The 57,671-nt window shown below is 72.9% G+C and carries 48 protein-coding genes and 1 tRNA gene (2 of these 49 only partly in view); 24 read left to right on the top strand and 25 right to left on the bottom strand.

Annotation, left to right across the window (positions count from 1 at the left end; translation table 11 throughout):
• From PYR91_RS21395 to PYR91_RS21375, 5 genes are all read left to right on the top strand, one after another.
• A protein-coding gene (locus PYR91_RS21395; protein WP_279782128.1) for an asparagine synthetase A crosses the window boundary here: on the top strand, positions 1-864 show its 3' portion. It extends 156 nt beyond the left edge of the window; 864 of the gene's 1,020 nt are visible here — the last part of the coding sequence; its start codon lies beyond the left edge, outside the window; the stop codon is at positions 862-864.
• Entirely contained in the window at positions 861-2,159 is a 1,299-nt protein-coding gene (locus PYR91_RS21390; RefSeq protein ID WP_279782126.1) for a glutamate synthase-related protein, read from the top strand. Before PYR91_RS21395 ends, PYR91_RS21390 begins: the two co-directional genes overlap by 4 nt.
• A gap of 62 nt (positions 2,160-2,221) precedes the next feature.
• Positions 2,222-4,108 carry a non-ribosomal peptide synthetase gene (locus PYR91_RS21385; RefSeq protein WP_279782124.1) on the top strand — a complete coding sequence of 629 codons (1,887 nt, stop codon included), beginning with the start codon at positions 2,222-2,224 and terminating at the stop codon, positions 4,106-4,108.
• A 30-nt stretch (positions 4,109-4,138) separates the two neighbouring features.
• Positions 4,139-7,264: an amino acid adenylation domain-containing protein gene (locus PYR91_RS21380; RefSeq protein ID WP_279782122.1), complete on the top strand. Its 3,126-nt coding sequence runs from the start codon at positions 4,139-4,141 to the stop codon at positions 7,262-7,264.
• A gap of 86 nt (positions 7,265-7,350) precedes the next feature.
• Positions 7,351-7,500, top strand: a complete 150-nt coding sequence (locus PYR91_RS21375; RefSeq protein ID WP_279782121.1) for a hypothetical protein — start codon at positions 7,351-7,353, stop codon at positions 7,498-7,500.
• A 277-nt stretch (positions 7,501-7,777) separates the two neighbouring features.
• Here the strand turns inward: PYR91_RS21375 and PYR91_RS21370 are convergent, their stop codons facing one another.
• Positions 7,778-8,686 (bottom strand): LuxR C-terminal-related transcriptional regulator, encoded by a 909-nt coding sequence (locus PYR91_RS21370; RefSeq protein ID WP_279782119.1) that lies wholly within the window; start codon positions 8,684-8,686, stop codon positions 7,778-7,780.
• 542 nt (positions 8,687-9,228) lie between these two features.
• Here PYR91_RS21370 and purF point away from each other — a divergent pair.
• Positions 9,229-10,626 carry an amidophosphoribosyltransferase gene (purF, locus tag PYR91_RS21365; RefSeq protein WP_279782117.1) on the top strand — a complete coding sequence of 466 codons (1,398 nt, stop codon included), beginning with the start codon at positions 9,229-9,231 and terminating at the stop codon, positions 10,624-10,626.
• Positions 10,627-10,662: 36 nt separating this feature from the next.
• Here purF and PYR91_RS21360 read toward each other — a convergent pair whose 3' ends face one another.
• Genes PYR91_RS21360 through PYR91_RS21350 form a run of 3 tightly spaced genes read right to left on the bottom strand, consistent with a single transcriptional unit; the run spans position 10,663 to position 13,351 of the window.
• Positions 10,663-11,196, bottom strand: coding sequence for a hypothetical protein (locus PYR91_RS21360; RefSeq protein WP_279782115.1), 534 nt, complete (start codon positions 11,194-11,196; stop codon positions 10,663-10,665).
• Positions 11,193-12,668, bottom strand: coding sequence for a HAMP domain-containing sensor histidine kinase (locus PYR91_RS21355; RefSeq protein ID WP_279782113.1), 1,476 nt, complete (start codon positions 12,666-12,668; stop codon positions 11,193-11,195). The genes PYR91_RS21360 and PYR91_RS21355 overlap by 4 nt, the downstream gene beginning before the upstream one ends.
• 8 nt (positions 12,669-12,676) lie before the next feature.
• Positions 12,677-13,351 carry a response regulator transcription factor gene (locus tag PYR91_RS21350; RefSeq protein WP_279782111.1) on the bottom strand — a complete coding sequence of 225 codons (675 nt, stop codon included), beginning with the start codon at positions 13,349-13,351 and terminating at the stop codon, positions 12,677-12,679.
• Positions 13,352-13,541: 190 nt separating this feature from the next.
• Between PYR91_RS21350 and vanY-N the strand changes: the two genes are divergently transcribed.
• Together vanY-N and PYR91_RS21340 are read left to right on the top strand one after the other, a co-directional pair.
• Positions 13,542-14,156: a D,D-peptidase/D,D-carboxypeptidase VanY-N gene (gene vanY-N, locus PYR91_RS21345; RefSeq protein WP_279782109.1), complete on the top strand. Its 615-nt coding sequence runs from the start codon at positions 13,542-13,544 to the stop codon at positions 14,154-14,156.
• Positions 14,157-14,256: 100 nt separating this feature from the next.
• Complete coding sequence (locus tag PYR91_RS21340) at positions 14,257-14,742, top strand: RICIN domain-containing protein (protein ID WP_279782107.1); 486 nt, start codon at positions 14,257-14,259, stop codon at positions 14,740-14,742.
• Positions 14,743-14,858: 116 nt separating this feature from the next.
• Here PYR91_RS21340 and PYR91_RS21335 read toward each other — a convergent pair whose 3' ends face one another.
• Both PYR91_RS21335 and PYR91_RS21330 read right to left on the bottom strand, forming a co-directional pair.
• Complete coding sequence (locus tag PYR91_RS21335; RefSeq protein ID WP_279782105.1) at positions 14,859-16,139, bottom strand: MFS transporter; 1,281 nt, start codon at positions 16,137-16,139, stop codon at positions 14,859-14,861.
• Between the two features lie 250 nt (positions 16,140-16,389).
• A complete protein-coding gene (locus PYR91_RS21330) occupies positions 16,390-17,001 on the bottom strand; it encodes a helix-turn-helix domain-containing protein (protein WP_279782103.1) in 612 nt (203 codons plus the stop codon).
• Positions 17,002-17,552: 551 nt separating this feature from the next.
• On the opposite strand from PYR91_RS21330, the gene PYR91_RS21325 reads away from it, so the two are divergent.
• Positions 17,553-18,104, top strand: a complete 552-nt coding sequence (locus PYR91_RS21325) for a helix-turn-helix transcriptional regulator (protein ID WP_279782101.1) — start codon at positions 17,553-17,555, stop codon at positions 18,102-18,104.
• A gap of 117 nt (positions 18,105-18,221) precedes the next feature.
• Here the strand turns inward: PYR91_RS21325 and PYR91_RS21320 are convergent, their stop codons facing one another.
• The gene (locus tag PYR91_RS21320; RefSeq protein WP_279782099.1) at positions 18,222-19,166 is read right to left on the bottom strand and encodes a hypothetical protein; all 945 of its coding nucleotides are present in this window, start codon (positions 19,164-19,166) and stop codon (positions 18,222-18,224) included.
• Between the two features lie 198 nt (positions 19,167-19,364).
• A complete protein-coding gene (locus PYR91_RS21315) occupies positions 19,365-19,724 on the bottom strand; it encodes a VOC family protein (protein ID WP_279782097.1) in 360 nt (119 codons plus the stop codon).
• Positions 19,725-19,846: 122 nt separating this feature from the next.
• Between PYR91_RS21315 and PYR91_RS21310 the strand changes: the two genes are divergently transcribed.
• Positions 19,847-20,254, top strand: coding sequence for a hypothetical protein (locus PYR91_RS21310; protein ID WP_279782095.1), 408 nt, complete (start codon positions 19,847-19,849; stop codon positions 20,252-20,254).
• Positions 20,255-21,227: 973 nt separating this feature from the next.
• Complete coding sequence (locus tag PYR91_RS21305) at positions 21,228-22,046, top strand: hypothetical protein (RefSeq protein ID WP_279782093.1); 819 nt, start codon at positions 21,228-21,230, stop codon at positions 22,044-22,046.
• Positions 22,047-22,168: 122 nt separating this feature from the next.
• On the opposite strand, the gene PYR91_RS21300 is transcribed toward PYR91_RS21305, so the two are convergent.
• Positions 22,169-23,083, bottom strand: coding sequence for a hypothetical protein (locus PYR91_RS21300; RefSeq protein ID WP_279782091.1), 915 nt, complete (start codon positions 23,081-23,083; stop codon positions 22,169-22,171).
• A 433-nt stretch (positions 23,084-23,516) separates the two neighbouring features.
• Here PYR91_RS21300 and PYR91_RS21295 point away from each other — a divergent pair, with 433 nt between their 5' ends.
• Both PYR91_RS21295 and PYR91_RS21290 read left to right on the top strand, forming a co-directional pair.
• A complete protein-coding gene (locus tag PYR91_RS21295; RefSeq protein ID WP_279782089.1) occupies positions 23,517-24,944 on the top strand; it encodes a hypothetical protein in 1,428 nt (475 codons plus the stop codon).
• 243 nt (positions 24,945-25,187) lie between these two features.
• Positions 25,188-25,727, top strand: a complete 540-nt coding sequence (locus PYR91_RS21290; protein WP_279782087.1) for an RICIN domain-containing protein — start codon at positions 25,188-25,190, stop codon at positions 25,725-25,727.
• 193 nt (positions 25,728-25,920) lie between these two features.
• On the opposite strand, the gene PYR91_RS21285 is transcribed toward PYR91_RS21290, so the two are convergent.
• Positions 25,921-25,995 (bottom strand) — tRNA-Arg (locus PYR91_RS21285).
• A gap of 377 nt (positions 25,996-26,372) precedes the next feature.
• The gene (locus PYR91_RS21280; RefSeq protein ID WP_279782085.1) at positions 26,373-26,981 is read right to left on the bottom strand and encodes an HD domain-containing protein; all 609 of its coding nucleotides are present in this window, start codon (positions 26,979-26,981) and stop codon (positions 26,373-26,375) included.
• A gap of 108 nt (positions 26,982-27,089) precedes the next feature.
• Between PYR91_RS21280 and PYR91_RS21275 the strand changes: the two genes are divergently transcribed.
• Positions 27,090-27,728 (top strand): class I SAM-dependent methyltransferase, encoded by a 639-nt coding sequence (locus PYR91_RS21275; RefSeq protein WP_279782084.1) that lies wholly within the window; start codon positions 27,090-27,092, stop codon positions 27,726-27,728.
• A 260-nt stretch (positions 27,729-27,988) separates the two neighbouring features.
• On the opposite strand, the gene PYR91_RS21270 is transcribed toward PYR91_RS21275, so the two are convergent.
• A complete protein-coding gene (locus PYR91_RS21270) occupies positions 27,989-28,456 on the bottom strand; it encodes a C40 family peptidase (RefSeq protein WP_279782082.1) in 468 nt (155 codons plus the stop codon).
• Between the two features lie 1,377 nt (positions 28,457-29,833).
• Positions 29,834-30,847 (bottom strand): LacI family DNA-binding transcriptional regulator, encoded by a 1,014-nt coding sequence (locus PYR91_RS21265; RefSeq protein ID WP_279782080.1) that lies wholly within the window; start codon positions 30,845-30,847, stop codon positions 29,834-29,836.
• A 249-nt stretch (positions 30,848-31,096) separates the two neighbouring features.
• On the opposite strand from PYR91_RS21265, the gene PYR91_RS21260 reads away from it, so the two are divergent.
• Positions 31,097-31,492, top strand: coding sequence for a response regulator (locus PYR91_RS21260; protein WP_279782078.1), 396 nt, complete (start codon positions 31,097-31,099; stop codon positions 31,490-31,492).
• A 33-nt stretch (positions 31,493-31,525) separates the two neighbouring features.
• Here the strand turns inward: PYR91_RS21260 and PYR91_RS21255 are convergent, their stop codons facing one another.
• Complete coding sequence (locus tag PYR91_RS21255; RefSeq protein ID WP_279782076.1) at positions 31,526-34,561, bottom strand: helix-turn-helix transcriptional regulator; 3,036 nt, start codon at positions 34,559-34,561, stop codon at positions 31,526-31,528.
• 165 nt (positions 34,562-34,726) lie between these two features.
• On the opposite strand from PYR91_RS21255, the gene PYR91_RS21250 reads away from it, so the two are divergent.
• Positions 34,727-35,356, top strand: coding sequence for a LysE family translocator (locus tag PYR91_RS21250; protein ID WP_279782074.1), 630 nt, complete (start codon positions 34,727-34,729; stop codon positions 35,354-35,356).
• A 309-nt stretch (positions 35,357-35,665) separates the two neighbouring features.
• Here PYR91_RS21250 and PYR91_RS21245 read toward each other — a convergent pair whose 3' ends face one another.
• Positions 35,666-37,087, bottom strand: coding sequence for a glycoside hydrolase family 16 protein (locus PYR91_RS21245; RefSeq protein WP_279782072.1), 1,422 nt, complete (start codon positions 37,085-37,087; stop codon positions 35,666-35,668).
• An 865-nt stretch (positions 37,088-37,952) separates the two neighbouring features.
• Here PYR91_RS21245 and PYR91_RS21240 point away from each other — a divergent pair.
• Complete coding sequence (locus tag PYR91_RS21240) at positions 37,953-38,948, top strand: LacI family DNA-binding transcriptional regulator (protein ID WP_279782070.1); 996 nt, start codon at positions 37,953-37,955, stop codon at positions 38,946-38,948.
• Between the two features lie 25 nt (positions 38,949-38,973).
• Here PYR91_RS21240 and PYR91_RS21235 read toward each other — a convergent pair whose 3' ends face one another.
• Entirely contained in the window at positions 38,974-40,191 is a 1,218-nt protein-coding gene (locus PYR91_RS21235; protein WP_279782068.1) for a hypothetical protein, read from the bottom strand.
• A gap of 146 nt (positions 40,192-40,337) precedes the next feature.
• On the opposite strand from PYR91_RS21235, the gene PYR91_RS21230 reads away from it, so the two are divergent.
• Positions 40,338-41,240 (top strand): arylamine N-acetyltransferase, encoded by a 903-nt coding sequence (locus tag PYR91_RS21230; protein ID WP_279782066.1) that lies wholly within the window; start codon positions 40,338-40,340, stop codon positions 41,238-41,240.
• 24 nt (positions 41,241-41,264) lie between these two features.
• Here the strand turns inward: PYR91_RS21230 and PYR91_RS21225 are convergent, their stop codons facing one another.
• The 3 genes from PYR91_RS21225 to PYR91_RS21215 form a co-directional block, all read right to left on the bottom strand.
• A complete protein-coding gene (locus PYR91_RS21225; RefSeq protein WP_279782064.1) occupies positions 41,265-42,503 on the bottom strand; it encodes a cellulose-binding domain-containing protein in 1,239 nt (412 codons plus the stop codon).
• A 207-nt stretch (positions 42,504-42,710) separates the two neighbouring features.
• Positions 42,711-44,366 carry a class I adenylate-forming enzyme family protein gene (locus tag PYR91_RS21220; RefSeq protein WP_279782062.1) on the bottom strand — a complete coding sequence of 552 codons (1,656 nt, stop codon included), beginning with the start codon at positions 44,364-44,366 and terminating at the stop codon, positions 42,711-42,713.
• A gap of 96 nt (positions 44,367-44,462) precedes the next feature.
• Entirely contained in the window at positions 44,463-45,479 is a 1,017-nt protein-coding gene (locus PYR91_RS21215; RefSeq protein WP_279782060.1) for a helix-turn-helix domain-containing protein, read from the bottom strand.
• A gap of 82 nt (positions 45,480-45,561) precedes the next feature.
• Here PYR91_RS21215 and PYR91_RS21210 point away from each other — a divergent pair, with 82 nt between their 5' ends.
• The 3 genes from PYR91_RS21210 to PYR91_RS21200 all read left to right on the top strand — a co-directional run bounded on the left by PYR91_RS21210 (position 45,562) and on the right by PYR91_RS21200 (position 48,336).
• Positions 45,562-47,013: a carotenoid oxygenase family protein gene (locus PYR91_RS21210; protein ID WP_279782058.1), complete on the top strand. Its 1,452-nt coding sequence runs from the start codon at positions 45,562-45,564 to the stop codon at positions 47,011-47,013.
• A 22-nt stretch (positions 47,014-47,035) separates the two neighbouring features.
• Positions 47,036-47,980 (top strand): LLM class F420-dependent oxidoreductase, encoded by a 945-nt coding sequence (locus PYR91_RS21205; RefSeq protein WP_279782056.1) that lies wholly within the window; start codon positions 47,036-47,038, stop codon positions 47,978-47,980.
• Between the two features lie 164 nt (positions 47,981-48,144).
• Positions 48,145-48,336: a hypothetical protein gene (locus tag PYR91_RS21200; protein ID WP_279782054.1), complete on the top strand. Its 192-nt coding sequence runs from the start codon at positions 48,145-48,147 to the stop codon at positions 48,334-48,336.
• 9 nt (positions 48,337-48,345) lie between these two features.
• Here the strand turns inward: PYR91_RS21200 and PYR91_RS21195 are convergent, their stop codons facing one another.
• On the bottom strand, positions 48,346-48,663 hold the full coding sequence (locus PYR91_RS21195) for a DUF3817 domain-containing protein (protein ID WP_279782052.1): 318 nt from the start codon (positions 48,661-48,663) through the stop codon (positions 48,346-48,348).
• A 115-nt stretch (positions 48,664-48,778) separates the two neighbouring features.
• Entirely contained in the window at positions 48,779-49,582 is an 804-nt protein-coding gene (locus PYR91_RS21190; protein ID WP_279782050.1) for an SURF1 family protein, read from the bottom strand.
• A 150-nt stretch (positions 49,583-49,732) separates the two neighbouring features.
• Between PYR91_RS21190 and PYR91_RS21185 the strand changes: the two genes are divergently transcribed.
• Complete coding sequence (locus PYR91_RS21185; protein ID WP_279782048.1) at positions 49,733-49,906, top strand: hypothetical protein; 174 nt, start codon at positions 49,733-49,735, stop codon at positions 49,904-49,906.
• Positions 49,907-50,044: 138 nt separating this feature from the next.
• Here the strand turns inward: PYR91_RS21185 and ggt are convergent, their stop codons facing one another.
• Positions 50,045-51,883, bottom strand: a complete 1,839-nt coding sequence (ggt, locus tag PYR91_RS21180) for a gamma-glutamyltransferase (RefSeq protein ID WP_279782046.1) — start codon at positions 51,881-51,883, stop codon at positions 50,045-50,047.
• Between the two features lie 238 nt (positions 51,884-52,121).
• Between ggt and PYR91_RS21175 the strand changes: the two genes are divergently transcribed.
• Positions 52,122-53,267 (top strand): sensor histidine kinase, encoded by a 1,146-nt coding sequence (locus PYR91_RS21175; protein ID WP_279782043.1) that lies wholly within the window; start codon positions 52,122-52,124, stop codon positions 53,265-53,267.
• Positions 53,264-53,911 (top strand): response regulator transcription factor, encoded by a 648-nt coding sequence (locus PYR91_RS21170; protein ID WP_279782041.1) that lies wholly within the window; start codon positions 53,264-53,266, stop codon positions 53,909-53,911. The genes PYR91_RS21175 and PYR91_RS21170 overlap by 4 nt, the downstream gene beginning before the upstream one ends.
• Before the next feature lie 201 nt (positions 53,912-54,112).
• Here PYR91_RS21170 and PYR91_RS21165 read toward each other — a convergent pair whose 3' ends face one another.
• The 3 genes from PYR91_RS21165 to ald all read right to left on the bottom strand — a co-directional run.
• Positions 54,113-55,492 (bottom strand): tetratricopeptide repeat protein, encoded by a 1,380-nt coding sequence (locus PYR91_RS21165; protein ID WP_279782039.1) that lies wholly within the window; start codon positions 55,490-55,492, stop codon positions 54,113-54,115.
• Between the two features lie 106 nt (positions 55,493-55,598).
• Positions 55,599-56,702 carry a sulfite exporter TauE/SafE family protein gene (locus tag PYR91_RS21160; protein ID WP_279782037.1) on the bottom strand — a complete coding sequence of 368 codons (1,104 nt, stop codon included), beginning with the start codon at positions 56,700-56,702 and terminating at the stop codon, positions 55,599-55,601.
• Positions 56,703-57,063: 361 nt separating this feature from the next.
• Positions 57,064-57,671 carry the 3' portion of an alanine dehydrogenase gene (gene ald / locus PYR91_RS21155; protein ID WP_279782035.1) on the bottom strand. 505 nt of this gene lie beyond the right edge of the window, so the window shows 608 of its 1,113 coding nt (coding positions 506-1,113); its start codon lies off the right edge, out of view; the stop codon is at positions 57,064-57,066.

Here is a 57,671-nt window from a genome sequence, read left to right as displayed (position 1 = left end):
TTCGTGGAGCTGCTGCCGCCGGTCATCGGCCCGGTGACCGACCCGGGGATCCGCGGCGCCAAGCAGGTGGACGTCGACTACTACGGGCACCGCTACAAGCTGATGACCAGCGCCTTCGTCTACAAGCAGGCGTCGCTGCTGGCCTTCGACAAGATCGTCTACGTGGCGCCCAACGTCCGGCTGGAGCCGCTGGAGACCTGCTCGACCAACCGGCACCTGGCCGAGTTCCACCAGCTCGACATCGAGGTGGCCGGGGCGACGCGCGAGCAGATCATGGAGCTGGCCGAGGGGGTGGTCGGCCACGTGGTCGACGCCGTCGTGAGCGACATGGGCGACGAGCTGGCCGCGCTGGGCCGCGACGTCACGGCGCTCAGCTCCTGGCGGTCCCGGCCGTTCGCCCGGGTGCCGCACGCCGAGGCGGTCCGCGACCTGGTGGAGGGCGGCCACATGCAGGACGGCGGCGCCGAGATCGACTGGGCCGGCGAGGAGATCCTCTCGATCAAGGCCGACGGCCCGTTCTTCCTGACCGACTACCCCAAGGGCTCCCGCTGCTTCCTCGAGAAGGAGGACCCCGACCAGCCCGGGGTGCTGCGCACGTTCGACCTGATCATGCCCGGCGGGTACGGCGAGGTGATCAGCGGCGGCGAGCGCGAGGCGCACTACCCCACGCTCATCACCCGGATGCGTGAGACCGGCGAGAACCCGTCCAAGTACGGCTGGTACCTGCAGCTCTCACGGCACGGGGTGCCGTCCAGCTCCGGCTTCGGCCTCGGCCTGCAGCGCCTGACCCGGTTCGTCGCCGGCCTGGAGTACGTCTGGCAGGCCGCGGCGTTCCCGAAGGTCCCCGGCGTGGTGTCGCCGTGAGCCGCCTGAGCGCGCCGCACTTCCCCGAGCGGGCCGTGCGCGACCGGGCCAGGAAGGGGACGGCCTGCGCCTTCCCGCCCATCACCTCCTACGGCACCACCCTGTTCGGCGCCTCGGGCCCCGGCGCCGCCCACCCCGCGCCCGGCGACCTGATCGACGCCGCCCGGCTGGTCCCGCCGATCTTCATGGACCTGCGCCTGGAGAAGCTCATCGAGCTCGGCCGCGAGCCCATGTACGGCGACGTCGAGCTGTCGACCGAGATCGGCGGGTTCACCGCCCGCGCACCGCTGTTCGTCTCCGCGTTCGGCTCCACGCAGATCGCCTGCTCCGACCTCGGCATGGCGGTCAGCCGCCAGGCCGGGCGCCTGGGCATCCCCATGGTGATCGGCGAGAACATCGTGCCGGTCAACGGCTACGGCCGCATCGGCGCCTGCACCCCGCTCTCGCTGCTCGGCCGCGTCCGCGCCTACGGCGAGGAGCTGGAGGACGGCCTCGGCGGGGTGGCGATCCAGCAGAGCACCGAGGACGCCGACGCCGAGGTGTGGAACCTCGTCTACAGCGACCCCTCGGCGCAGCCGCTGCTCAACTCCGGCAGGCTCGCGTTCGAGCTGAAGGTGGGCCAGGGCGCCAAGCCCGGCATCGGCGGGATGACCGTGCTCCCCCGCACCGCCGCCGCAGCGGTCTCCGAGCAGTACACCACCGACCAGGTGTTCGGCGACGCCGCCAGCTACCTGCGCTCCAGCAGCCCCGGCACCTACACCGAGGAGATCCTGCGCCAGCAGATCCACCTGATGCGCAACAACTTCCCCCGGGCACGGGTGTGGGTCAAGCTGCACCCCGGGCGCGACGTGCGCAGGGCGGCGGCCGTCGCCTGGCGCGCCGGTGCGCACTCGGTGACCGTCGACGGCGCCGAGGGCGGCACCGGCTGGGCCCCGACCTCCTTCATGGACCACGTGGGCCTGCCGCTCGGCGAGTGCCTGCGCGCCATCGGCCGCCCGCCGTCCTGCCTGCTGGCCACCGGCCGCATGTGGGAGGGCACCCGCGCGGTCAAGTGCCTCGCCCTCGGCGCCCGGGGCGTCGGCCTCGGGCGGGCGGCGCTGCTGGCCGTCGACGAGGACCCCGACTTCGGGCTGCAACGGCTGGTGGAGTGCATGGAGCTGGAGATGCGCATGCTCATCAGCGCGCTCGGCAAGTACGAGCCGGGCGCCCTCGGCCTGGAGGACCTGTACGAAGGCGGCGCCTACGTCGACGACCCGCGCGAGGCCCTGGCGGGCTACGACGCGTCCCTTCGCTGACCACGACGGCCCGAGCCGACGACCGCCCCACCGGCCGCGGTGGTACCCCACGGGGAGGAAAGATGCTGGACACCTGGAACGACACCGATCTCCCCGTGCCCTCGGCGACGCTCACGGAGCTGTTCGAGCGGCAGGCCGCGCGCACCCCCGACGCGGTCGCCGTCGTGGAGGGGCCGGTCGAGCTGACCTACGCCCAGCTGAGCGCCGCCGTCGGCCGGGTGGCCGAGCGGCTGCGCGGCCGGGGGGCGCGCCGCGGCACGCTGGTCGCCGTCCACGCCGAACGCTCGGCCGCCACCCTGGCCGGGTTCCTCGGCACCCTCGCGACCGGGGCCTTCTACCTTCCCGTCGACCCCGGATACCCGGCCCAGCGGACGTCCCTGGTGCTCCAGGACTCCGGGGCCGCCCTCATCCTGGCCCAGCCGGATCTGGCGAACAGGCTGCCGGCGCACCAGGCCGAAGTCGTGCTCCTCGAACCCCTGAACGGGGACGGCGGGCACGGGGCGCTCCAGGAGCGCGCCCCGGCGACGGCCGGCCGCGCGACGCCCCCAGAAGGGGCGGCGCGGCCGGCGGACCCGGCGTACGTGCTGTACACCTCCGGGTCGACCGGCCGCCCCAAGGGGGTGGTCGTGCCGCACCGAGCCCTGACGAACTTCCTGGCGGCGATGCGCGAGCTGCTCGGCGCCGCGGCCTCGGACGCCTGGCTGGCCGTGGCGTCCCCCTCCTTCGACATCTCCGCCCTGGAGATGTACCTGCCGCTTACCACCGGCGGGCGCGTGGTGATCGCGCCTCCCGGCATCGCCGGGGACGGCGCCGCCCTCGCCGGCCTCGTGGAGCGCTCCGGCGTCACCCACCTGCAGCTCACCCCGTCGGGATGGCGGGTGCTGCTCGACGCCGGGTTCGCCGGCCCGCGGGTGACCGCGCTCACGGGCGGGGAGGCGCTGCTGCCGCCGCTCGCCGCCGAGCTGCGGCCCCGGGTGCGGCGGCTGTGGAACATGTACGGGCCCACCGAGACCACCGTCTGGTCCACGGCGTGGGAGGTGCCGCAGGCTCCCGGCCGCGTCACCATCGGCGCCCCGATCGCCAACACCCGCGTGTACGTCGTGGACGACGCCCTGCGCCCGGTGGCGGCGGGCGTACCGGGCGAGCTGGTCATCGGCGGCGACGGCGTGGCGGACGGCTACCTGCGCCGGCCCTCGCTCACCTCCACCCGGTTCGTGCCCGACGCCCACGGCGGCGCGGGCCGGCGGCTGTACCGCACCGGCGACACCGTCCGCATGTGCCACGACGGCACCCTGGAGTACCTCGGCCGCTCCGACGGCCAGGTCAAGCTGCGCGGGCACCGCGTCGAGCTGGGCGAGATCGAGTCGGCCCTGACCGCCCAGCCGGGCGTGCGCCAGGCGGCCGTGACGGTCCGCGGGCAGGCGCTGGTCGCCTACGTGGTCGGCGAGGCCGACCGCGCCGCGCTGGCCGAGCGGCTGCCCGCGTACATGGTGCCGTCGGTCCTGGTGGCGATGGACACGCTGCCGCTCACGCCGAACGGCAAGCTCGACCGCAACGCGCTGCCCGAGCCCGACCTCACCGCCGGCTCGACCGGCCGCCGCCCGCGCGACGCGCGCGAGGAGCTGGTGGCCCGGCTCGTCGCGCGGGCCGTGGGCGTCCCCGCTGCCGGCATCGACGACAGCTTCACCGGCCTCGGCGGCGACAGCATCTCGGCCACGGCGCTGGTGCGCGCCGCCCGCGGCGAGGGCCTCCTGATCACCACCAGGGACGTGCTCGCCGGCGGGAGCGTCGCCGCGCTGGCGGCGTCCGCGCGGCCGTGCCCCCCGCAGGAGCCCCCCGCCGGCCCGGCGTCCGCCGCCGTTCCACAGGCGGGCGGGGACGTCTGGGACGCGCCGCTCCTGGCGCTCAGCCAGGAGGAGATCGACGAGCTCGAGTCCCAGCTTCGGTAAGACCTCATCGACGTATACGGAGACGTGAACATGCGACGGTCGCCTGTCGAGGACATCCTGCCGCTCTCGCCCCTTCAGGAAGGGCTGCTGTTCCACTCGCTGTACGACCGCGACCGGCGCGACCTGTACGTCGCGCAGTTCGTCGCCCGGCTGAGCGGGCCGCTGGACGCGGCGCGGCTGCGCGCCTCGGCCCAGGCGCTGCTCGACCGCCACCCCAACCTGCGCGTCACCTTCCGCAACCGCAGGTCCGGCGACCCGATCCAGGTCGTGCGCGGCGACGTCCCGCTCGACTGGACCGAGGCCGACGTGCGCGGCGACCCGCCGGAGCACCTCGCCAAGCTGCTGGAGGAGGACTGGGCGCGCGGGATCGACGTCGAGGGCGACTCGCTGCTGCGCCTGATCCTCGTGCGCGAGGGCGAGGACGCCCACAGGCTGGTGCTCACCGCGCACCACGCCGTCCTGGACGGCTGGTCGATCGCCCTGCTGTTCCAGGAGCTGTTCCGCCTGTACGCCGCCGCCGCCGACGCCGGCGCCCTGCCCCCGGCCCCGCCGTTCCGCGGGTACCTCGCCTGGGTGGCCGCCCGCGACCGCGCCGAGGCCCGGGAGCGGTGGAGCGAGGAGCTGGCCGGGCTCGCCGAGCCGACGTACCTGGCCCCGCCCGCCCGCGGCACGTCCCGCGCGGCGCCGGAGGAGGTGGCCGTCGAGCTGACCGAGGCGCAGACCGCCGAGCTGGCGGCGTGCGCGCGGCGCTGCGAGGTCACGCTGAACACCGTCGTCCAGGCGGCGTGGGCGATCACGCTGGGCCACCTGACCGGCCGGCGCGACGTCGTCTTCGGCTGCACCGTCAGCGGCCGCCCGGCCGAGCTGCCCGGCGCCGACGAGATGATCGGCCTGCTGGTCAACACCGTCCCGGTGCGCGCCGAGCTGCGGCCCGGCGACACCGTGCGCGACGTGCTGCACCGCATCCAGGGGCAGCGGTCGCGCCTGCTCGACCACGACCACCTCGGCCTCACCGACGTGCACAAGGCCGCCGGCGCGAGCGGCGCCCTGTTCGACACCAGCCTCGGCCTCGACAACTTCCCGATGAGCGACTACGCCTTCGACGTCGACATCGACGGGCTGAGCGTCGGCCGGATCACCTTCCGCGAGACGTCCCACTACCCGCTCACCGTCGTCGTCGCCCCCCGCGAGCGCCTCGGGCTGCGGTTCCACTACCGGCCCGACGTGTTCGCCCGGCGGGACGTCACCGCCTGGGCCGGCGCGCTGCGGCGGTGCCTGGCGGCCGTGGCCGCCGACCCCTCGGCCGCGCTCGCCGGCCTCGCGCCGCTGGACGAGGACGAGACGCGGCGGCTCGTGCTGGAGTGGCGCGGCCCGGTCACCGAGCTTCCCGCCGAGCGCCTCGTGCACCGCCTGTTCGAGACGCAGGCCGCCCGCACGCCGGACGCCACGGCGCTGGTGTACGAGGACCGCCGGGTGTCGTACGCGCGCCTGGACGCGGACGCCGACCGCCTCGCGGCGCACCTGGCCGGGCTCGGCGTGCGGCCGGGCGTCTTCGCCGGCGTCCAGCTCGAACGCGGGCCCGACCTGGTCGTCGCGGTCCTGGCCGTGCTCAAGGCGGGCGGGGCCTACGTGATGCTCGACCCGAACTTCCCCGCCGAGCGGTCGCGGGAGCTGGCGGCGCAGGCGGGCGTGCCCGTCGTGGTCACCACGGAGGCGCTCGCCGGCCGCCTGTCCGGCTCCGGCGCCCGGCTCGTGCGCGTCGACGCGGACGCCGGCGCCATCGCCCAGGCCCCGCCGGGCAGGACGCCGGGCGGCGCGCGCCCGGGCGACGCCGCCTGCGTCATGTTCACCTCCGGCTCGCAGGGCCGCCCGAAGGGCGTCGTCTCCTCCCACGAGGCGGTCACCGGCACCCTGTTCGCCCGCGACTTCGCCCGGTTCTCCCCCGGCGAGGTCGTCCTGCAGTGCTCCCCGGTCTCCTGGGACGCCTTCGCGTTCGAGCTGTTCGGGCCGCTGCTGTACGGCGGGACGTGCGTGCTGCAACCCGGCCCGATCCCCGAGCCCGCGCGGATCGCGCGGCTGGTCGCCGAGCACGGCGTCACGACCGTGCACCTGTCGGCGAGCCTGCTCAACCACATGCTCGACGAGCACCCCGGCCTGTTCGCGGACGTCCGGCAGTTGCTTACCGGCGGCGAGGCGGCCTCGATGCCGCACCTGCGCGAGGCGCTGCGCGAGTACCCGCACCTGCGCCTCGTCAACGCCTACTCGCCGCTCGAATGCATGATGGTCACCGTCTGGCACGGCGTGCGCCCCGAGGACGCCGGCCGCGCCTCCATGCCGCTGGGCAGGACGGTCGCCAACAAGCGGATGTACGTGCTCGACGCGGACCTGCGCGTCGTCCCGCCCGGGGTGGTCGGCGAGCTGTACCTGGCCGGGGTGGGCCTGGCCCACGGCTACCTGCGCCAGCCCGCGCTGACGGCGGGCCGGTTCCTGCCCGACCCCTTCGGGGCGCACGGCGAGCGCATGTACCGCACCGGCGACCTGGTGCGGTGGGCCGCGGACGACGTGCTGGAGTTCGTCGGCCGTGACGACGGCCAGTTCAAGCTAAGGGGCTTCCGCATCGAGCCGGCCGAGGTCGAGACCGCGCTGGCCCGCCACCCGGACGTCGCCGAGGCCCGGGTGACCGTCCGCGAGGACCGGCCCGGCGACCGGCGCCTGGTCGCCTACGTGGTCACCGCCGCGGCCGGGGCGTTCGACGCGGCCGCGCTGCGGCGGCACATGGCCTCCTCCATGCCCGACCACATGGTGCCCTCGGCCTTCGTCGCGCTGGAGCGCCTCCCGATCACCCCCAACGGGAAGCTGGACCGCGCCGCGCTGCCCGCCCCCGTCTACGACACCGCGGGCGCCGGCGGTGCGCCGCGCACCCCGCTGGAGGAGACGCTGTGCGGGCTGTTCGCCGAGGTGCTCGGCGTCCCGTCGGTGGGGGTGCACGACGACTTCTTCCAGATCGGCGGCCACTCGCTGCTCGCGATCCGCCTGACGAGCCGGGTGCGCACCGCGCTCGGCGTGGGCGTCAACATCGCGGCGCTCTTCCGCGACCCGACCCCGGCCGGCCTCGCCAGCCGGCTGGACCGCGCCGCGGCGCCGTCCGGCACGTGAGCCCGCCGTGGCCCGGCGACCGGCCGGGCCACGGGCCGACCAGACAGACCAGACAGATCAGACAGACCGACACCGAGGAGGACGGCATGCGCACCACCGACGGACGGCGCGAGACAGCCAGGAGCGAGGTCAGCTCCGCGCTCCAGTTGGCCCTGGACAGCCGTGACAACGGCGGCGAGCCGGGGTGCCGTGACGACCGGCGCGCCCGGCCGGACTCCGGCGACACTCCGGGATGAGCGGCACGAGCGCCCGGCACACGCCGATGCCCGGGCCCGCGCGCCGCTCCCCCGAGGGGCGGCGCGGGGTGCCCGGGCATCGGCGCCCGGAGGCGCGGACGGCCGTGACGAGCGGGCGCACGCGAACGGCCGCGGCCGTCCCCGGCCCGGAGGCGGGGACGAACGCGGCCGGTCGGTACCCGAAGGCTCAGTACCGGAATGCCGAGTGCCCGAAGACTCGGTACTCGGAGGCCAAGTACCCGAAGGCCCAGTGCCCGGATGCTCGGTGCCCGGATGCTCAGTGCCCGAAGGCGGGGACGGCGGCGGGCAGGACGGCGTCGGGGACCGGGGTGCGGTCGATGCCGCAGCCCAGCGCGGCCTGCATCAGCAGCACGGCCTCCAGCCGGTTGCGGACGCCGAGCTTGGCCAGGGAGTGCGACACGTGGCTCTTGACGGTCGCCGCGGAGATCGCGAGGGAGGTGGACACCTCGTCGGTGGACATGCCGTCGGAGAGAAGCGCGAGCACCTCGCGCTCGCGTAACGTCAGCCCGCCGAGCAGCTTCTTCAGCGAGCGGCCGCCGGTGGCGGCCTTCATCGTCTGGCCGCCGTTGCCCGAGAGGAACCCCGAGACGTACAGCTTCAGCAGGTCGGGCGAGAGCACGACGTACCCGGAGGCGGCGGCGCTCGCGGCGGCCCCCAGGTGGGTCACGGCCCAGTCCTTGGTGAGGCAGCCGGCGACGCCGAAGGCGAACGCGGCGTCCAGCCGGTGCTTGGTCCAGTCGACCCCGACGAGCAGGGCGCTGACCTCGTTGGCGACCAGCTCCTGCGCCATCCACAGGTGGTCCTCCTGCGGGCCCGCGACCAGTATCGCCAGGTCGGGGTGGGTCTCGGGCCAGTCGCGCACGGGTGTGCGGCTGTCCATGGAGGCCATGAGGCGGACGTTCGCCGCCGCGCCGAGCGTGGCGCCCAGCACCTGGCGGGAGATCGGGTCGCCGTCGGCGAGCACGACGCGCGGGCCGTCCTGGGCGGGCGGCGCGGAGGCGTACCCGTTGGGGCCGTACGAGGGGAAGGGCGGAGGCGTGAGGCACCCGAGCGGGCCGCCGTGCGGTGCCGTCGCGGACGCGGGGACGGGTTGGGGCTCCCACGGCTCGTTTCGCAGCCCTGCTCTCGCCGGTCCACCCGTGATCACACTCGAAACGTCCGCCATGTCATTCCTCCCGCGATTGCGTGAAAACCCGAACAGCTTTTCCCTGGTCTTCCGGAGGTCTCCGATCAAGCCGCGACCTCCGAATTCACCTCCCGTGTCGGGCGCGGACCACGCGCCCGTTCCGACCGCCCCGGCGGCACCCGTGCGAACTCGCCGGCGTGCCGGGCCGTGAATGCATATGTGACGGTGAACCCCTTGAACCCTCGCATTCCACACCCTAGACGCGGCCGGTGGAGGCCGGCGGCACTTAGCTTCGGAAGAAGACCGGCAGTTTCCCATGGCACCGGCCACGACCTGCGACGATGCCGATGGGCCCGCTTTCGCGGCTGCTAGAGTCGACACAGTCGATCGAGCCGGACGCCCCCTCGGAACACCGGCGAGCACATTCTTCTCCCAGCCCCGGCGGCATTCAACCGGTGTGCCGAGGCACCGCGGGAACCGGCCGCCGCGAGGCCCGTGACAAGCGAACGCCCACGCCCACGCATCCTTTGTCCAGCGCGAATCGCTGGATCCGTGAATTGCTCAGATCACAGGGAGACGCCATGCCTTTAGACGGCCTGGGAGAGAACTGCGGAGTCGCCGGTGTCACCTCGCCCGGCGCGCCCGCCGCCTCGATGGTCTACGCGGGCCTGCTGGCGCTGCAGCATCGCGGCCAGGAGGCGGCCGGCGCCGCCGTCGGCGACGGGCTGGTCCTTCGCGTGCGGCGCGGCCTGGGGCTCGTGACGGAGGTGCTCGACGAGGAGAAGCTGCGGGAGCTGCCGGGAACGGTGGGCATCGGCCACGTCCGGTACCCGACCGCCGGCGGCTCGACGCTCGCCAACGCGCAGCCGCTGCTCGGCATCACCCGCTCGGGCGAGCACTTCTCGCTCGCCCACAACGGCAACCTGCTGGGCATCGACGCCGCGGGCCCGCCCGGCGACCCGCTCGGCCGCGGCGGCAGGGCGCGCACCGGGAGCACCGACACCCAGGCGCTGGTCGACCACCTCGCCTCCCACCCCGGCCCGCTGGACCAGGCGCTGCGCGAGCTGCTGCCCGGCGTGCGGGGCGCGTACTGCCTGGTGCTGGCCACGCGGTCCACCCTGTACGCCGCGCGCGACCCGCACGGCTTCCGCCCGCTGTGCCTGGGGCGGCTCCCGGACGGCGGGTGGATGGTGGCCTCGGAGACCGCGGCGCTGGACGCCGTCGGCGCGGAGTTCGTGCGCGACGCCCAGCCCGGCGAGCTGCTCGTCTTCCAGGACGGCCGGCTGCGCACCGAGAGGTTCGCCGCCGCGCCGCAGGCGACCTGCGTCTTCGAGCACGTCTACATCGCCCGGCCGGACTCCCTGATCGGCGGCAGGCGCGTGCAGCAGGTGCGGCAGGCCCTCGGCGCGGCGCTCGCGCGCGAGGCGCCCGTGGCCGCCGACGTCGTCATCCCGGTCCCGGACACCGCCCGGCCCGCGGCCATCGGTTACGCGCGCCAGAGCGGCGTCCTGTACGCCGAGGGCTTCGTCCGCAACCACTACCTCGGCCGCACCTTCCTGCGCCCGGGCGACGCCGCCCGGCGGCAGGGCGTGCGGCTGAAGCTCAACCCCGTCCCCGAGGTGGTGCGCGGGCAGCGGGTCATCGTGGTCGACGACTCCATCGTGCGGGCGACCTCGATGAAGCAGGCGGTCGCGATGCTGCGCGCGGCCGGCGCGGCCGAGGTCCACGTCCGGGTCGCGTCCGCCAAGATCGCGTGGCCGTGCTTCTTCGGCGTGGACATCAGCTCGCGCGAGGAGCTGATCGGGCACTCGATGTCGGCGGCGGAGATCGGGCAGTTCGTGGGGGCCGACTCGCTGGACTTCCTGTCCGTGGAGGCCATGTCCGACGCCGCCGGGAGCCCCGAGTCGCTGTGCACGGGATGCTTCACCGGCTCCTACCCCACCGGAGTGCCCCTGGAGGCCGACTCGCGCGCGGGCTGAGCCCGTCCCCGTCGTCGTCCGGGGCGCCGGGAGGCACTAGGTACGTGAGGCGTCCGGCTCTCGTGGAACCCGGGGTGAGTCGCCACCGTCACCCGGGCAGCTTCGGGGGCCGCCGCTCCGCCCGGCGCCGACGACGGTGATCCGGGCGGGGCTCTCCGGCGCCGCGGCGGCGGCCGTGCACACGATCTGCGCGACGGCCGTCGCGGACAGTTCGCCGGCCGGTGTGGACAGGGTCACCAGCAGGCGTCCCGCCGGCTCGGCGGTCACCGAGATCGGGCCGGCTCCGGTGGGGACGTCGGTGGTGAGCCCGTCCGCCCGTTCCGCCGCGGTGGGCCCGGCGGCCAGCAGCGTGAGCGTGTCCGCCGGGGACAGTGGGGGGCCCGGCCGCGTCACCGCGCTGAGCCGGCCGTTCTTCACCAGGTAGAGGGTGATCTTCACGGGTGGTGCGACGGGTCCGCTCGGCGGATCGCCCGCGCTGATGGCGTCGCTGGGCCGCACGCCGCAGCCGGCCACGGCGACGAGCGACACGAGGCCCGCGGCGAGCACGCGGCGGGCGAGCCCGGTCCTCACTCGGCGCCTCCGTCCTGATCGGGTGCCCGGCTCGGCAGGCGCAGGGTGAAGACGGCGCCGCCGTCCGGGGCGTTGGCGACGGTGAGGTCGCCGCGGTGCAGGCGCGCGTTCTCCCGCGCTATGGCGAGGCCGAGGCCGCTGCCCTCTGACCTGGCCCTGGCCGCGCTGGCCTTGTAGAACCGGTCGAACACGCGCGGCAGCACCGCCTCGTCCAGCCCCGGCCCGTGGTCGCGGACCTCCAGGGTGATCCACCGCGGGTCGGCGCGAAGCCGGATCGACACCGGCGGCTCGCCGTGCCGCAGGGCGTTGCCGACCAGGTTCGCGAGGATGACGTCCACCCGGCGCGGGTCCAGCCGTGCCCGCACCGCGGACGGAAGCTCGGTGCCCACCCGCTCCGGCCAGCCCCGCGTACGCAGGGTCGCGCGCACCAGCTCGGCCACGTCGACCTCGTTCAGCGCGAGGGCCGCCACGCCGGAGTCGAACCTGCTGATCTCGATGAGGTCGTTCACCAGCCCGGTGAGGTTGAGCGTCTCCTGGCTGACCAGCCGGGCGGCCCTGCCCGCGGGCTCGGGCAGCCCGGCCGCCTCCTCGTCGAGGACGTCGGCGACCGCGGTGAGCGCGGCCAGCGGGGTGCGCAGCTCGTGGGACACGTCGGCCACGAACCGGCGGGCGTCGGCCTCCATCTCGCGGAGCTGCCTGACGTGCCGTTCCAGCTCCGCGGCGGTGTCGTTGAACGTGCGCGCCACGTCGGCCAGCTCGTCGGAGCCGCGGACCGCGATCCTGGCCCGCATCTCGCCCTCGCCCAGCAGGCGCGCCGCCCGGCCGAGCTCACGCACCGGGCCCAGCACGCCCCGGGTGGCCAGCAACGCGAGGACGACCGCGAACGCCAGGGCCGCCCCGCCGGTGAGCCAGGCCGACGCGGCGAGCCCGTCGATGCTGCGCTGCTCGGGAGCCAGGCTCTGCGCCAGGTAGACCTCGATGCCGGACGCCCGCGCCGTGCGGTCCGGGTCGACGATCAGCAACGGCGTGCCGATGATCAGGTGGGGCCCGTCCAGCCACACCACGCGCTGCCACGCGATGTGGCCGCCGGCCACCTCCCGCCGCAGCGCCTCGGGAATCACCTCGGGATCCAGGCGAGGCCGGCACGGCCTGCCGAAGGGCAGGCATGGTCTGCCGGGGCCGGCCGGCGAGCGCGTCCCGTGGTAGAGGGCGAGCGCGTCGTCGTCCCCCTCGGCCACGGCGCCGGCGATCCGGCCGAGCTCGGCCGCGTCCGGCGCCGGATCCCGCAGCGGGTAGAGCGCCTGCAGGCGGCTCCTCATCGCCTGCACCGCGGCGTCCTGGGTCCGCTGCAGGATGGCGACGCGGGCCTGGACGTAGATCCCGCCGGCCACCGCCGCCGTGGTGATCACACACAGCAGTGCGAACGCGAACATCAGCCGCGCGCGCAGCCCCAGGCTCGGCCGAGGCGCCACCGGCCGGTTCACACCGGCCCGAACCGGTATCCGAACCCACGCACCGTCTGCACGTAGACGGGCGCCGCCGAGTCGTCCTCGATCTTCGCGCGCAACCGCTGCACGCACGCGTCGACGAGACGCGAGTCGCCGAAGTACCCGTGCTCCCACACCGACTCCAGCAGCTGCTGGCGGCTGTGCACCCGGCCAGGCGTGCCGGAGAGCTCAAGCAGCAGGCGCAGCTCGGTCGGGGTGAGGGCGACCGGCACACCGCGGTTGGCGACCACCAGCCCGGCCCGGTCGATGGTCAGGTCCCCGTAGCGCTCCATCTCCGCCTGGTCGCGGCCGATCCGCCGGAGCACCGCGCGGATGCGCGCCTCCAGCACCCTGGGCTGCACCGGCTTGACCACGTAGTCGTCGGCGCCGACCTCCAGCCCGGCCACCACGTCGATGTCGTCGCCGCGCGCGGTCAGGATGATGATCGGCACCTCCCTGGCGGCCCGGATGCGGCGGCAGACCTCGAACCCGTCCATGCCGGGCAACATCAGATCGAGCACGACGACGTCGGGAAGCTCCGTACGCAGCCGGTCGAGCCCCTGCTCGCCGGACTCCACGGCGTGCACCCGGTGCCCGTGCCGGGTCAGGGCCAGCTCAAGGCCCTCCCGCACGGCCGGGTCGTCCTCGATCAGCAACACTCGCGACACGCCGCCGAGTTTCACAGCACGCTCCGTAACTCGCCCGCCGGTCGTCCCGGTCCACTGTCGTCCGGCCGTGTCCCCGCCTCGTCCCCGCCATGTCATGGTTGTGTCACGGCCGCGCCGGCGCTCGCCGCCGTCGACAGACGGTGACATTCGCGGGACGAAGCACGCATATTCGGCGCCAATCGTAGTCGCCATGAACGAAGCGCGTCCCCTCCCACCTCGGCCCCGGGACCGGCTGTTCGCCGTGGTCACGCTGGTGCTCGCCGTGCTCCTGCTGCCCGCGGCGTGCGTCCGCCGTCCCGGCCGCGCCCGCGAACTGGCCTGTAGCTGGGCGCTGCGGATGCGATTCCCCGCCGAGGACCTCACCGGGCTCACCGACGGCGCCCTGGCGGCGTTCACCGCGGCGCGCACCGAGGCGCTCTGGCGTCACGGCCAGCTCATCGGCCTCACCTCGGGATACCGCGATCCCCTCGTCCAGCAACGGATGTTCGACGAGGAGGTGCGCCGCTCCGGCTCCCCGGCCCTGGCGCGAATGCTCGTGCTGCCACCGGCGGAGTCGGCGCACGTCAGGGGTGTCGCCCTGGACGTGCGACCCCACGAGGGCGCGCGCTGGCTTGAGGAGCACGGCGCCCGCCACGATCTCTACCGCATGTACGACAACGAGTGGTGGCACTTCGAGCACCGCCCGGACACCGGCGGCACGCCACCACCACGACGGCCCCACCCCGGCGTGGCCCGCACGATCGAGACCGGGACCGGACGGACGAGGCGCCCGGCGCCCGGCACGGCCTCCTCGATCGCGGCCTGAGTAGGGGGCTACCCATGCGGACCCGGCTTGCGAGCGCCAGCATCTGTGGGACGAATCGTTCCAGCACGCGGGAGTCGCAATGTTCACGTCCATTCGAAGAATGAGGTCGGCGTCGGTCGTCCTGGTCACCGCGACGGTGTTCCTGACCGGCACGACCTCCGCCGTGTCCGGCGCCGCGGCGCCATCAGCCGGCCGCACGATGATCGGCAACCTCCACAGCGGCAAGTGCCTGGAGATCCTCGGCTGGAACACGGCCGACTGGGCGGAGGCCGGTCAGTGGACCTGCCACGGCGGGAACAACCAGCAGTGGAACTACAGCTACACCACCGGGCTGATCCAGAACGTTCATAGCGGCAAGTGCCTGGAGATCCTGGGCTGGAGCACGGCCGACGGGGCGTTGGCCGGTCAGTGGACCTGCCACGGGGGAAACAACCAGCGGTGGTATATGAACACCTCCGCCGGGCTGATCGGCAACCTCCACAGCGGCAAGTGCCTGGAGGTCCTGGGCTGGAGCACGGCCGACTGGGCCCGGGTCGGCCAGTGGACCTGCCGTGGGGGGAACAACCAGCGGTGGGGCTGGACGTGAGCGAAGTTCAAGGACTCGGCCGGCTTCTCGCGCCGTGGACAGGACCCGGAGGCCGAGCGCGACGCCGCCGGGGCTCATGACACGGCCCGTGGCTACGAGACCGGTTCTGGACGGGGTCAGGGCATGTGGGCACTGCTCGCGGACTCGGATACCGGGGCCGCCGCGTCGGTGCCGGGGTCGCCGCCCAGCATGCGCCAGGCCAGGACCCCGGCGAGCAGGAGCAGCGCCGCCTGCAGGTTGAGCAGCGCGACGATCGGCATGGCGCCGATCAGCAGGCCGGCGAGCAGCATGCCGAGGGCCTGCAGGCCGTCGGAGAGGGCGAGCAGGCTGCTCATCACCCTGCCGAGCAGCCCGTCGGGCGTCGCCCGTTGCACGATCGACAACCAGCCCGCCATCACCCACACCCCCGGCGCCCCGGCCATCGTGAACAGGCCGACGTAGACCCACAGGGCGGTGGTCAGCAGGGCGGAGTTCCAGATGGCGATGCTGATGAACCCGAAGACCAGCAGGCCGTAGGAGACGAAGCCGTGGACGTTCAGCTTGCGCGCGATCAGCCCGGCCAGCGCGCCGCCGAGCAGCCCGCCGACGGCCTGGACGCCGCGCAGCACCCCGGCCTCGGACTCCCCGCCCCCGAGCAGGTCGGTGACGAAGACCAGGAACAGGATGACGAACATCCCCTGGGCGACGGACATCAAGGCGATGATCACCGCCGCCGCGCGCAGCCGCGCGGTGGCCCAGACCGTGCGCAGGCCCGCCACGGACTCGCGCCAGAACGCCGTCGGCTGCTGCTCCGGGGGCTTGACCGCGCGGCCGACCTTCATCGTCACCACGAGCAGCGTCGTCAGCACCAGCGGCACCACGGCGGTGACGACCACGCCGCCGATGCCCGCGAGCGTGAGCGTGAACCCGCCGAGCGGGCTGCCGACCAGGCGCCCGAGGTTGGTATTGAGGCTGATGGTGGCGTTGGCGGTGACCAGCTGCTCCCGGGCGACCAGCGTCGGCAGCAGGGCGTTCTTCACCGACTCGAACATCGCCGTGAGGCCGGCCTCGGCCGCCACCACCAGATACATGATCCACAGTTGCCGTTCGTCGTGCACCAGCAGCAGAGGCAGGAGCAGGACCGCGCGGACGATCGCCAGCCACGCCATGAACGTGGCGGGGTTCCACCGGTCGGCGAAGATGCCGGCGACGGGCGTGAGCACCAGGCTCGGCAGCAACCCCAGCATGGCGACGGTCGAGGTGATCAGCGCCGAGCCGGTCACGCTCAGCGCGTACAGCGGGAGCGCGATGAGCAGGGACCACCGCGTGACCTCGGTGAAGAAACTGGCGGCCCACAACCGGAAGAAGGGGGGCTGCCGTAACGGATGGACCAGTGGCTGGTCTGCCTGGACGCTCATGCGATCACATCTCCCGTCGCCTTGTGCCCGGGGCAACGCGCACACCTGGATGGGGGCAGGTCGGTCTCCCGACTACCCCGTGGACGGCAGGTGATGTGGGCGCGCGGCGGACAGGCCGTCTTCGTCGCGTTCGTCTTTCGTCGCGTTCGTGTTCGCCGGGGCGCGGCGGGCCCGGGCGTGTGGGCCGGTGCGGGCGGAGGCCGGGGCCGGCCGTCCCGCGGGCGCTCAGGCGCCCGTCCGGTGTGGACGGCTAGCGCCTGGCGCCGCCGTCCGTCTTCCAGGTCCGTCGTACCGGAAACCCGTGCAGGACGTACATCACCCTCTCGGCGCCCGGGCGGGTGGCGGTGCGCGAGGTCTGGCGCCACTTGGCGCCCAGCGCGGCGTAGCGGTCGACGACCGACATGAGCTCGGCGTTCATCCGGGAGAGCTCGTCGTGGGTGAGATCGATGATCCCGTCGGTCATGAACGCGGCGTCGAGCCAGGCCGGGTCCCACTCGCGGTCGTCCTCGGCGTGGAAGTCCCTGATGATCCTGAACTGCTCGGTGAGCGCGCTGCCTTTCACCGTGGCGGCGACCGCCGCCGCTTCGGGCTCGTCCAGCAGGCTGGAGTCGTCCCAGCCGAGCCGCTTCTCGCTGAGCTGCCACCACCGCTCGCGCCCGTCGCGGGCGTACTGCGGCGCCTGTTCGATGAACCCGTGCTGGTTGAGCTGGTGCAGGTGATAACTGACCTGTGCCACCGGCGCCTCGACGCTGTTCGCCAGATAGGACACCGAGGCGGCCCGGGCATTTCTGAGGGCGTAGTAAAGGCGGATGCGCAGGGGATGCGCGAAGGCCTTCAAGGCCGCGACATCTCCGGTTCTCACTGACGGCTCTTCGCGTTTCACGGGATCACCTGACATAGCTAGCCGGGGCGCGTTATGTACACGTTCCCTACCGTAGGATGACTACGCTGAGTTATTCAAGATTTCTTGTACGATAGTTATGATTTCGTTACATAATGATTCAGGCTGCATGATTCCCCGGCTAACCAGCGAGAACACAGCGTCCCCCCTCCGCCGCCACACCGGCGACACCTACCACCGAGTAGCCTTCGGTTGCCCGCTAAAGACGCCCCCTACCAGCGGAAACAGTGGAAATCCGCATTCCGTTGCCTACTCGTGACCTTGACTCGCGCAACTGCGCAAGGAACCTTGCACAAGTCGCCAGGCTCTCCCATGATGGATCCAGTGACCTGATGTCCCGGTCGGCCAGGCCGGCGCCCGGAAACACAGCGTCACCAGCGGGGACGATATGGGCACGGTCATCGCAGATCGTCCAGAGAAAAGCATCACGTCGATCAACGGGAATCACGCACATGTTGATGACACGTCAGGCGGTTCGGCTGATTCGGGCCGAACGTTTAGACATAAAGTGAATGACCACTATCTCTGAGGTGCCCGAGGTGAACAAGAACACGTTCTGCGACCTGCTCCGATACTTTCGCACCCGTGCCGGGATCACCCAGCAGCAGTTGGCCGACCTTTCGACGATCAGCACCCGCGCGATACGCGACCTCGAACGAGGGCGGGCCGAACGCCCCCGCGGCGACACGATAAGGCTGCTCGCCGACGCCCTGCGGATCCACGGCCGCGACCGCACCGTCTTCGAGAGCTCCGCCAGGCACCACGGCGGCGACCACACCGCGAACGGCAGGCGCCGCGGCGAGCACCTGACCGTGTTCTCCTACGCCGACGACGCCGCCGACCAGTCCCCCTGGTCGCCCGCCGACGTGCCCGACGGGGACACCAAGTTCGAGTACAAGACGATGCGCCTGTACCGCGAGGCCCGCCTGGCGGTCGAGGAGTTGTGGGCCGACGTCCTCAACCGCGAGGCCGCGTGCGGCTGGCGGCTGGTCAGTGTGGACGACAGCGTCGCCTTCCTGGAGCGCCGCATCACCGACGCCTACACCGAGTCCCGCACGGCCTGACCGCCCGCGCCTCGCCGCCGCCTTCCGCGAACGCGCGCTCCCCGGCCTCCACCCGAGACCCGCACGGCTCGGCCGCCGATGCCCCGGCCCGCACTCCGGCGGGCTACGGCGTGAGCGTCAGCAGCGGATCCTCTTCTTGTGACGCGTGCACCAGACCGAGGCGACGTTGTCGCCGTCGTTCACCTCCTCCTGGGGCAGGGCGTGGACGTTGGCGCTCACGCCCTCCGAGCCGTTCAGCTCCGCCTTCGCCTTCAGGCGCACGTCCACCTGCCTGGTCGCCGAGCCGCCGACGGGAAGGGTCTCCAGGGTGCATCTGACCTCGTTCACGCCGCTGCCGGTGGCCACGCAGCCCGGCATGTCGAGCGGGCGGAACGCGGCGGAGGTCCGGAAGTACAGGTAGGCCGGGGCGGCGTCGGTGGGGCCGTTGTTGACGACCGTGACGGTGGCGGTCAGCCTGGCGGTGGGCCGCCCGAGGGGCGTGACCGCCATCGTCACGGCCAGGTCGGTCGCGGGAGCGCCCTCGTTGACGTACACGCTGCCCAGCTGGTACTGGTCGGCGCCGTCCTGGTGGTACTCGATCCAGCCGACCGTGAACAGCAGCGCGTTCCCCTGGTAGGTGGGGCGGAACGGCAGCGAGAGCAGCAGGCGCTCGCAGTCCCCCGGCTGGAGGCCGGTCCACGTGATCTTCAGCTTGTCGGGCCAGGAGGGCGGGTCCCACTCGACGCTCTGGGTGTGACCGTTCTCGTCGGCCCAGGTCGACGCGGCGTGGTCGACCGCGCCCCCGTAGACGCTGCGGTCGACGTACAACTCCATCTCGGCACGTTCCAGGAACCGGCCGCTGGTGTTGGTGTACGCGATGTCGAACACCGCCGTCTCCCCGGCGGCCACCCTCTTCGGCACGGTGAGCGTGAGCCGTCCCGGCTCCCCGATGGTCGTGGTCTCCCCCGGCTCCGCGGCGGCCGAGGCCCCCGCCCCGAGCCCCAGCGCCAGGACCAGCGCCGACGCGCCGGATAACAGCCCGCGAAGGGCCCGCCGCCCGTAAGAAGCCGAAGAAGACCTCATGCGTTCTCCCCATCGAGATTCCGAAGGCGGCCCCGGCCCCCTCGGCGCCGGACCGGAAACGTCCGCGCGCGATGAGCCGCCATCGCCGTCAACCCGGATCCTACGAGAGGCCACGCGAATCATCCATGGCCGTTCCCGCGCGGTTCTCACGGCCGCCGGAAACGCGCGGGACGGCCTTCGGGATCGCCCGCGGCCGGGTCAGGAACGCTCGGGACACACGCAGAACAGGTGCCCCTCCGGGTCGGCGAGCACGACCCACCCGTCGCCGGGCTGGAACTGCGGCCTGGTGGCCCCCAGGGCCACGTACTCCGCCACGGCCTTCTCGACGTCCGGCACGCGGAAGTCGAGATGGAACTGCTTGTCCGGGCCGGGCCAGGACCCCGGCCTGCGGTCGGGCACCCTCTGGAAGTAGATGCTCGTGACCCCGTCCCCGATGCCGGCGTACTCGGCCTCGGCGTACTGCACCTCGAATCCGGTGATCGTTGAGTAGAACTCGGCAAGGCTCTTCGGCTCGGCGCAGTCGAGAGTGACCGCGATGAGCTTGGCTCGTGTCGTCATGCCCTCATCCTCACGGCCATACCTGACACCCCCCGACAGGTACGGACATCGCGGCCCCACGCCCGGCCGCCACAGGTCGGCCGACCTGCGGACTACCGGGGAACGGCGTAACCGGCCCCGTCGTGCCGCCCCTGCGGACCCGGTCGCCCACCCATGGCCGGCAGCCCTCCCTGGTCCTGCTGCACGAACGGCCCCGGGTGGCCCGGGTGGTGACCGTGCGGGTGACCGGGGTGGCCCGGGTGACCGGGGTGGCCCGGGTGACCGGGATTGCCGGGGTGGTGGCCGTGCGGGTGTCCGGGGTGGCCCGGGTAACCGGGGTGGCCGGGGTGGTGATGGCCGTGATGACCATGGTGCTGACCGCCGTGGTGACCGTGATGGCCCCCGTGGTGGTGACCGTGGTGGCCGTGGTGGTGACCGTGGTGGCCGTGGTGGTGACCGTACGGCCCGAAGCGGTCACGGTGGCAGCGGTGCACCCCGCCGTAGTAGCTGTGGTGATAGCCGTAGGGGCAGGGATGGCTCCCACGCAGTGATCCGGGCGCGGAAGGTTCCTCCCGGACCACGCTCGCACCGGCGGGCGCCGACATCGCGACGCCGGCGACAAGGCTGGCAGCCACCAACGCGCCGGCCGCCAGAACATGCCTGAGCATGAGATCACTCCATTTCTCGTCGATTCAAACCGTGCGTGCCGATTAAGAAGCACCGACCCGGCTCCCCGGCATACGCCGGGGCGACTTCACGGCGAAGACGTTACTCGCGAGAAAGCGGATAGATCACCTCGGCAAGACCAAGCCCCGGTCCGCGGATCACTAAACCGGCAGGTGACGCCAGGGCGGACCGCGCCGCCATGACGAGAGCACCGCGTCGAGAAACGGGAGCGTCACCCAGTCTCCCCTCATTAAGGTTAGACAGCACGAATTCCTCCAACCACGACCAACCGCCGGATTGCCGATGCCGAACCGGGAATCCGGGTTCCCCGAGAGCCGAGGGGGCGGGAATCCGCGTGGCGAGCGCCCTCCGGCCGGACGCCGAGCCGGTGCCCGTCCGCCGTCCTCGCCCACCTGAACACCCCGGCGGCCTGCCGTCCCGTCGACCGCCCCGCCCGGTCACCCCGAAGCCACCGCCCGCCCAGGGGCCCGCGCATTATTCCGGGCCACGAATTCTCTTTTCGGATCGGCTCGGCGACTCCAGCGCATCACGATCGTTTTCATTCCGCCGTTAGGTCTCCCGCCGGCCGACCCGGCGAGCGCGCGACAGGATCCGGACGGCGACGACGACCGGGCTTTCGGCAGTGAATCACCGGCGTCGGAAACCAGCCGAAACAGCCGGTCTGGCCAGATAGGGCGTCGATATTGTCAGGAGCAATTCATCGGCACACACTCAGGAGGCGCAAAGCGCACGAACGTGACCGATGGAGGCACAATGGACAGACCCGTAATCAGAATTCACGGGCGCAGTAAATCGACGACGCGGCGAGTGATATCCGCCGCCCTCGGGGTTCTCGCCGTGGTATTCCTCTCCGTGCCGCCCGCCGCCGCCGCCCCGGTGCTGCCGACTCCGAAGGACTTCGTGTCGTACCTGGACCTGGAATGCTTCAGGACCAACCCGTACCAGCCGCCGACCACCACGCTCACGCTGAGGCACCTCAACCCCGTGCTCAGCAACCTGCCGCCCCAGACGGTCGTCCTCGGCCCGCGCCAGCAGCTGTGCGTCCCGGTCGCCAAGAACACCTCGATACCGCCCAGCCCCGCGCTCGACTTCATCAGGTTCGTCGACCTGGCGTGCTACCGGATCACCGGGAGCAACGCGGACACGGGCCTACTGCTGACCCATCTCAACCCGGTGCTCCAGAACGTGCCGCGCCATGAGGTCAAGATGAACGTGCCGCAGCAGTTGTGCGTGCCGGTCGTCAAGAACAGCTCGGTTCCCCCACCCGAGATCATGTCGCTGGTCTCCCACATCGACATCATGTGCTACGCGATCACGCCGAACAACCCGATGAACCGGCAGCTGTCCCTGCGGCAGCTCAACCCCGTCCTCACCAACGTGATCCCGACGAGAACCGGCCAGGTGACCTACGCCCGGCAGCTCTGCGTGCCCGTGCAGAAGGCCGGTGACACCATCCCGACCGAGGTGCTCAACATCCTCAGATGGATCGACCTGGAGAAGTTCGACCTCTCCATCCCGACCGCGCCCTCCGTCACCCTGACGCTGCGCCACATCAACCCGGTGCTCGGCCACCTCCCGGCCGAGCAGGCCACCCTGTTCAGCCCCAGCCAGCTCGCCGTGCCCGTAGCCAAGAACAACCAGTTCCCCCCAAGCTGACCCGGCCGGCTCGGCGTACCCATAGCCAAGACAACCGGTTCCCCCCAAGCTGACCCAGCCGGCGACGGCCCCTGGCACCTGCGTACCGCCAGGGGCCGTCCGCCGTCAGGCCCGCACGCTCCTCACCACACCAGCCCGAAAGCCCGCACCGCCCGCGAGTAATGCCGGGCAAGCTCGACATCGACCGCTTCCGACGCCCCGACCGTGAAGAGCCTCTCCCCCTCCAACCGGGTGGCACCGCCTTCCCCGTCCACCCCCGAGCCGGTCACTCCGGCCGGCACCGACCGGCGGATCTCCGGCACGGTGGCCCCGCGCAGCACAGCCGCCTGGAGCGGCGCCATGAACCGCCTGGCGGCCACCAGCTCCTCCAGCCGTGCCACCTCCGCCTCCGTGACGACGCCACGAAGCCGCGCCGGATCCCGCCGCGCCGGGCCGTCGTCCGCGCGGGTGAGCCTGAGCAGGGCCCGTTCCACGAGCAGGACGGGCCAGCCCAGCATCTTGCCGAACACCTGCCCGAGGGTTCCCGCCGCGTCGTAGGAGCCGCGAGGAGCCGCCGCGCCGAGAACGGTCGCCATGTAGATGTGCGTCTCCCCCCGCCGGGCCAGCGGCCGACCGCTCATCAACGACTCACGCCACTGCGCCAGCGTCCACAGCGCCCCGCCGACCAGGAGGTCGTCGCCTCTCTCCTCGGTGTACGCCTTGGCCAGCAGCACCACCCGCTGCCGCGCCGAGAGCACCAGCCACAGGGGCAACCCGACGACGAGGACGGGCCGCCGACGCCAGCCCACCAGCGGATACTCCGCTCCGATGGCCAGGTCCTCAACCGCCACGGCCACCGGCGGCCGCACCCCCACAGCCCCGGCCACCCGCTCCGCGACCCCGTACAACTCCGGCGCCGACCCGCGCTCCACCACTTCGGCGTTCCCCCCGAGCCGCCGCGGCCGGGGAGACAGCAGAACCCCGATCACGAGCAACAGCCCACCCACCAGCCAGACGAGCAGAAAGCCGGGGTTCAGGGAGATGACCCATCCCCCCACCAGGATCACCAGAACCGTGACCCCATGCACCAAAAGCGACAAGCCATACGCAAGAACCCGCCTGAAAACCGTCACCCCGTGCCCCCTTCACAACAAAAGGTAAATCCGCCCCACCGCCCGCACAGCTGAATAACCAACGCACCCCTCGTCCACTCGTACCGCTCCGGCTGACGCGCGCTCGGCGATGAGATCCGCTCCGCTGCTCGCCGAGCCGAGTCACCTCATCGGGTGCGGATCTGGCCCGGCGCGTCAGCGGGGCCGTCCGGGCTCGACCGCTGCTGTCCGTGTCGACCGGCACGCGGGCGTCCTGCGACCGCGCCTCGCAGTCGTGACCTCGATCCAGCATTCGAGCCTGGACGCCCACCGGAATGGTCCATCGGAATGGCGGAGGAATCATCTGGCCGCGCCCGCCGGATTCGTCAACCATGGCGTCATGTCCTTCGAGGGTCTGTCGGCCGCCGAGATCGCCGTCCAGGAAGCGTTTCCGCACGGCGGAGAGGTGGACCTCTCCGGTCAGGACGACGCCGTGATCCGGGCGAGCGTGATCAGGGCCCTACTGCTGGACGAGCGCGACGACCCCGCCGGCGAGCTGCCCGCGCTGCGCGTCCGCGGCGCCCGCGTCACGGGAGTGCTGGACCTCCAGCACGCGGACATCCGGCACCCGATCCGGCTGCGGGACTGCCGGTTCGACGCGGCACCCGATCTCTACAACACGCGGCTGCGCCAACTCGACCTGTCCGGCTCGTCCTTCCCCGGCCTGCTCATCTCGGCGGCGACGATCGAGAGCACCCTGCGGCTGCGCGGCTGCCGTTCCACCGGCGTCATCCGGCTCGCCGGGACACGGATCTCCGGAGCGCTGATCCTGGACGGAGCCCGCGTCGAGCACGCCGGAACCGCGATCGACGCCACCCGGCTCCAGGTCGGCGACGACGTCATCGGCCATGACGGGTTCACCTGCCTCGGCGAGATCGAGCTGAAGAGCGCGGAGATAGCGGGTTCCATCCGTTTCGAAGGAGCCCGGCTGAGCAACCCCGGAGGAAGCACGATACGTGCGATGGACCTGACCGTCGGGGCGATCATGAACTGCTGCGCCGGGTTCAGCTCCGACGGCGAGATCAACATCTCGTTCTCCCGCATTCACAGCCGGGTCTGCTTCGAAGAAGCACGTCTGTCCAGCACCGTGCGGTCGGCGCTCAGGGCTAACCACCTACAAGCCAACGAACTGGTGCTCCCGAAAACCGATCCGGTCGAAGGCACGGTGGAACTCAACCACGCCCGCGTGCGCCTGATCCGCGACGACCCGGCGACCTGGCCCCGCCGGCTACTCCAGGACGGTCTGGTCTACGAGGCCCTCGACCCCCGACTGCCGGCCGAGGCGCGGCTGGGCTGGCTGGCCCACGACACCGAGGGCGCCACGCCCCACGCCTACGAACAACTCGCCGCGGCCTACCGGCGCCTCGGCCTGGACGCGGACGCGCGCACGGTCCTGCTGGCCAAGCAGCGCGACCGGCGCCGCACCCTGCCCGGCTACGCCAGGCTCTGGGGCCACCTCCAGGACGGAATCGTCGGCTACGGCTACCGCCCCCTGCGAGCAGCCGCCTGGCTGACCCTGCTCCTGGCCGCCGGCACCGTCTACTTCACCACCCACCGCCCCGCACCGGTCGAGCCAGGAAAAGGACCGGCGTTCAACCCGGCCATGTACACGCTCGACCTACTCCTGCCGGTCGTCGACTTCCACCAGGAAGCCGCCTTCCAGCCAACGGGCACACCCCAATGGATCGCCTACGCGCTGATAGCCGCAGGCTGGCTCCTCGCCACCACCATAGCGACCGGCATAACCCGCAACCTCTCCCGAACCTAACCAACCCACCCGCCTTCCCCCCGGGAGAAACGCCGCATGCAAGAGCACCTCGCACGGGAACGGCGCGGCACTCGGAATGTGGCGAATTACCGCCTGGGCGGCCAGCGGGTATTTGTACGCGGATCACAGCCCCAGGTCGGTTGTCTACTTCACTCGTCGGCGAGCCAGGGGGCACGCCGACGTGACGTCAGGGCGTGAGACCGGTCACCCCGGACCTCGCCCGCGATACGAAGGAGCACCACCTTGTCTGCGATCTCACGCGTCCGCCGGGGGGCCGCCATCACCGCCGTCGCGGCGGCGATGGCCGGAGCGGCCGTGGTCGCCGGACCCATGTCCGGTGCCGCGCAGGCGGCCACGAACGTTCGCATCTCCCCGCAGAACGCCCCGGCCACTTCCATGGCCAAGTCCCCGCCCTCGTCCGCCACCGGCATCGCCGTGCTGCAGGACACCGGCGTCTTCCTCAACCAGCAGTGGACCATGCAGCAGGTGGCCAACCTCGGGGGCAACCGCATCGCGTTCACGTTCACCAGCAGGAGCGGAGGCTGCCTGGACGTCAACGGCAAGTCGCTGCAGAGCGGCGCGCTCCTGATGGTCAAGGCGTGCGACGGCAGCTTCAGCCAGCAGTGGATCCGCGACTTCTCGGTCAACGCGACCTTCCTGAAGCTCGAGAACCGCAACAGCGGCCTGATAGCCACGGCCGACGGCAGCACCAGCGGCACGCTCATCACCCAGCGCCAGGACTCCAGCGGCTTCAACCAGCGCTGGTCCATCTTCGGCGCCTGACCAAGCCCATACGCGCAGATCCACAGGCCCAGCGATCGCCCTCGATCACGCATCGAACGGGCCTTGAAGATCGATAACCAGCGGGCACGTGATCTCGGGACCACGCCGGCCCTCGCACCACCCGACGGAACACAGCGAGAGCGCAAAAGTCCTGCGTCGCCGCAGGTCTTTTGCGCTCTACACGCTAGATCGCTGGTGCCCCCTGCAAGATTCGAACTTGCGCTCCCGGCTCCGGAGGCCGGTGCTCTATCCCCTGAGCTAAGGGGGCTCAACAAGGACCAAGGCTACCAGTATCTGGAGGTCGTCCGGCACGGAAACGGGGGCGTGATCGCCTTTGGCGGAGGGTGACGGACGGGCGGAGCGATGTTGGCTCGTCCGGTGGGCGGGCCTTCGACCACCGGTCTTCGCGTGCGACGTGTTCGGGCGGCCGGTCGGCATTCGCCGCACCGGCGGTGCTGGTGGCAGGCGGGGGCCGGCCCTGCCGAGTTCCGGCGACCTAGCACCGAACCGGCGCGGAATCAGCGGCTTCCACGGCTCCTAGTCGATCAGTGACGGCACCCTGGGGGCCACCGTCGTGGGATGGAGGCCTGTGCTTGGGCGTCTGGTGAGCGGAGCCGCGTGACAGCGCCTCGCACATGTCTGGCTTCAGCCCTGATCGAGCGGATGGTTGGCGGTCCGTTCCCCCCATCCTGCCGCTGCCAGGACCGAGGCGGCTGCGCAGCTCGGTTTGCGTGCTGCCTGGTCTTGGAACAGGCGGACGAAGGACTCGCCGAAGCCTAGCCGGGGGTATGCCTCGACTAGCGTGGCCGCGAAGGAGGGGTCGAAGGCCTCCAGGCCGGTGCCGGATACGTCGGCGCTGGTCCCCACCTGTAGTAGCCGGCTCTCCAGGTCTACTTCCGGGGCGATGTCGTCCCGCATGTGGAGCACGATCAGCTCAGCCGCCCTGTCGCGGCGCTCGGCCGGCCATCCGAGACCTGCTGTGAAGACGCGGGCCAGGTGGCCGCCGGCCTCTTCGAAAGCGAGCGTGTGGCTGTCGAAAGGCGGGGTGAGAGCCAGGTCGTGCAGCATCGCCGCGACGAAGAGCAGTTCGCGGTCGAAGTCGAGGCCGCGCGCCTGCGCCCAGGCCGCTCCGAAGAAGTAGGACCGTGCGGAGTGGTGGTACAGCGCGTCATCGGCGTATTCCGCGCAGACCGTTCGTGCCGCCTCAGCCGACTTCCCCACGGGTGCACGCACCCCCGCAACCTCGACCAGCATGCCTCAACCTCCACAGCCGAGCGCTATTCCTGCGGGCAGCCTAGCCAGGGCCGTGCGTACGCCCAATGCCGGTGAGCGTTCGCGGCCACGGTACTAAGGTCCTCGCTTGTGACTGACCCCTCCCATCTTGGTGCGACAGCGGACGCTTACGATGCCCTGGCCGCCCTTTACGCCGATCTCGTCCGCGGTTCGCTTGATGCTCTTCCGCTGGATCGCGCGATGATCGCCGCGTTCGCCGACGTCGTGCGGGATGCCGATGCCGGACAGGTCGCCGAGTTGGGGTGCGGGCCCGGGTATCTGACCGCGCATCTGCGGGATCTCGGGCTGGACGTCTTCGGCGTCGACCTGTCGCCGGTGATGATCGAGCTCGCCCGCGAGGCCTACCCTGACCTGCGGTTCGAGGTCGGGTCGATGGATGCCCTGGACCTGGCCGACGGCGGGCTCCGAGGCATCGTGTCCTGGTACTCGATCATTCATGCTCCACCTCGGGCCCTGCCGTCGTACCTCGCCGAGTTCCGGCGGGTGCTCGCGCTTGACGGCCATCTCTTGCTCGGCTTCTTCGAGTCGGCAGGTGAGCCGGTGACGGCGTTCGACCACCGGGTGGTGACCGCCTACCGTTGGCCGATCGACGACCTCGCGGGGCTCGCCGGCGAGGCCGGCTTCGTGGAAGTCGGCCGGATGCTGCGTGAGCCGGGCGAGGAGGAACGGTTCCGCCGGGGTCATCTGCTGATGCGCAAAGCCAAGTAGGACGGCCACCGAGTTCCGGAAGCGGAAGCCGGTGCTGTCGCTCGCCCATGAGCACGGCGACGGGCTGCCGCCACGGAACGCCGCCGAGTACGCCGGTCTCTCCAGCGCGAAGGCGTCTCCCGGACTCTGAATCATGGTTCCACCGCCCCTCTGAAGGCGTCGCTCGGGCTTCTGAGTCGTTGCTCCACCGCCCCCTGGTGGGGCGTGCCGGGGCGGTGGAGCCGGGTGCTGGGGGTTTCTCGCATCGGTGTGGGTCGTGGTCAGTTGTGGGGGCGGATGGCGCCTCGGTAGGTGGCGCGGTAGTGCGGGGAGTCGGCGAAGTGGACCTTGCGGACGACGTCTCCGCGCTTGGGAGCGTGGATCATGGTGCCGTTCTTGAGGTAGATGCCCACGTGGGTGGGGTCGCCGGTGCCGCCGCCGAAGAAGACGAGGTCGCCTGGGCGGAGCTTGGCGAAGGGGATTCTGGAGCCCTTCGTGAACTGGCTGCCGGTGTAGTGGGGCAGGCTCACCCCCGCACGGGACCAGGCGTAAAGGGCCAGGCCCGAGCAGTCGAAGCCGCCGCCGGTGGCACCGCTGCTCGACCCGCCGCCCCAGACATAGGGCCGGCCGAGTTGACGGATCGCCGCCGCGACCGCGACCGTTCCCCGCGCCGCCGTGCCGGGTGCGAGCGGGGGACGACCGCTCACCAGCTTCGACGGCCGCTTGGGCTTCACGCTGGGGGCGAGCACGGACGCGAGGGCGGACGCGGGCCGGGCCCCTTTCGGTCGCGGGGATTTCGGTCGCGAAGAGGCTGGGGCGGAGCCGGCCGGGCCTCTGGGGGCTTGCCGGGACGCGGGCCGGACGCCCCTCGGCGACTTCGGCGCTCGGCGCTGGAGCGGGCGGCCGTGGGCGTGGGGTGGAGTACCGCCACTCGACTCCCGGCGTTCCGGCGCCGGGCGCGGGCCTCGGCGGAAGTGGCCCGCTTCGCCATCGCCGGCCGGTTCAGCGATATGGCGCCGTGGGCCCGGGGCGGGGCGGGCCGCGGGTGGGGCCGGTTCGGGCTCTTGCGCGAGCTTGCAGGCGGCGGCCCTCGCGAGCTTCTCGATGAGCTGTGATCGACTGGGATCGAGGAGCCAAGCGGGGATGGCCGTGCGCTCGGTCAGCCAGCGGTCGTGAAGGTGCTGGAGCCATGAAGGGAGTGAGTGGCCGGGCCAGGGGACGGCGGGGAGACCGGGCGGGAGCGGGCCGAGGTGAAGCTGCGAGAGCCGGTTGACGTGGGCGCATCGGGACGGGTGGAGGCTGGGCGGGGTGTCGGCGGGACCTCCGGAGAGGGCCGTCCCGGTGACGAGGACGGTGGTGACGAGCATCGTGAGCACGGATGCCCTCCTTGGGCTCGAACGGAGTATCGAGACCCAGGGTCGGCCGGGGGAACGGCTCGCCGCTCAGCCGAATTGAGTTCTGTGGAAAACGCGTCGCTGTGGAAAAGTCGCCGGTTGTCGTTGATCACCATTGAGCTGCAAGAACACGGACCGTTGGGCTGGTGCCCAGCCGCCTCTGTGGATAAGTCACCGCTGGGCCGCTTCGATCTATTCGATTCAGATGTGCCGGAGTGGTCGCGGACCATGTCACCGAGGCGCTCGCGATCGCGAGCCGGCACCCCATACGCCGGTCGCAGCGAGCCTTGGAGAAGGGGTCTCCACGATCAGGCGACGCGGTCGAACACTGAGGGTCGCCTGGAGCGATGCTCAGGACTTGTGGATCGGGTTCAGAAGAGCGGCAGGCGGAAGGCTTGCCTTCCCAAGTGATCCGCCAACGGCCACCGAGCAGGCCCGTCGCAGCGCGTGCCGAGAAGGCACGTCTTTGTCTGGGCTCAGCGTGTCGGCGCTGATGGCTCCCTCCACGCCCGGGTCGATGACGGCGTTCTGGGCGAGCGGCCCGGGGATGCGGCGGCTTGGTCGGGCTCGGGGCGTCAGTTCGTGAAGCCGCCGTCGCTTGTCAGGAGCACAGCACAGGTCTTGACGACTACTCGGTCGCCTCAGACATGTCGGGATGAGCACCGGCTTGGTCGTCGCGCTCGCCGCTCCTGGTCGGCCGGTCGCGGCGAGTCTCGCGGGAGGGTTCTGCGATCAGGCGGGGCGGGTGGAGCCTCGGATCACCAGTCTGGTGGCCAGTTCTATGTGGCTGGATTCGATCTGCTCGCCGGCGGCCAGGCGTAGGGCGGTGCGCAGGGCTACGGCGCCCATCTCGCGTAGGGGCTGGCGGACGGTGGTCAGCTGGGGGGAGGTCATGGTGGCGATCTCGGTGTCGTCGAAGCCGACGACGCTGAGGTCTTCGGGGATGCGCAGGCCGCGAGCCCTGGCGGCCTGAATGGCGCCCATGGCGCTCTCGTCTCCGGCGGCGAAGATGGCCGTCGGGGCGGGATCCAGGTCGAGCAGGGCGGCTCCCTCCTTCATGCCGTCGGGATAGCCGAAACCCGGAGTCCGGACGTACTCGGGAACGACGGGCACACCCGCGGCCTCCATCGCGGCGCGGTAGCCGTGCATGCGTGCCTGGTTGGTCGTCGACGTCGCGGGCCCGCCGAGATAGGCGATGCGGCGGTGGCCGAGGTGCAGGAGATGCCGCGTGGCGGACAGGCCCCCGGCGAAGTTGGTGGAGCCGACGCTGGTCACGAGGGAGTCGGGCAGGTTCAGCGGATCGATGACGACCACCGGGAGGTGGACCCGCGACAGCACGCCGAGCTGGGCCCGGGTGGGCGTGCTGGTCAGGGTGATGATCGCCTGGCGACCGGCGGCGAGCAGGTCGTGAGCCCAGGAGACGCCCTCGTCGGCCGGGTCCTTCGGGTAGGTGACGACGACGGCGACGCCCGACTCGACGCCGGCCTCGACCGTGCCCTTGATGACCTCGGTGGAGTAGGCGCACAGGTCGTCCACCCAGACCTCGACCGTGGCCGTCACCGGCGGCTGGTCGCGGCGGGGCGAGCGCGGCACGTAGCCGTGCTGGGACAGCACCGACTGCACCAGCGAACGAGTGGCGGCGGCGACTTCGGGCCGGCCGTTGAGCACCTTGGACACGGTGGCGACGGACACCCCGGCCGAGGCGGCGACGGTGGCCAGCGTGGTGCGCCCCTGATTCCTCGGCATGATTCCTCCGTAATGTCCCGACCTATAGTTTAGGGCGGGACACCCCGGAATAACCTCTGGATTGATGATCATATCCGCGCCGGGTCACCTCGCCCTTGAGGCCGTCGACCACGGCACCGAAACGGGGAGCCCGCGTGCGGCCGGCGGCGCCCCGGGGTTGCGGGCGGCGACTCCTCCCAGCCCCGTCCCGGACGGGGAACTTCCCGGAAAGGCTTACGCAGGCCTGGTTCAGGAGTTAGCCTCGCGGCCGTGGAAGACGTTCTGGGACGTGTGCTCGTCGTGGACGATGACGAGGTGATCCGGCAGCTCATCGCCGTGAATCTGACCCTTGAGGGATTCGAGGTCGAAACGGCGACGGACGGACAGGACTGCCTCGACCGCGTGGCGGCCGTGCGACCCGACGTGATCACGTTGGACGTGATGATGCCGCGCCTGGACGGCTGGATGACGGCCACCAAGCTGCGCGCCGATGAGGCCACCCGCCACATAAAGATCATGATGGTGACGGCCCGCGCCCAGGAGGACGACAAGAAGCGCGGCCTCGGCATCGGCGTCGACGCCTACCTCACCAAGCCGTTCGACCCCGCCGAGCTGATCGACGCCGTGCACGAGCTCGCCATGGCCGCCCGCACCGCCCCCGCCTGACGCCGCCCCACCCGCTTCCGCCGCCCGGAAGGGTCAGGAGGGCAGGCCCTCGTGGTGGGCGTAGGCGGCTGCTTGGGTGCGGGAGGAGACGCCTAGTTTGGCCAGGATGTTCGAGACGTGGACGCTCGCGGTCTTGTGGGCGATGAAGAGGCGTTCGGCGATCTCGCGGTTGGAGAGGCCCTCGGCGACCAGGGCCAGGACCTCCTGTTCGCGGGTGGTCAGCGAGGGCGCGGTCTTCTCGGACGGCGGGGACGCCGGGGTCGTGGCGAAGCGGGCGCGGCGGCCCAGCTCGGTGAGGACGCGGGCCAGGGGGGCGGCGCCCAGGGTGGTGGCGGTGGACAGGGCCTGTTCCCAGACCTCCAGCGCCTCGGTGCGGTCGCCCGCGGCCAGCAGGGACTCGGCCAGGCGCCAGCGGGAGCGGGCGACCTCGTAGACGAAGCCGAAGTCGAAGGCCTCCGCCACCGCCCTCCACATCGCGGGGCCGGCGGTGCCGCGGCCCCGGTGCCACTCGGCCTCGGCCCGGGCGAGCCAGGCCGTGCCCTCGGCGCCCATCGCGCTGACGCTCACGCCGCCGGGGCCGGTGGTCGCCGCGACATGGGCGCGGCGCAGGAGGTCGTCGGCGCGGGGGCCGCTCTCGCCGAGCTCGGCGAGAGCCCACAGGCCCGTGGCGCAGATGCGGATGAGGATGGGGTCGAACGGTTCGAGGACCTCGGTGATCGCGTCGACGTGGTCGAGGGCAAGGCGCGGATCGCCGTTCCACAGCGCGTGCTCGGCGGCCAGGCTGCGGACGATGGAGGCGACGAGCAGGTCGTCCCAGAAGGGCTTGAGCCAGGACAGCCGCTCGTCGACGATGGCGTCGCCCCGGGCGACCTCGACGAACAGCGCGAAGCCCGACAGGTACGCCTCGGGCAGCTTGCCCACCCGGACGGCGAACCCGGCGGCCAGCGCGCCGGCCTCCTCCCACTCGCCGGCGACGTAGTGGATCAGCAGCCGGAGGAACCTCAGGTCGGTGCCGTACGGGCTCCACGACAGGCCTGTCTCGTGGGCCAGGCGCACCCCGTGGTCGACGGTGACCGCCGCGGCGGCCAGCTTGCCGTGCTCGTACTGGACGCGGGCGTGGTGGAAGATCGCCCGGAGGTCGATGGAGAGATCGCCCGATCGGATGCCGCTGGCCAGGGCCAGCAGCTCCTCGGCGCGCTCGCCGTCGCCCTGGATGTCGGCGACCATCGCCAGCGAGATCAGCCCGCTGGACTCGGCGTCGCGTACGCCCGCCGCCCGCGCCGCCTCCAGGGCGAGGGCCGCCAGCTCGTGCACCTCCTCGTGGCGGGAGCTCCACAGGAGGGCTCGCGCATAGGTGGCGAAGGCACGGGCGAGGACCCGCCCGCCGGGACCTGCCGCCCCGGCCACGATCGCCTCGGTGCTGTGGCCGTCGACGGCGCAGCCCGCGCCCACCAGGCCGGCGAGCGCCCCCACGGCCGATGCCGGCCGCGGGCCGGCGGGGCCGGACGGCGAGGTGCCGGCCGTGCCCGGCGCGGCGGCCTCGGCGGAGTCGGACGGGGACGGGGACGGGGGCCCGGCGGTGGCGGGAAGTGCCGGCAGGGAGACCTGTTCGGTGGCCAGGTGGACGGCGGTCTTGGCGGCGTCGATGGACGCCAGCACGGCGTCGGAGTCGATGAGGTAGTAGGCGAGGCGCTCCCAGATCTCGGCCGTCGGCCGCTCGGTGGCGAGCAGCTCGCGGATCTGGGTGACGGCGCGGTGGGGGTCGCCGCTCTCGTCGGCCGCGGCGGCCGACAGCAGGGCGAGCCGCACGCGGTCGATGCCGGCGACGCTCTCGGCATCGGGGACGCGGGGCCACAGGGCGAGCGCCTGGTCGTAGTGGCCGTGGGCCTCGACGGGCGCGCCCAGCCGCTCGGCGCGCCGCCCGGCCTCCACGGAGGCGGCCAGCGCGCCGGGGAGGTCGTGGCTGGCGAGGTAGTGGTACGCGAGCTCGGCGGCCGAGCCCTCCAGCCGGGTGAACTCCCCGTGCAGCCGGGTGCGCTCACCGGGCAGCAGGTCGTTGTAGACGGCCTCGCGCAGGAGTGCGTGCCGGAACGCGTAGCCGTACTCGCCGTCGGGCAGCAGCAGGCCGCGCGAGACGATCTCGCGCAAGGCCTCCTCAAGCACCGGGCCGTCGAGGCCGGAGACCTTCTGGAGCATGTCGTGGTCGATTCGCCGCCCGGCCACCGCCGCCGCGCGCAGCACCCGCTGGGCGGCGTCGCTGAGCCGCTCGACGCGGGCCAGCAGGAGGTTCGCCAGGTTGTACGGCAGCCCTTCGGCGGCCAGCAGCTCCTCGGCGTAGAACGGGTTGCCCTCGGCGCGCTCGATGATGCCGCCGATGACCTGGGCGTCGGCGCCACCGAGCGAGACCAGGTAGTCGGCCATCTCGCCGCTGCCGAGCGGGCCCAGCTCGACGGCGGTCACCAGGGGCAGGCGGTTGAGCTCGGCGAGCAGCGGCCGGAGCGGGTGGCGCCGGTGCAGGTCGTCGGTGCGGTAGGTGCCGGCGACGCAGATGCGCTCGTGCTGGAGCATGCGGCTGAGGAAGACCAGCAGGTCGCGGGTGGAGCGATCGGCCCAGTGCAGGTCTTCGAGCACGAACAGGACGGGCGCGGTCTGCGACACCTCGGCCAGGAAGCTGAGCGTCGAGCCGAAGAGCTGCTGCTGGGTGAGCCCGGGCCCCGCCTCCGGCCCGAGGTCGGCCCAGGAGCCGGGCACCAGGCGGCGCAGGATCGGCCGGGCCTCGACGGCCTGCGCGAGCACGGGGTCGTCGGCGGCGCCGCGCAGGGCGTCGGCCAGCGGGAGGTAGGGCATGGCGTCGCCCAGCTCGGCGCACTGGCCGGTGAGGACGGCGAAGCCCTGGGCTCGCGCCCGGCTGACCAGCTCGTTGACCAGGCGGGTCTTGCCGATGCCGGCGTCACCGCCGATGACCGCGACTCCGGGCTGGCCCAAGGCGGCGGCGTCGAGCACGCCGGCCAGGCGCCCGAGCTCCCCCGACCGCCCGATGAGAGCGCCTTGCGCCTGTCGCCACACCACGATCGGGAGTATTCCACGCCCCACCGACAACCACCCTGCCCCAGCGGGGGCGGCCCGGCGATCTCGGCCCCGCCGCCGACGCGGTGAGCGGCACAGGGGGACGCCGATGCCACATGGGGTGGAAGTGGCCCTGGTGGGCGCGGCGGGGCGGCCTAGGGTCGAGGCATGGTCTCTCCCCCCACGCTGCTGGTCTTCGCGGTCGCCGCGTTCACGCTCGTGATCGTGCCCGGGCCGAACAACCTGTACATCACCGCGCGAGGCATGGCGCAGGGGCGGACGGCCGCGGTCGTGTCGGCCGTGGGGGTGGAGACGGGGACGCTGGTCCACATCGGCGCCGCGGCGGCGGGGCTCTCGTACCTGATCGCCCGGTCGGCGACGGCGTTCGCGGTCGTCAAGTGGGTGGGGGCGGCGTACCTGGTCTACCTGGGCATCCGTACGCTGCTCGCCGAGCGGGGCGCGGCGGCCGGGGTGCCGGCCGCGCAGCCGTTGCGGCGGGTCTTCCTCGAAGGCGTGGTCGTCAACGTGCTGAACCCCAAGGTGATCCTGTTCTTCCTCGCCTTCCTGCCCCAGTTCGTGGACCCGGCGGCCGGCTCCGCGGCCCTGCAGATCGTCGTGCTTGGCGTGGTACTGCTGGTCCTCGGCATCCTGGCCGACATGGTGTACGCGGTGGGCGCCGGGACGCTGAGCAGGCTGCTGCGCGGCGGCGGCAGGCCGCTGCGGTACGTCAGCGGCTGCGTCTACCTGGGGCTCGGCGTCGCCACCGCCCTCACGGGCGGCGCCGGGCGCACCCGCTGAGCGGGGGACGCCGTGCGGGCTCGCGCCCGGTGGGGGCGCGAGCCGCGGGGGGTGTCACCCGCCGTCCGCGCCCGCGCGCGGCGGGGGCCGCGGGGGGGGGCCCCCCCCGCCCCCCCCCCCACCCCCCGGGGGGGGGGGGGGGGGGGGCCGGGGGGGGGGGGGGGGCCCCCGCGGGGGGGGGTGCCCCCCGCCGCCCGCGCCGCCGCGCGGCGCGCCCGGCGGTGAGGCGCCCCGGACGCCCGCCACCGAAGCGGCGGGCGCCGGGGACGTGTCTCCGGCGGGCGGCCCGGGGCCGGCCGGCGGCGTGGGTCAGTTGCCGAAGGTGAACCAGTTGAGGTTCACGTAGTCGGAGGGCTGGCCGCTGGAGAAGGTGACGTAGACGGTCTGGGTGCCGGTGACGCCGGTGATGTTGGCGGGCACGTTGCGCCAGCTCTGCCAGCCGCCGGTGTTGCCGACGGAGAAGCTGCCGATCACCGGGGCGGTCGGGCTGCCCAGGCGCACCTGGACGAGGCCGCTGACGCCTCCCGCGGCCCCGGACGCGACCCGCGCCGTGAACTGCGTGGCGGCCGAGGAGCCGAACCTCACGTTGTCGTAGCGCAGCCAGTCGCCGTTGGCGATGTGCGAGACGTTCTGGCCGCCGCCGCTGTCGGTCGTGGCCTCCAGTTGCATGCCCTGCTGCGCCTGGAAGCTCTCGGCCTGGATGGTGGAACGGGCGTCGACGCCGCCGGGGGGCGGATCGGAGATCGTCGGGCTCGGGGTGGGCGTGCCGGGCCCGCTCTGCCACACGGCGACGTAGTCGACGACCATCGGCCTGCCGGGGACGGTGGCCGCGGTCGGGGTCGAGCCGCCGAGCGCGTTGGGGAAGGCGCCGCCCATGGCCACGTTGAGCAGCAGGAAGTAGCCCGCGTGCCCGGTCATGTTGTTCCAGGTGGTGGCGTCGAACCGGCTCTGGCTGATGGTGTGGTAGAGCTGGCCGTCGACGTACCAGCGCAGCTGGTTGGGGCTGATGCTGCGGTCCCACTCGAAGCGGTAGTCGTGCATGGCCGACTGGCAGCTGGAGCCCGGGCAGGCGCGGCTGGTGCCGAGGCCGGTGGTCTCGTTGCACGGCCCGCCGGGGTTCACGCCGCAGTGCAGCACGGCCCACACCGAGTTGATGCCGTTGACGTTCTCCATGATGTCGAACTCGCCGATCGCCGGCCAGTTCCAGTAGGTGCCGCGGTACGGGGCGCCGAGGGCCCAGAACGCCGGCCAGTAGCCGAGAGCGGCCTGGCCGGTGACGTTTGGCATCTGGATGCGGCCCTCGATGCGCAGGATGCGCCCGTCGGCGGGCTTGAAGTCGGCCCGGCGGGTCTCGATGCGCGCCGACGTCCATTCGCCCGAGGCGCTCCTGAGCGGGGTGATGCGCAGGTTGCCCGCGCCGTCCAGGCTCAGGTTGGACGGGCTGCTGGTGTAGTTCTGAATCTCCCCGGTGCCCCAGTTGGCGGGGCCGCCGGGGTAGCTGTGCCCGGTGTCGATGATCCAGTTGGCCGACGACGGCAGCGAGCCGGAGGCGCCGTTGAAGTCGTCGCTCCACACCAGGCTCCAGCCGCTGGGCGTGGACGGGACGGCGGCCCCCGCCGGACCTCCCGAGATGGTCATCGTGATCACCGGGATGAGCGCGGCGCCGACGACGGCGAGCAGGGTGCGGAGCCGGGGGCGGCCCCTCACCGGTGGACTGGTTGCAGTACCCATCGTGATCCTTATCTCTTGGGGGGTGAGAACACGTTGGCGAGACGCGCAGGACAAGGAGGGGCGCGGGACAGGACGCGGGGAATGGAGGCGGCGGCGCGGACGCGGGCTCGACGGCCGTTCGATGCCCGATCAGCGGCGAGTGCCGGTGTTCGATTGACGTAACGTGCGCGTAACGCTCTCCGGGCGCTGACGTTAGATCGGCCGACAGGCGCTGTCAACAGCCGCGGAAGTTTTACCGAGGTTTTGAGAGCGCTCTCCAACTAATTCGGTCTCGCACCCGTGCCACCGGGGCGCGACGCCCGCCCTCCAACCAGGCACGACACCTCCAGACCACTCGGCATCGGTGGTGACCATGCCCGTGTGCGGAGCGTCCGATGGTGCGGATCCCGCGCCGACGACCTTGACGAGGAGGGTCAAGGACACCATCCTGAACCGAGAGCGCTCTCCTCATGATCACCGGATACGACGGCAGAGAGGGGTCGTCAGAGCTCGGTCACACGTCGTGGTGAAGCGCGGCGGCCGACGGTCACGCCGCCCGCGCGCCGACGGTCATGCACGACGGCGGGCCGGCCGGGTCCGCCCGCCGCCACGCGCGCCGCCCGGCGCGGAGCACGGTGAGGGCCCAGCGATGGATCATGACGCCGACCATGGTGCGGACCTGCGCCGCTATCTCGTAAGGTCTCTACTGGACGACTTCGAGTGGCACGATGGGTTACCGCCGGAGGTTCGCGATCGTGTACGTCGAGTTACAGGCCCGGTCGCGGCTACCCACGCCCGGCGGGTCGTGGCACCGGAATCCCATCCGGAGGAACGGCCTCGCTCCATGACCGCGCCCTCACCACCCGAAGAAGACAGGGCTCTGCGAATGAAACGACCCACCCTTGAGGCGGTCGCCGCGCGCGCTGGCGTGTCCCGGGCCACCGTCTCACGGGTCGTCAACGGCCAGTCGACGGTCACCCCGGAGATCAGGGAGACGGTGCTGCGCGCCGTCAACGAGCTGGGGTACGTCCCCAACTCCGCCGCGCGCAGCCTGGTCACCCAGCGCACCGACTCCATCGCCCTGGTGATCTCCGAGCCGGCGACACGGGTGTTCTCCGACGACCGCCTGTTCTCCATGGTGATCCGCACGGTGAGCAGCGAGCTGGAGGCGGTCGACAAGCAGATCGTCCTCATGCTGGCCAGCACGCCGCGGAACCACGCCCGGGTGGAGCGTTACATTTCGGGCGGCCACGTCGACGGCGTGCTGCTGCTGTCCATGCACGGCGCCGACCCGCTGCCGGCCGCGCTCACCCGCATGGGCCTGCCGATGGTCTCCTACGGCAGGCCCGCGGTGGCCGTCGAGATGCCGTACGTCGACAACGACAACGTGGGCGGGGCCGCCGCCGCCGTGCGTCACCTGCTGGACACCGGCAGGCGGCGCATCGCCACCATCGCCGGCCCGCAGGACATGATCGGCGGGCAGGACCGCCTCACCGGCTACCGCGACGCGCTGCGCAACTCCGACCGCCGCTCCATCGTCGCCGTCGGCGACTTCACCCGCGCCTCGGGCGCGGCGGCCATGCGTCAGCTCCTGGAGGACGATCCCGCGCTCGACGCCGTGTTCGCGGCGAACGACGCCATGGCCATCGGCGCGCTGAACACCCTGCGCCAGGCCGGGCGCCGGGTGCCCGACGACGTCGCCGTGGTCGGCTTCGACGACATCGAGGCCGCGCGCTACACCGACCCGCCGCTGACCACCGTGCGCCATCCCATCCCCGAGCAGGCCACCGCGATGGTGCGTCTCCTGCTCACGCCGCCGAAAGACCGCGTGAGCGACCGCGTCATCCTGCCCAGCGAGCTGGTGGTCCGCGAGTCCGCCTGAGCCGTCGCGGCGGCCGCGCGTGGGGTCAGGGCTTGCGGCCGAGCGCGGCCGGGATGCGGTTCAGGACGCTGTACGGCACGAGCCCGTAGGCGAAGAAGTCGACCGCGTCGCCGCCTGCGGCCTTGACCGCGCGTACCTTCGCGGCGAGCCGGTCGTCGCTGTCGGCGTCGGGCAGGCCCGGCCGCAGCACCACCCGCAGCTCCCGGTCGACGCCGACCGACCGCCGGTAGGCGCCGACGTCGTCGGCCACCCGCGCCGGGTCGCGCGCGTAGCCGAACACGCCGAGCGAGGGGACGAGGTCGCCGAGCGCGACCAGGTCGACGCCGAGCTGCCAGGCGTCGTGCGCGGCCAGCCCCGCGGGCGGCAGCCCGTCGGCGTACCCCTTCCGGTGACCGGTGCCGTCGAGGAAGGTCAGCCGGGAGCCCTCGGCCGAGACCGCCGAGGCCACCTCGCTGACCAGCGAGGTGACGGTCTCCGACCGCGCGCGGGCGTACGCCACCACGTCGGGCCCCGCGTACGCCGTGAGCGCGGCGCGGGTGACCTCGCCCTGGGCTGGCGGGTCGCCGTCGAGCACGCCGCCGACGATCCTCGCGCACTCCTCGCGGGCGACCTCCGCCCTGACCCCGAGGTCGCCGGCCCTGCGCATGCACCACTCGCAGAAGCACAGGCCGAACATGAACTCGTCCATCGGGCCGAGCGCGACGAAGCACCGCTCGTGCTGGTGCCCCTGGCTGAACGCCCCGTAGTGCAGGGCCTCGGCCACCACGCTGTCGACCCCCTGCCTGGCGACCGCGCGGGCGAGGGCGACGGCGTAGAGCCGCACGTCGGGATGGGCGGGGCACAGGTCGGCGGGGAAGCCGCGGCCGCCGAAGCAGTCGTGCACGGTGACCTCGGGGTGGGCCAGGCCGAGCGTGACGTTGTGCAGGAACACCGTCCACCCGTGCAGGGCCATGCCCCGGTCGAGCGTGGCCTCGCGCAGCGCCGCCAGCGGCTCCCCGTCCGCGCCCGCCCGCACGGGCGGCACCAGGCGCAGCGCGCCGAACAGGTCGGCGGGCGGGGTGAAGTGGACGCCGTCGGATCGGAGGGTCACGCGCGAGGCGCCGTGCGGGGTGACGTCGCGGGCGCCGTGGTAGGCGGCGGCCACCGTGACGCCCGCCAGGCCGTACGCGGCGATGCGGTCGAGAACCGGGACGACGCCCTCGTCTCGCACGTCCTCGACATAGACGTACACCGAACCGTCCAACGCAGCCGTGCCTTTCGCCGAGCCCGCGGAGATATGACCCATGTCCGAGGCGACCCTATATCTCCGCGCGCGATGGCCGCCCGCGTCGCGTGCGCCGCCGCCCCTGGTGCTCGTGGCGTCGCCGGGGGCTGGTTGGCTTGGGCTCCATGACGAGATCTCTGGACGTGTCCGCCTATCTCGACCGGCTGGGTGTGAAGGGCCTCGACGACGAGCCCAGCGTGGAGTCGCTGGTCCGTCTGCACCGGGCGCACGTGGAGCGGGTGCCGTACGAGTGCCTGGACATCTGGCTGGGGCGGGCCACGACGATCGACCCGATGGACTCGGCCGAGCGGATCGCGCGGGGGCGCGGCGGCTACTGCTTCCATCTCAACGGCGCCTTCTCCGCGCTGCTGCGACGGCTGGGGTACCGGGTGACCCGTCAGCTGGCTGGCGCGCAGAACACACCGGCCGACCTGGCGGGCGCGCACGGCAACCATCTGGCGCTGACGGTCTCCGGCCTGCCCTCGCCAGAGTGCCCGAGCGGCGAGTGGTGGGTCGACGTTGGCCTGGGCGACGCCCTGCACGAACCGCTCCCGCTGGTGGAAGGCGCTTACCGTCAGGGCCCGTTCACCTACGTGCTGCGGCGCTCACAGGCCGAGTCGGGCGGCTGGCGGCTGGAGCACGACCCGCGCGGCAGCTTCCACGCCATTGACGTGCGCCCGGGGGCGGTCGACATGGCGGCGTTCGCCGTCAAGCACCGGTACCTGTGCACGTCCCCGGAGTCGGGTTTCGTCCGCGTCCTGTGCGTGCAGCGCCGCGACGCCGCCGGCGTGGACGCCCTGCGCGGGCTGGTGCTGTCCCGGGTCGGCTCCGACCAGGTGACCACGACGCTTACGTCGGCCAGGGACCTCTACGAGGCCCTGGCCGACGTCTTCGGCCTGACGCTGGACGACGTCGGTCGCCCGGAGCGCGACGCGCTCTGGAAGCGGCTCGAAGAGGCCCACGAGCGGTGGCTGGCCGCCTCCGGGGCCGGCGGCGGGCGCCCCCCGCGGGGGGCGCCCGCCTCGTAGCGGGCCGCGGGACCCGCCCGCGGCTCAGCAGGCGATGGGCGAGGAGCCGAGGGCCACGTCGTCGAACCACAGGGTGTCGGACTCGCCGCCGTAGCTCTCCCAGCCGAGGCGCAGGGTGGACGGGCGGGGCGGAGTCGTGCGGCTCAGCCACTGGGAGTCGACGTCGTGGGTGGGCGTGCCGTCCAGGTGCAGGCCCGCGACCTCGCGGTCGTCCACCCAGGTGCTCATCGCCTGCCTTGTGGTGTCGATCTGGTAGCGCAGGCACACCCAGCGGCCGGTGGGCAGCGGGACGCTGAGCGCGACGCCGGCGGGGCTCTGCTCGGGCAGGGTGGCGTCGTCGGACTCGCGGTTCCACTGCAGGGCGCCGTTCTGGCCGCCGATGCGCAGGTCCTTGCCGCCGTTGGCGGAGTCGGCCATGGTGATCATGGTGATGTGCGCGCTCGGCAGGGCGGTGGTGTGCCTGACCCACATGCGCGCGTACACGACGGGGCCGGCCGTGGAGACGTTCTTGGTGGTGCCGACGAAGACGTGGTTGCAGTACCCGCCGCCGCCGTTGATCCGGAGCGACTTCGTGCCGGTGCGCGCCTGGGAGGTGTCGACGGACGCCGTGCCGGTCCCCGAGCAGTTGGGCGTGACCACCTGCCAGTCACCGCCGGGCGTGCCGGGCGCCTGCTCCTCGAAGCCCGAGCAGACCACGGCGCCCGTGCACCCCGGGGAGACGGTGGGGGTGACGGTCGGCGTGACCGTGGGGATCACGGTGGGCGTCACGGTCGGGGTGACGGTGGGCGTCACGGTCGGCGTGACCGTCGGGGTGAGCGTGGGAGTGGCGCTCGGGACGGGGGCGCCGGTGCACGGCACGCCGTTGAGCGTGAAGGCGGAGGGGACGGGGTTGGACGCGCCCCAGGTGCCCTGGAACCCGAACTCCAGCGAGCCGCCCGTCGGCACCTGCCCGTTGTACGCCAGGTTGACGGCCCGCACCGCCGCGCCCGACTGGGTGACCGTCGCGTTCCACGCGGAGGTGACCCGCTGGTCGCCGCCGAAGGTCCAGGCCAGCTCCCACGAGCTGAGCGGCGGCCCCAGGTTGGCGACCTTGACCTGCGCGGTGAAGCCCCCGCCCCACTGGTTGACGGTGTAGTCGGCGCGGCAGCCCGGATCTGCGGCCGAGGCGGGGCCGGCTGGGAGCAGCAGGACGGCGAGTCCGATGAGGGCCGTCGCGGCGGCGACGACGTCGCGCAGCGGGGACCGGGGGGCGTGCGTGCGCATGGACCGCTCGCTTTCTCTTGGGAGCGCTCCCACGGCACCGGCCGGGCCGCGTCGGTACGCTCGCCCGCCGATGGTTCGCCCCCGGCTCCTCGGCTGTCAACGAGGCCGCCGGCACCGCCGCGTTACCCCCGCACAGCGCCGCGACCGGCCTGAACCTTTCAAGCCCGGGGCCCGACGGCCCCCCGCCGGGACGGCACGGCGGGGCGCTCAGAGGCGCTCGCGCAGGTCGCGCTTGAGGATCTTGCCGACGGCGTTGCGTGGCAGGCTCTCCACCAGTTCCAGCCGCTCGGGCAGCTTGTAGGACGCGACGCCCTGCTCGCGCAGGAAGGCCACGAGAGACTCCAGGCCGACCTCCTCGCCCCGGGTCACGACCACCGCGCACAGCCGCTCCCCGAGCACCTCGTCGGGGTAGCCGACCACCGCGGCCTCCGCGACCGCGGGGTGCCGGGCGAGCAGCCCCTCGACCTCGGTCGGGGAGATGTTCACGCCGCCGCGGATCACGAGGTCGCCGGCGCGGTCGACGAACCGCAGGTACCGGCCGTCGGCGCCGGCGATCTCGAAGACGTCGCCGGTGACGAGGTAGCCCTCCTCGTCGAACGGGTCGGCCGAGGCCGTGCCCGCCAGGTAGCCGGCGAAGACCGTCGGCCCGGACAGGTGCAGCTCCCCCGGCACGCCGGGCTCGGTGACCTCCTTGCCCGAGGCGGGGTCGACCAGCTTGACGCGGGTGGCGGCCATGGTGCCCGGCCAGGACCCGCCGGGCACGCCCGGCCGGGGGAAGTACCGCGCGCGTTCCTCGGGGTCGGGGATGGTCACGGGGTCGGACAGCAGGGCGATGCCCTCGTTGGAGCCGAAGAAGTTGATGATCGCGATGCCGTACCGCTCCTGCCAGCCCTTCACCATCGGCGGCGGCAGCGGCGCGGAGCCGGAGCCGATGCGCGTCAGCGACGACAGGTCGCACCGCTCCAGCATCTCGGGCTTGTGCAGCAGCATCGTCAGCAGCGCGGGAGGGGCCAGCGTGTAGGTGACCCGCTCCTCGTTGATCTGGGTGAGGTAGACCATCAGGTCGAACGGGTGGTGCTGTACCAGGCGGAACCCCGTGCGCAGCCAGGGCAGGAAGACGCCGCCGATGCCCGCCATGTTCACCATGGGGAAGGGGTTGAGCACGACGTCGTCGCCGGTGAGCGAGGGCGCGGCGGTGGTGGTCGCCTCGATGGCGAACCAGTCGTAGTGGCACCTCGGCACGCCCTTCGGCGTCGCCTCGGTGCCGGAGGTCCAGCAGATGGTCAGGCAGTCGTTGGGGTCGGTCCTCAGGGCCTTCAGGTGCGCCGCGAGCGGGGCGGGGTCGGCGACGGCGGTCGCGAGATCGCCCGCCGGGTCGCCGAAGGAGAGCACGACCGGCGGGGAGGGCACGTCCAGCCCGCGGACGACGTCGGCGCCGGCCCGCCCGGCGACGCGTTCGGCCGTGACGAACACCGCGACGTTCGCCAGCGTGACGACCTGGGCGAGCTCGTGCTCGCGGTACTGCACCGGCAGGGGGGTCAGCACCGCGCCGACGCGTGCGGCGGCGAGGAAGACCGCGGTGAGCTCGACGCTGTTGGGAAGCTGCACCGCGACCACGACGTCCTCGCCCGCGCCCGCCTCCAGCAGCACCGCGGCGAGCCGCTCCACCTCGACGTCGAGCTCGGCCCACGTGAGCCGCCTGACGGGGCCGTCCATCAGGGCCGCCTTGTTGGGCGGGTCGACGACCGCGACCGCGCCGGGGCACTCGCTGACCCGCTGACGGAACAACCGGTCGACGGTGTCGTCGGTCCACCATCCCGCGGAGGTGTAGCGCTCAACGTGCTCTGCCGGATGCAGCCTCATCGCCACTCCCATCGGATGGTTGCAGCGACACTATGAACGCCGGGCCCGGTGGTCAATGGGCTGCGCGCACCCGGCCCGCGGCCCGGCCCCCGGGGGTCACCAGCGCTGGTGGCCCACCCGCTGGTGTCCGGGCATGTCGAAGTGGATCTCGCGCCGCTCCAGCACCCCCTCGCACCGCCTGCAGATCAGGACGGGCAGCAGCACCGCGCCGCACGGTTTGTGCGTGATGTCGAGGTAGGAGCCGGCGGGACCGGGCCGCTCCTCCTGGGCCCAGTGCGTCAGGAAGGCGAACACCTCGAAGAACGCCATGCCCTTGTCGGTCAGCCGGTAGTTGCGCGCGGCGTCGGTCTGCATCACGCCCAGCTCGGCGAAGCGCTTGAGCCGGTCGGTGAGCACCGAGGGCGCGATGCCGAGCTCCGCCTGGAAGTCGACGAAGCGCCGGACGCCCAGGAAGGCGGCGGCCAGGATCGTGGTGCTCCAGCGGTCGCCGAGGATCTCCATGGACAACGGGCAGTAGCCGACGTAGTCACTGCGCTCGTCGGGACGCACGGTGCGGCGGTGGTGCCGGGGCAGGCCGATGCGGGAGAAGGTGGCCAGCGGGCCGCGGTCGGTGTGGGTGTCGCGGGCGCTCATCGGCGCGCGGCAGGCGCCGCAGCCGAGGTAGGGCCGGGCGTCGCCGCCGCAGGTGTCGTGGACGAGGGTCAGCAGGTCGGGGCGGTCGGCCCAGTCGCGCTCCCAGCTGTGGATGGCCACCAGCAGGGACCACAGCCGCAGGCCGGGCTCGGTGAGGCGGTACTCCTGGCGCATCCGCCCGTCGCGGTAGGCCGTGCGGACGAAGATGCCGTTCTTGACCAGCTCCTTGAGCCGGGCGGCCAGCACGGACTCCGAGATGCCCAGCTCGTCGCGCCATCCGGCGAAGGTGCGGATGCGCAGCAGGAACGCCCGTTGCAGGATCAGCAGGACCCAGCGGTCGCCGAGGATGCCGAGCGCCTGGCCGATCGAGCTCAGCTCGGGAGGGCCGGCGCCCGCATCACCCGGATGGGCGCCGGAGCCGGACTCCCCGACCTCGGGCCTCGATCGTCCGCCCATGGCCGGCAACTCCTTCGTGTCCATCGCGTCAACAATAGACAGGTGTTCGGCCCGGCGGCGGTTCCGCGCGTTGACTGGCTGACTTCTTTTATCGTAGCTTTTCAGGATGAGGCAACACCCGCAGGCGGTCGCCGAGGTCCTGGACGACTCGGGTGAGGCGAATCCCTACCTTCTCGGTCTCTACGCCCCCGTACACGAGCAGATCACCGCCGAGAACCTGAAGGTGATCGGCGAGATACCGCGCGACCTGAACGGCGTCTACCTCCGCAACGGCCCCAATCCGCGCCATCCGGTGCGCGGCCGGTACCACTGGTTCGACGGCGACGGCATGGTCCACGCCGTCCACTTCGAGAACGGCCGCGCCAGGTACCGCAACCGCTACGTCCAGACGCGGGCGTTCCGGGCGGAGTCCTCCGGCGGCAGGGCGCTGTGGACCGGCGTGATGGAGAACCCCAAGGGCAACCCGTTCGGCAACGCCCGCGGCCTCCCGTTGAAGGACTCGGCCAACACCGACCTGATCTTCCACCGCGGCAGGGTGCTCGCCACCTGGTACCTGTGCGGCTCGCCCTACACGCTCGACCCGCTGTCCCTGGAGACCCTCGGCGCCGAGACCTTCCTCGACACGCTGACCGGCGACGTCATGGCCCACCCCAAGAACGACGAGCGCACCGGCGAGCTGTTCTGGTTCGACTACGGGCGCACCCGGCCCTACATGAGGTACGGCGTGGTGGGCGCGGACGGCCGGGTGGCGCACTGCGTGGACCTGGACCTGCCCGGCTCGCGCCTGCCGCACGACATGGCGATCACCGAGAACCACGCGGTGCTGATGGACCTGCCGCTGTTCCAGGACCAGGAGGCCGCCCGCCAGGGCAGGTACAAGCTGACCTTCGACCGCGGGCTGCCCTCGCGGTTCGGCGTCATCCCCAGGCGCGGCGCCGCCGAGGAGCTGCGCTGGTTCGAGGCCAAGCCCTGCTACATCTACCACGTGGTCAACGCCTGGGAGACCGGCGACGAGATCGTCATGGACGTGTGCCGGGTCGCGCGTCCCGCGCCCGCCGGCACGGGCGGGCCGCTGGCGCGCATGCTGTCGTACCTGAAGCTGGACGCCCGGATGTACCGCTACCGGTTCGACCTGCGCACCGGCCGCACGTCCGAGGGGTACGTGGACCCCGACCACAACACCGAGTTCCCCTCGATCGACGCCCGCCGCACCGGGTACCCGACCCGGTACGCCTACAACGTCTCGGTCAAGGACGCCGCCACCAACCTCTTCGACGGCCTGGTGCGCTACGACAACCTCACCGGCGAGCGCCAGGCGTACCACTTCGGCGAGCACCGCTACGGCAGCGAGGCCCCGTTCGCCCCGCGCGACGGCGGCACCGGGGAGGACGACGGCTACCTGGTCACCTTCGTCACCGACGAGCGCGACGGCGTCTCGGAGGTGCAGGTGCTGTCCGCCGCGGACCTCGCGGCGGGGCCGATCGCCCGTGTGATCATTCCCACCCGGGTGCCGCTGGGGTTCCACGCCACCTGGGTCCGCTCTGACCAGCTCCGGTGACCGCGGGCGCCCGGCGCCGCCCATGCGGCTGAGCGTCTCCCTCGGCCTCTGGCAGGACCGCCCCGCCGGCGAGGCGCTGGGCACGGCCCGGATCGCCGACGAGCTCGGCTACCCCGAGGTGTGGGTGGGCGAGATGGCGACCTACGACGCCTTCGCGCTGGCGACCGCGGTCGGCGCCCGCACCCGGCGCGTCGCGCTCACCGTCGGGCCGCTGGCGGTCACCGTGCGGGACCCGATGATGATCGCGATGGGCGCCGCGTCCGTCGCCGACCTCACGGGCAGGCCGGTGAACGTGGCGCTCGGGACCTCCAGCCCCATGGTCGTCCAGCGATGGCACGGCCGGTCGAGGGCCGGCGCCGGGACCGCGCTCGCCGAGTCGGTGCGGGCGCTGCGGCCGCTGCTGGACGGCGAACGGTCCGGCTTCGCGGGGACGCGCGTCTCCAGCGAGGGCTACCACCTGCGGCTCCCCGCCCCGCGTTCGGAGCTGACCGTCGCGGCGTTCGGGCCCTCTGCGGTGCGTGCCGCCGCGCTGGCCGACCGCATGGTGCTCAACCTGGTGACCCCGGCGTCCGCCGCCCGGCTCGTGGGCGAGCTTCGCGGGCTCACCGCCACGACGCGGGTCGCGGCGTGGGTCACGGCCGCCGTGAACCCCGCCCCGGAGGCCATCGAGCAGATCCGCCGAGGCGTCGTGCCGTACCTGGCCGCGCCCGGCTACGGCGAGATGTTCGCCGAGGCGGGGTTCGCGGACGTGGTCGCCTACGCCAGGACCCGGCCGCACCCGCGTGAGCTGCTCGCGGCGGTGCCCGACGCCCTGCTGGAGGCGGTGGCGCTGATCGGCGACTCGGTGGAGATCATGGACCGCCTGGACGCGTACGCCGAGGCGGGCGTGGACGAGGTCGCCGTGGTCCCGGCCAGCACGGACGCGGACCCGTGCGGTGAGGCGACGCTCAAGGCCCTGGCCGACTGAGGCGGCTCCCGGGGCCGGCAGGATCGTGGACGACGGGCGTTCGCCCGCGACCTCGGCTTCGCGGGGGGCCTCGCCCGGAACTCCGCCCGGCGCCCCGGCGTTGAAGAAACGAGCACAACCAGCGGTGGGGCGCCGTCCCGCCCGGCGAGCAGAAGGGCCCGGCAATGTCGCCAGTCGTCAAGTACTACCTGGGCGCGGGGATCGCCTCGATCCTCGCCCTCATCATCCTTCCGAACCTGATCGCCTGGCTGATCGTGCTCGGCCTGCTCGCCGCGCCCGTCGCCGTGTACTTCATGCTCGACGAGTCGCAGCGCACCCGGCTCCGCCGCATCCGCCGCCGGCAGATCGGCGGCTGACCGCCCGCCTCAGGCGGTGGCCGCGATGCGCTCCTGGACGCGTTCGGTGACCTTGCGCTCGATCGGGAACGACAGGAACGGGATGGTGCCGGCGAGCAGCACCCCCAGCGTGTACGGCCAGGTCCAGCGTGCCTTGAGACCGAGGTTGAGCGCGGTCAGCAGGTAGACGGCGTAGACGAAGCCGTGGATGGGGCTGATGACGGCCACGGGGGTGGGGTTGCCGAAGCCGTACTTCAGCACCATGCCGGCCACCAGGGCGAGCAGCATGACGCCGACGACGTAGGCCATCACGCGGAAGGGCTTGAGCGCGGATTGCACGACGATCATTACCTCGCTTGGGGAACGGTCTCCACACGATATCCCGCCCTCCGGGTGGTCCCGCCCCCGGGCCGCGCGGCCGTCTGACCAGGCACGCGCCCGGCGGGCGGCGCGGGCCGCGGGCTCACGCCCCGGGGGACGCGCCGAGCGCCGGGGCGGGGGCGTCGCCGGCGGCGTCCCGCTTCCGCCCTCGTACGGCGTCGCGCACGAAGTGGAACCACATGAAGACGGCGAACGCCGCGAAGATCCACCACTGGGCGGCGTAGGCGAGGTTGCGCCAGTTGAACCCGCCGGCCTCGGTGGGGGCGGGCACGTCGACCGCCCGGACGGGCGCCGCGCCGGGCACCGGGGCCGTGGCGACGACGAAGCCGTCGCGCACGCCGGCGCCCCGCCAGACGTTGACCAGCACCGCGGTCGACACGGTGGCCACCTGGCCGGGCGGCAGCGGCGCGCTGCGCCGCCTGGCGAAGTCGGTCGGCTCCGACGGCTGCAGGCGCCCGGTGACGCTGACCTGCCCCTCGGGGACGGCCACCGCGGGGTCGTCGGCCGTACGCACCCAGCCGCGCACGACGGCGGCCGTGCCGCCCTCGGGCAGGCGGAGCGGGGTGAGCAGCCAGAAGCCGCTGTCGGGCACCGCGCCGCCGCCGGTCTCCACGTTGGGCAGGCGCTCGGCGACCAGGAGCTGGCGCGAGGCGTCGAAGGTGCCCTGGACGGTGACGCGCCGCCCGATCGTCTCGGCCGTGAGGCGCCCGCCGGGCCGGAGCAGCGTGGACATCGCGACCGGGGCCGGGTCGAGCTTGGCGTGCGGCCGGGCCGACTCCTCGAAGACGCCGAGCTGCCAGCGGCCGAGCACCGTGAAGGAGATCAGCACTCCGATCGTCACCAGGTGGAGGCCCACGAGGCGGGGCGAGAAGAGCGTCCGGAGCATGCCCCCACGCTATCCGCCCCGCCCGGCGGTCCGGCCCTCGGACCTGGCCGGGCGCGGGAGGGGCGGACGGGCGTCTCGCCATACAGAACTCCGAGGCCGAACTGGCATAAACGGCGCCATGTGGCCTTCCGTGGTGGCTAAAGTCGTCCCATGTCCGAGCCACAGATCGACCCGGCGGGGAACACGCAAGCTTTCAAGGCCTTCGCCCAGAATCAGGAGCCCGAGGCCGCCAAGCCGCAGCGGCCGTCCTACCTGGTCCCCGCCATCGCCGCCGTCGCCGCTGTCATCGTCGTCGCCGTAGTGGTGTTCCTGCTGCTTCGCTGACGCCTCTACCGGGTGTCCCTGGCGCCGCCGGCCTACGCCGACGGCGCTTCTCCCGTGCCCGCACACCGCCGGCACGGGGGCGGCACGGGGCGGGGCCGCGGAGGCGGCGGGCCGGGCGCCCGCCGCCGTGGCCGCAGGTCAGGGGCGGGCCGGGGTGACGGTGAGGGCGCTGCCGCCGCCCCTGCGCCAGGTCTCGGCGACGGCCTGCACCTTGCCGCGTCCCAGGAACTCCAGGGCGGTCGCCGCGCCGATCTCGCCGGCCGGCGGGCCGGGCACGGGATCCAGCTTGTGGCCGCGCGCGGTGAGCTCGGCGCCGTAGCGGTCGATGAACGCCTGCTCCGCCTGGGTGGTGGCGGTGTTGCGCTGGGTCGCCCTGGGCGCCAGCAGCGCCTCGGGCAGGGACATGCCGAACTCGTAGCGGTTCACCAGGATCTGCAGCACGGTCGTGATGATCGTGGACCCGCCGGGCGAGCCGACGGCGAGCAGCGGCTTGCCGTGCTTGAGCACGATCGTCGGGGACATCGAGGAACGCGGGCGCTTGCCCGGCGCCGGCAGGTTGGGGTCGCCGGGAGCCGGGCCGAAGGTGAAGTCGGTCAGCTCGTTGTTGAGCAGGACGCCGCGCCCGGGGACCACGATGCCGTTGCCGCCGGTCTGCTCGATCGTGATGTTGTAGGCCGCGACGTCGCCCCAGCGGTCGGCCACGACCAGGTGCGTGGTCTCCGGGCCCTCGGGGTTCTCCGCCGCGCCGCCCTTCGACGGTTCGACGGACGTGCCCTCGACCTGGCACCCGGTGTAGTCGCCGTCGGGCGTGCCCGCCGGGGCCGGGTGCGCCATGGCGTTCTCGCCGATCAGGCAGGCGCGCTCCTTGGCGAAGCCGTCGGACAGCAGCCCCCTGAGCGGCACGTCGACGTAGCCGGGGTCGCCGACGTACTTGTTGCGGTCGGCGAAGGCCAGTCGGGACGCCTCCAGGTACTCGTGCAGGCCGACGCTCGGCAGCGCGTCGAGGATGTTGAGCGCCTCGCCGACCGTCGAGCCGCCCGAGGACGGCGGCGCCATGCCGTAGACGTCCATGCCCTTGAACTCGACCTTGGCGGCCGGTCGCTCCACGGCACGGTAGGCCCGCAGGTCGGAGACCTCCATCAGGCCGGGCCGCACCACCCGGGTGGCGCCCGGCCTGACCGGCGGCCTCTTGACCGTGGCGACGACCTCCTCGCCCAGCCTGCCGCCGTACAGCCAGTCGCCGCCGCGGCGGCCCAGCTCGCGGTAGGTGTTGGCCAGGTCGGGGTTGCGGAAGACCGAGCCGACCGGCGGCGGGGCGCCGTTGGGCAGGAACAGGGCGGCGGTGGAGGTGAAGTCGGCGAAGCGCGCGGCGTTCTGCGCGGTCTGGTCGTAGAACGTCTGGTCGACGACGAAGCCCCGCGCGGCGAGGTCGGCCGCGGGCTTGAGCGCCTGCCGCAACGAGACCGTGCCGAACCGGCGCAGGGCCAGCTCCCACTGGGCCACGCTGCCCGGGACGCCCGCCGAGAGCCCGCTGCTCACGGCCTCGGCGAAGGGGATCGCGACGCCGTTCTCCTGGAACGAGGTCTCGGTCATCGCCTGTGGAGCCTTCTCGCGGCCGTCGATGGTGAAGACCTTGCCGCGCCGGGAGTCGTAGTAGACGACGAACCCGCCGCCGGCCAGGCCGGCGGAGTAGGGCTCGGTGACGCCGAGGGCGGCGGCGCCCGCGACGGCGGCGTCCATGGCGTTGCCGCCCTGCTTGAGGATCTCCAGCGCGGCCTTGCTGGCGTCGAGGTCGACGGTCGAGACCGCTCCGCCGTACCCCTCGGCTACCGGCACCTTGGCCGGCGGCGCGTGCCGCTGCGCGGTGGCCTGGCCGGCCTGCCCGGGCCCCGGTTCCAGCGCGTACGCGGGCGGGGCGACCAGCGCAAGGGATACGGCGGCCCCAGCGAGCGGGATGGCAAGGCGGTGCGAGCTCATGTCAGACCTCATTCCTCGATCGCGCACGAGCATTCACTCACAGCCGCGCGACCGGGGTCAATGGTGATCGAAACGGTGCCGGCCCGTCCCCGCGGCCGTGCGCGGCGGCGCCGCCCGCTCCCCCGCCCGGCGGGCGGCCGTACTCCGCCGACTGTAGGCGGCTGTACTCCGCTCACCGTAGGCGGCGCTGCGACCGGGGGAGGATGTGCTGGTCAGCGGGGAGACATACCTTTTGGGAGTGCCGACGCGACCATCCCACCGGTTCGAGCCGCTGATGCCGATCGCCGTGGGCGTGACGCAGCTCTGGGGCTCCATGGGCGCGCAGAACGGTCAGATCGACCCGTACTCCCCGGACACGCGCGTCCCCCTCGACGTGTACGGGTTCGCGCTGCTGTCGGCCGGGCCGCCGGCCCTGCTCGCGCGCCGCTCCCATCCCGTGCTCGCGTTATGGGTGACCACCACTGCCACCTGTGCCTACGTCCTGGCCGGGTACGCCTACGGCCCGGTGTTCGTCAGCCCGGTCGTCGCGATCGTCAACGCCGTCCTCACCGGGCACCGGCGCGCCGCCTGGGTCGCGTCGGGTGTCACCTTCCTGTTCTTCGCCGTCTACGCCACCTGGCTGATCCCCATCCCGGCCGGCTGGTTCCACCACGTGGCCGTCGGCGCGATCATCCTGGTGGTGCTGACGGCCTCGGAGGTCCTGCGGGTGCGGCGCGACCAGGCCGTGGAGCGCGAGCGCGTCGCCGAGGAGGAGGCCAGGCGGCAGGCCAGCGAGGAGCGGCTGACGATGGCGCAGGAGCTGCACGACGTGCTGGGGCACAGCATCTCGCTGATCCACGTCCAGGCCTCCACGGCCCTGCACCTGACCGACGAGCACCCCGAGCAGGCTCGCACGGCCCTGGTCACGATCAAGCAGGCCAGCAAGGACGTGCTGACCGAGATGCGCTCGGTGCTGGGCGTGCTGCGCGACGGCGCGCCCCGGGCCCCCACGGCCGGGCTCGACCAGCTCGACGAGCTGATCCAGCGGGCCGGTCCCGGCGTCACCAAGCGGGTCGCCGGAGTGCCCCGCGACCTGCCGCCGGGGGTCGACCGGGCCGCGTACCGGATCGTCCAGGAGTCGCTCACCAACGTCCACAAGCACGCGCCGGGCGCGCGGGCCGCGGTGACGCTGGAGTACGGGGCGAAGGAGCTTCGCGTCAGGGTCGACGACACCGGGCCCGCCGGGCCGGGCGCGCTGACCGGCGAGGGCGGCGGCGACGGCATCCCGGGCATGCGGGAGCGGGCCGCCGCGCTCGGCGGGGCGCTGACCGCCCGGCCCCACCAGGCCGGGTTCCGCGTCGACGCCCGCCTCCCCATCCCCCCTGCGGCGGAGGACACCGGGTGATCGAGGTACTGCTGGCGGACGACCAGGCCCTCGTCCGCGCGGGGTTCCGCGCGCTGCTGGACGCCCAGGAGGGCATCACGGTGGTGGCCGAGGCGCCCGACGGGGCCGAGGCCGTGCGGCTCGCCGAGCTGCACCGGCCCGACGTCGTGCTCATGGACGTCCGCATGCCGGGCATGGACGGCCTGACCGCCACCCGGAAGATGCCCGAGGACGTGCGGATCATCATCCTGACCACCTTCGAGCTGGACGAGTACGTCTTCGAGGCGTTGCGCGGCGGCGCCAGCGGCTTCCTGGTCAAGGACACCGAACCGGCCGAGCTGATCCAGGCTGTGCGGGTCGTCGCGGCGGGCGAGGCCCTGCTGTCCCCCAGCGTCACCCGGCGGCTGATCGCCGAGTACGCCTCCAAGGCCAAGGAGCCGCAGGAGGCGGCCCGGCTCGGGCGGCTCACCGAGCGCGAGCGCGAGGTGTTCGCGCTGGTCGGCTCCGGGATGACGAACGACGAGATCGCCGCCGGCCTGTTCATGGCGCCGGCGACCGCCAAGACCCACGTCAGCCGGGTCATGATGAAGCTCCAGGCCCGCGACCGCGCGCAGCTCGTGGTGATCGCCTACGAGTCGGGCCTGATCCGTCCCGGCTGGCGCTGACGCCTCCCCCGCCTCCCCCGCCTACGCGGGCGAGGGGTGCGGGTCGTGGTCGTTCGCCCACCGGTCGGGCCTGATCCGTCCCGGCCGGCGCTGACGCCTCCCCCGCCTACGCGGGCGAGGGGTGCGGGTCGTGGTCGTTCGCCCACGAGGCGGGCCCGGGGCGCCGACCGGCGGTGCACCCTTCGCGTACCGGTGACGGCCTCAGCCGGCGCCCAGGCGCTTGCGCAGGGCGCGGCAGGTCGCCAGCACGTGCTCGACCTCGGCGGGGGTGGGCCAGGGGGCGGTGCCGGGGCGCACCAGCGTCAGGCGCACCGAGGCCAGGTGCTCGACGGCGGTGACCGGCAGGCCGCTCCTGTCGGCCAGCCACGCCGCCACGTCCGCCGGCTGCTCCCTGAGCCGCCGGGTCAGCACGTCCCAGGTGCCGAGGATCTCGGCGAGGTCGGCCAGGCGCAGCACGGTGCCGCCGCGCCGCCCGGCCGACGCGACGGCCAGCTCGGCCCTGGCGGCCAGCTCCGGCTCCACCGGGCGGTCCAGGGCCGCCGGAGCCGCGGCCGGCTCGCGGGGCGCGCCGTCGGCGGCGTCGCCGATCACCGACTGGAGCGTGTCCAGCTCCTGCGCGGCGCCCTGGTGCCCGGCCAGGGCGGCCTGGCGCAGCCAGTGACGGCCGCCGCGCAGGTCGTTGTGCTCGGCGATCAGGAGCAGCCCGAAGTTGTACGCCGACTCCGGGTCGCCGCTCGCCGCCGCGCGGCCGAACCAGTGGCTGGCCGCGCGGGCGTCCTCCAGCTCGACGCAGACGAATCCCGCCATGCGCTGGTCGTCCACCCTGCCGAAGTGCGCGGCGCGCTCGAACCAGGCGCGGGCCGTCCGCAGGTCACGACGGGCCAGCGCCAGCCTGCCGAGCTGGGACGCCGCGCCCGGGTGGTCGGCCTTGGCCGCCAGCCGGTACAGCGCCTCGGCGCCCTCGGGGTCGCGGCCGGCGTGCAGCAGCCGGCCGAGGTGGTAGGCGGCGTCGGGGTGCCCGCCGCGGGCGGCGTACTCCCACCAGGCGCGGGCGGGGCCCTCGTCACCGGAGGCGTAGTTGAGGAACGCCAGGTCGTGGGCCGAGGCGAGGTCGCCGGCCGAGGCGGCGCGGTGGTGCCACTCGCGGGCCGCCGTGGCGTCCCCGATGTCCTCGCACAGCAGGGCCAGCCTGCGGGCGGCCGGGCGCGACCCGGTGCCGGCCGCGGTCTCGTACCAGTGGCGCGCTCCCCGGACGTCGCCGCGCTGCTCCAGGAGAAGGGTGGCCAGGTTGACGGCCGCCTCGGCGTCCCCGGCCCCGGCGGCGAACTCGTACCAGGTGATGGCGTCGTCCAGGCTGCCGTGTTTCTCGTGCCAGATGCCGAGGTTGTAGGCGCTGTCGATGTTCCCGCCCGCCGCCGCCCGCTCCCACCAGTGGCGGGCCGCCGCCCGGTCGCCGCGCTGGGCGTACAGGCGGCCGAGCCGGTGGGCGGCTCCGGGCTCGCCCGCCTGGGCGGGGCCCAGCAGCTCGCCCTCGGTGGGCTCGCCCTGGCCGGGGGGCTCGGGCGAGCGGGGCTTCGGCACGGCGGGCCACGCAACGGCCGCCTCCGGTTCACCCTGCCACCACGTCATGGGGGACAGAGTCGCACGTGATCCACAGGGATGGAACGTAATCGACGGCTTGTTGCCGTCACGCGGAACGCGGTTGACCCGCTACGACCGGCGGCGCCGCGGGTTCGGCCGCTTCGTTCACGATGACGAAGCCGACGTACATTCCCATACCGCACACGTAACGGACTTTGCCCGGCTTCTGCGCGGGAAGCCGGACGATTCGCGTGCCGGACGCCGGGAGAGCGACGTCCATGCCCTGGATGGTGAGGCTGCGGGTGCAGCCCTGGTTGCCGCTCGTACGGAACACGATGTCGGCCGGGCGCCCGGCCTCCACGGCGACGACGCCGGGCCGGTAGCCCTGGTCGGTCACCCAGACGGTGACGACCTGCGTGCCGTCCGCGCGCGCCGAGCCGCCGTCCTCCGGCAGCCAGCCGCCCAGGCGGACGCCCGCGACCACCGTCAGCGCCCCTGCCACGAGCGCGAGCGCCGCGGCGGCGGTGCGGAACCTGGTGGTGGCGGCCCGGTGGACCAGCAGGCCGAGCAGGGCGAACGCGGGGGTGGTGCCGGTCACGAAACCGGCCATGACCGCGGCGCCGCCGAGCGCGGAGCCGCTGGAGACCGCGACGATCTCGGTGCTCAGCGTCACCCCGCAGGGCACCAGGACGGTCGCCGCGCCCAGCAGGCCCGGCCGGGCCCACCTCGGCCCCTGTCCCCCGCGAAGCGAGACCCGACTCGCTCCCCGTCCTCCGCGGAGCGAGGCCCATCTCGGGCGCCCGTCTCCGCACCCCGCCTCATCGGTGTCGCCGCGCCTGGCGGCCAGGAGCAGGCGGACGGCGTAGACGGCGACCGCGGCGCCCGCTCCCACGAGCAGCACCGCGCGCGCCGTGGGCGGGATGCGCACCACGCCGCCCAGCAGGCCGAGCAGCGCGCCCACCAGCGTGTGCGCGGCCATGCGGGCCGCGATGAACCACGCCACCGCCGCGGCCCCGGCCCTGCCCGGCGAGGGCTCGCAACAGGCCTCCGCCGCGGCGCCTCGCGGCCGGGCCAGCCCGATGAGCAGCCCGCCCTGGACGGCCGCGCACGAGGCGGAGCCCGCCACCAGCCCGCCGGCGACCCCGGCGGCGAACAACGCGGCCGGCGTCACGCCCATGCCCAGCACACGCCGCGCCTTCTCGCCCAGCACCCCACCCGAGCCCCCTAGCGTGAACGCACCCTCACGGAAGGTAACGGACACCAGGGGTAACCGCCAGTGACACTTCGGTGCCCCGCCACCCCATTCCACGAGCCACCGCCGGCTCGCCCGCCGTAACCGGCGCCGAAATCACCGCACCACGACCCACCGCACCGGCGCCGACAGGGAACCTGCCACAGCGCAGGCGAACCCACCCCGCCCGCCGTAACCGGCGCCGAAATCACCGCACCACGACCCACCGCACCGGCGCCGACAGGGAACCTGTCACAGCGCGGGTGAGGCCACGTGCCCTGGGCAACGGCGCTCAGCCGCGGTGGAAGTGAGGTGGCGGGCGCCGCGGGTGGGGGGTGGGCTAGGCGAGGACTTCGGCCAGGGGGGTGAAGGGGAGGGTGTGGGCGTCGGCGACCTGCTGGTAGGTGAGGTGGCCGGCGTGGGTGTTGAGGCCGAGGGCCAGGGAGGGGTCGGCGCGCAGGGCCTCCTTCCAGCCGAGGCCGGCCAGCTTGACCGCGTAGGGCAGGGTCGCGTTGGTGAGGGCGTAGGTGGAGGTGTTGGCCACCGAGCCGGGCATGTTGGCCACGCAGTAGAAGACCGAGTCGTGCACGCGGTACGTGGGCTCGGCGTGCGTGGTGGGGCGCGAGTCCTCGAAGCAGCCGCCCTGGTCGATGGCGATGTCGACCAGCACCGACCCGGCCTTCATGCGCGACACCAGCTCGTTGGAGACCAGCGTCGGCGCCTTGGCGCCCGGGATGAGGACCGCGCCGATGACCAGGTCGGCGTCCAGGACGGCCTGCTCGATGGCGTAGCGGGTGGACACGAGGGTGCGCAGGCGGCCCTGGTAGATGGCGTCGATCTGGCGCAGCCTGTCGATGTTGACGTCCAGGATCGTGACGTCGGCGCCCATGCCGACCGCGACCTGCGCGGCGTTGATGCCGGAGACGCCGCCGCCGATGACGACCACCT

Source organism: Sphaerisporangium sp. TRM90804 (assembly GCF_029846175.1).
In the GTDB taxonomy this organism is placed as follows: Bacteria; Actinomycetota; Actinomycetes; order Streptosporangiales; family Streptosporangiaceae; genus Sphaerisporangium.
Note: the sequence above shows the minus strand (reverse complement) of the source record. Positions and strands in the feature narration are given on the sequence as shown.

Excerpts from the sequence above, each read along its gene's own strand:
- PYR91_RS21385 (WP_279782124.1), top strand. The coding sequence starts at position 2,222 with ATGCTGGACACCTGGAACGACACCGATCTCCCCGTGCCCTCGGCGACG.
- PYR91_RS21380 (WP_279782122.1), top strand. The coding sequence starts at position 4,139 with ATGCGACGGTCGCCTGTCGAGGACATCCTGCCGCTCTCGCCCCTTCAG.
- PYR91_RS21375 (WP_279782121.1), top strand. The coding sequence starts at position 7,351 with ATGCGCACCACCGACGGACGGCGCGAGACAGCCAGGAGCGAGGTCAGC.
- PYR91_RS21370 (WP_279782119.1), bottom strand. The coding sequence starts at position 8,686 with ATGGCGGACGTTTCGAGTGTGATCACGGGTGGACCGGCGAGAGCAGGG.
- purF (WP_279782117.1), top strand. The coding sequence starts at position 9,229 with ATGCCTTTAGACGGCCTGGGAGAGAACTGCGGAGTCGCCGGTGTCACC.
- vanY-N (WP_279782109.1), top strand. The coding sequence starts at position 13,542 with ATGAACGAAGCGCGTCCCCTCCCACCTCGGCCCCGGGACCGGCTGTTC.
- PYR91_RS21340 (WP_279782107.1), top strand. The coding sequence starts at position 14,257 with ATGAGGTCGGCGTCGGTCGTCCTGGTCACCGCGACGGTGTTCCTGACC.
- PYR91_RS21335 (WP_279782105.1), bottom strand. The coding sequence starts at position 16,139 with ATGAGCGTCCAGGCAGACCAGCCACTGGTCCATCCGTTACGGCAGCCC.
- PYR91_RS21325 (WP_279782101.1), top strand. The coding sequence starts at position 17,553 with ATGACCACTATCTCTGAGGTGCCCGAGGTGAACAAGAACACGTTCTGC.
- PYR91_RS21320 (WP_279782099.1), bottom strand. The coding sequence starts at position 19,166 with ATGAGGTCTTCTTCGGCTTCTTACGGGCGGCGGGCCCTTCGCGGGCTG.
- PYR91_RS21315 (WP_279782097.1), bottom strand. The coding sequence starts at position 19,724 with ATGACGACACGAGCCAAGCTCATCGCGGTCACTCTCGACTGCGCCGAG.
- PYR91_RS21295 (WP_279782089.1), top strand. The coding sequence starts at position 23,517 with ATGTCCTTCGAGGGTCTGTCGGCCGCCGAGATCGCCGTCCAGGAAGCG.
- PYR91_RS21280 (WP_279782085.1), bottom strand. The coding sequence starts at position 26,981 with ATGCTGGTCGAGGTTGCGGGGGTGCGTGCACCCGTGGGGAAGTCGGCT.
- PYR91_RS21265 (WP_279782080.1), bottom strand. The coding sequence starts at position 30,847 with ATGCCGAGGAATCAGGGGCGCACCACGCTGGCCACCGTCGCCGCCTCG.
- PYR91_RS21250 (WP_279782074.1), top strand. The coding sequence starts at position 34,727 with ATGGTCTCTCCCCCCACGCTGCTGGTCTTCGCGGTCGCCGCGTTCACG.
- PYR91_RS21245 (WP_279782072.1), bottom strand. The coding sequence starts at position 37,087 with ATGGGTACTGCAACCAGTCCACCGGTGAGGGGCCGCCCCCGGCTCCGC.
- PYR91_RS21240 (WP_279782070.1), top strand. The coding sequence starts at position 37,953 with ATGAAACGACCCACCCTTGAGGCGGTCGCCGCGCGCGCTGGCGTGTCC.
- PYR91_RS21230 (WP_279782066.1), top strand. The coding sequence starts at position 40,338 with ATGACGAGATCTCTGGACGTGTCCGCCTATCTCGACCGGCTGGGTGTG.
- PYR91_RS21225 (WP_279782064.1), bottom strand. The coding sequence starts at position 42,503 with ATGCGCACGCACGCCCCCCGGTCCCCGCTGCGCGACGTCGTCGCCGCC.
- PYR91_RS21220 (WP_279782062.1), bottom strand. The coding sequence starts at position 44,366 with ATGAGGCTGCATCCGGCAGAGCACGTTGAGCGCTACACCTCCGCGGGA.
- PYR91_RS21215 (WP_279782060.1), bottom strand. The coding sequence starts at position 45,479 with ATGGACACGAAGGAGTTGCCGGCCATGGGCGGACGATCGAGGCCCGAG.
- PYR91_RS21210 (WP_279782058.1), top strand. The coding sequence starts at position 45,562 with ATGAGGCAACACCCGCAGGCGGTCGCCGAGGTCCTGGACGACTCGGGT.
- PYR91_RS21205 (WP_279782056.1), top strand. The coding sequence starts at position 47,036 with ATGCGGCTGAGCGTCTCCCTCGGCCTCTGGCAGGACCGCCCCGCCGGC.
- PYR91_RS21200 (WP_279782054.1), top strand. The coding sequence starts at position 48,145 with ATGTCGCCAGTCGTCAAGTACTACCTGGGCGCGGGGATCGCCTCGATC.
- PYR91_RS21195 (WP_279782052.1), bottom strand. The coding sequence starts at position 48,663 with ATGATCGTCGTGCAATCCGCGCTCAAGCCCTTCCGCGTGATGGCCTAC.
- PYR91_RS21190 (WP_279782050.1), bottom strand. The coding sequence starts at position 49,582 with ATGCTCCGGACGCTCTTCTCGCCCCGCCTCGTGGGCCTCCACCTGGTG.
- PYR91_RS21185 (WP_279782048.1), top strand. The coding sequence starts at position 49,733 with ATGTCCGAGCCACAGATCGACCCGGCGGGGAACACGCAAGCTTTCAAG.
- ggt (WP_279782046.1), bottom strand. The coding sequence starts at position 51,883 with ATGAGCTCGCACCGCCTTGCCATCCCGCTCGCTGGGGCCGCCGTATCC.